Source organism: Bradyrhizobium sp. Leo170 (assembly GCF_004296405.1).
Taxonomy (GTDB): Bacteria; Pseudomonadota; Alphaproteobacteria; order Rhizobiales; family Xanthobacteraceae; genus Bradyrhizobium.
Window position 1 is genome coordinate 1 of the sequence record NZ_PSRR01000007.1, and the last position, 57,671, is coordinate 57,671.

At 63.7% G+C, this 57,671-nt stretch carries 48 protein-coding genes (1 of these 48 running past the window's edge); 17 read left to right on the forward strand and 31 right to left on the reverse strand.

From position 1 onward, the window contains the following. Positions 1-60 precede the first annotated feature (60 nt). Positions 61-582, reverse strand: a complete 522-nt coding sequence (locus tag CWO89_RS02555; protein WP_349644859.1) for a GFA family protein — start codon at positions 580-582, stop codon at positions 61-63. Positions 583-608: 26 nt separating this feature from the next. Then, positions 609-2,000 carry an aminobacteriohopanetriol synthase HpnO gene (hpnO, locus tag CWO89_RS02560; protein WP_130577106.1) on the reverse strand — a complete coding sequence of 464 codons (1,392 nt, stop codon included), beginning with the start codon at positions 1,998-2,000 and terminating at the stop codon, positions 609-611. Between the two features lie 104 nt (positions 2,001-2,104). Here hpnO and CWO89_RS02565 point away from each other — a divergent pair, with 104 nt between their 5' ends. Next, positions 2,105-2,809 (forward strand): DUF2147 domain-containing protein, encoded by a 705-nt coding sequence (locus CWO89_RS02565; RefSeq protein ID WP_130577107.1) that lies wholly within the window; start codon positions 2,105-2,107, stop codon positions 2,807-2,809. On the opposite strand, the gene hpnN is transcribed toward CWO89_RS02565, so the two are convergent. Beyond that, positions 2,750-5,368, reverse strand: a complete 2,619-nt coding sequence (hpnN, locus tag CWO89_RS02570) for a hopanoid transporter HpnN (protein ID WP_130577108.1) — start codon at positions 5,366-5,368, stop codon at positions 2,750-2,752. The genes CWO89_RS02565 and hpnN overlap by 60 nt on opposite strands. A 442-nt stretch (positions 5,369-5,810) precedes the next feature. Between hpnN and ispH the strand changes: the two genes are divergently transcribed. Both ispH and hpnH read left to right on the forward strand, forming a co-directional pair. Beyond that, the gene (gene ispH, locus CWO89_RS02575; protein ID WP_130577157.1) at positions 5,811-6,737 is read left to right on the forward strand and encodes a 4-hydroxy-3-methylbut-2-enyl diphosphate reductase; all 927 of its coding nucleotides are present in this window, start codon (positions 5,811-5,813) and stop codon (positions 6,735-6,737) included. Between the two features lie 34 nt (positions 6,738-6,771). Continuing rightward, positions 6,772-7,932 carry an adenosyl-hopene transferase HpnH gene (gene hpnH / locus CWO89_RS02580; RefSeq protein ID WP_130577109.1) on the forward strand — a complete coding sequence of 387 codons (1,161 nt, stop codon included), beginning with the start codon at positions 6,772-6,774 and terminating at the stop codon, positions 7,930-7,932. Positions 7,933-8,102: 170 nt separating this feature from the next. On the opposite strand, the gene CWO89_RS02585 is transcribed toward hpnH, so the two are convergent. The 7 genes from CWO89_RS02585 to CWO89_RS45660 all read right to left on the reverse strand — a co-directional run bounded on the left by CWO89_RS02585 (position 8,103) and on the right by CWO89_RS45660 (position 14,558). Beyond that, positions 8,103-8,855, reverse strand: a complete 753-nt coding sequence (locus tag CWO89_RS02585; RefSeq protein ID WP_165420962.1) for a phosphorylase — start codon at positions 8,853-8,855, stop codon at positions 8,103-8,105. Beyond that, positions 8,852-10,813: a squalene--hopene cyclase gene (shc, locus tag CWO89_RS02590; RefSeq protein WP_130577110.1), complete on the reverse strand. Its 1,962-nt coding sequence runs from the start codon at positions 10,811-10,813 to the stop codon at positions 8,852-8,854. The genes CWO89_RS02585 and shc overlap by 4 nt, the downstream gene beginning before the upstream one ends. A gap of 168 nt (positions 10,814-10,981) precedes the next feature. Beyond that, positions 10,982-12,238 carry a hydroxysqualene dehydroxylase HpnE gene (gene hpnE, locus CWO89_RS02595; protein WP_130577111.1) on the reverse strand — a complete coding sequence of 419 codons (1,257 nt, stop codon included), beginning with the start codon at positions 12,236-12,238 and terminating at the stop codon, positions 10,982-10,984. A 6-nt stretch (positions 12,239-12,244) separates the two neighbouring features. Next, positions 12,245-13,084 carry a presqualene diphosphate synthase HpnD gene (gene hpnD, locus CWO89_RS02600; RefSeq protein ID WP_130577112.1) on the reverse strand — a complete coding sequence of 280 codons (840 nt, stop codon included), beginning with the start codon at positions 13,082-13,084 and terminating at the stop codon, positions 12,245-12,247. Beyond that, positions 13,081-13,959: a squalene synthase HpnC gene (hpnC, locus tag CWO89_RS02605; protein ID WP_130577113.1), complete on the reverse strand. Its 879-nt coding sequence runs from the start codon at positions 13,957-13,959 to the stop codon at positions 13,081-13,083. The genes hpnD and hpnC overlap by 4 nt, the downstream gene beginning before the upstream one ends. Before the next feature lie 196 nt (positions 13,960-14,155). After that, positions 14,156-14,395 carry a cysteine rich repeat-containing protein gene (locus CWO89_RS02610; protein ID WP_130577159.1) on the reverse strand — a complete coding sequence of 80 codons (240 nt, stop codon included), beginning with the start codon at positions 14,393-14,395 and terminating at the stop codon, positions 14,156-14,158. Then, entirely contained in the window at positions 14,388-14,558 is a 171-nt protein-coding gene (locus CWO89_RS45660) for a hypothetical protein (protein WP_165420963.1), read from the reverse strand. The genes CWO89_RS02610 and CWO89_RS45660 overlap by 8 nt, the downstream gene beginning before the upstream one ends. Positions 14,559-14,824: 266 nt before the next feature. Between CWO89_RS45660 and CWO89_RS02615 the strand changes: the two genes are divergently transcribed. Beyond that, the gene (locus CWO89_RS02615; RefSeq protein ID WP_130577114.1) at positions 14,825-15,328 is read left to right on the forward strand and encodes a hypothetical protein; all 504 of its coding nucleotides are present in this window, start codon (positions 14,825-14,827) and stop codon (positions 15,326-15,328) included. A 48-nt stretch (positions 15,329-15,376) separates the two neighbouring features. Here the strand turns inward: CWO89_RS02615 and CWO89_RS02620 are convergent, their stop codons facing one another. Then, positions 15,377-16,024 carry a DapH/DapD/GlmU-related protein gene (locus tag CWO89_RS02620; RefSeq protein WP_130577115.1) on the reverse strand — a complete coding sequence of 216 codons (648 nt, stop codon included), beginning with the start codon at positions 16,022-16,024 and terminating at the stop codon, positions 15,377-15,379. Further along, positions 16,021-16,956 carry a LysR family transcriptional regulator gene (locus tag CWO89_RS02625; protein WP_130577116.1) on the reverse strand — a complete coding sequence of 312 codons (936 nt, stop codon included), beginning with the start codon at positions 16,954-16,956 and terminating at the stop codon, positions 16,021-16,023. The genes CWO89_RS02620 and CWO89_RS02625 overlap by 4 nt, the downstream gene beginning before the upstream one ends. A 184-nt stretch (positions 16,957-17,140) precedes the next feature. On the opposite strand from CWO89_RS02625, the gene CWO89_RS02630 reads away from it, so the two are divergent. From CWO89_RS02630 to CWO89_RS02660, 7 genes are all read left to right on the forward strand, one after another. Beyond that, positions 17,141-18,280, forward strand: coding sequence for a cobalamin-independent methionine synthase II family protein (locus tag CWO89_RS02630; protein ID WP_130577117.1), 1,140 nt, complete (start codon positions 17,141-17,143; stop codon positions 18,278-18,280). A 165-nt stretch (positions 18,281-18,445) separates the two neighbouring features. Then, positions 18,446-19,597 (forward strand): ABC transporter ATP-binding protein, encoded by a 1,152-nt coding sequence (locus CWO89_RS02635; protein WP_130577118.1) that lies wholly within the window; start codon positions 18,446-18,448, stop codon positions 19,595-19,597. Between the two features lie 76 nt (positions 19,598-19,673). Next, the gene (locus CWO89_RS02640) at positions 19,674-20,531 is read left to right on the forward strand and encodes a carbohydrate ABC transporter permease (RefSeq protein ID WP_463699236.1); all 858 of its coding nucleotides are present in this window, start codon (positions 19,674-19,676) and stop codon (positions 20,529-20,531) included. After that, positions 20,528-21,364 carry a carbohydrate ABC transporter permease gene (locus CWO89_RS02645; protein ID WP_130577120.1) on the forward strand — a complete coding sequence of 279 codons (837 nt, stop codon included), beginning with the start codon at positions 20,528-20,530 and terminating at the stop codon, positions 21,362-21,364. The genes CWO89_RS02640 and CWO89_RS02645 overlap by 4 nt, the downstream gene beginning before the upstream one ends. Before the next feature lie 29 nt (positions 21,365-21,393). Next, the gene (locus tag CWO89_RS02650; protein WP_130577121.1) at positions 21,394-22,674 is read left to right on the forward strand and encodes an ABC transporter substrate-binding protein; all 1,281 of its coding nucleotides are present in this window, start codon (positions 21,394-21,396) and stop codon (positions 22,672-22,674) included. Positions 22,675-22,737: 63 nt separating this feature from the next. Then, positions 22,738-23,562, forward strand: coding sequence for a phosphodiesterase (locus tag CWO89_RS02655; RefSeq protein WP_130577122.1), 825 nt, complete (start codon positions 22,738-22,740; stop codon positions 23,560-23,562). Continuing rightward, positions 23,559-24,383, forward strand: coding sequence for a phosphodiesterase (locus CWO89_RS02660; protein ID WP_130577123.1), 825 nt, complete (start codon positions 23,559-23,561; stop codon positions 24,381-24,383). Before CWO89_RS02655 ends, CWO89_RS02660 begins: the two co-directional genes overlap by 4 nt. A gap of 78 nt (positions 24,384-24,461) precedes the next feature. Here CWO89_RS02660 and CWO89_RS02665 read toward each other — a convergent pair whose 3' ends face one another. The 6 genes from CWO89_RS02665 to CWO89_RS02690 form a co-directional block, all read right to left on the reverse strand. Next, entirely contained in the window at positions 24,462-24,959 is a 498-nt protein-coding gene (locus CWO89_RS02665) for a GNAT family N-acetyltransferase (RefSeq protein ID WP_130577124.1), read from the reverse strand. A gap of 3 nt (positions 24,960-24,962) precedes the next feature. Continuing rightward, on the reverse strand, positions 24,963-25,226 hold the full coding sequence (locus CWO89_RS02670; RefSeq protein WP_463699168.1) for a type II toxin-antitoxin system TacA family antitoxin: 264 nt from the start codon (positions 25,224-25,226) through the stop codon (positions 24,963-24,965). Between the two features lie 117 nt (positions 25,227-25,343). Next, positions 25,344-27,728, reverse strand: a complete 2,385-nt coding sequence (locus CWO89_RS02675) for an efflux RND transporter permease subunit (protein ID WP_130577126.1) — start codon at positions 27,726-27,728, stop codon at positions 25,344-25,346. Positions 27,729-28,045: 317 nt separating this feature from the next. Next, on the reverse strand, positions 28,046-28,813 hold the full coding sequence (gene eutC / locus CWO89_RS02680; RefSeq protein ID WP_130577127.1) for an ethanolamine ammonia-lyase subunit EutC: 768 nt from the start codon (positions 28,811-28,813) through the stop codon (positions 28,046-28,048). Between the two features lie 6 nt (positions 28,814-28,819). Beyond that, entirely contained in the window at positions 28,820-30,406 is a 1,587-nt protein-coding gene (locus CWO89_RS02685) for a B12-binding domain-containing radical SAM protein (RefSeq protein WP_130577128.1), read from the reverse strand. Between the two features lie 141 nt (positions 30,407-30,547). Beyond that, entirely contained in the window at positions 30,548-31,930 is a 1,383-nt protein-coding gene (locus CWO89_RS02690; protein WP_130577129.1) for an ethanolamine ammonia-lyase subunit EutB, read from the reverse strand. A 213-nt stretch (positions 31,931-32,143) separates the two neighbouring features. On the opposite strand from CWO89_RS02690, the gene CWO89_RS02695 reads away from it, so the two are divergent. Continuing rightward, the gene (locus CWO89_RS02695) at positions 32,144-33,892 is read left to right on the forward strand and encodes a methyl-accepting chemotaxis protein (protein ID WP_245475657.1); all 1,749 of its coding nucleotides are present in this window, start codon (positions 32,144-32,146) and stop codon (positions 33,890-33,892) included. Here the strand turns inward: CWO89_RS02695 and CWO89_RS02700 are convergent, their stop codons facing one another. After that, on the reverse strand, positions 33,893-35,161 hold the full coding sequence (locus CWO89_RS02700) for a sensor histidine kinase (RefSeq protein WP_245475658.1): 1,269 nt from the start codon (positions 35,159-35,161) through the stop codon (positions 33,893-33,895). It abuts the gene before it with no gap. Positions 35,162-35,294: 133 nt separating this feature from the next. Beyond that, on the reverse strand, positions 35,295-36,287 hold the full coding sequence (locus CWO89_RS02705) for a formylglycine-generating enzyme family protein (protein WP_130577130.1): 993 nt from the start codon (positions 36,285-36,287) through the stop codon (positions 35,295-35,297). Positions 36,288-36,741: 454 nt separating this feature from the next. On the opposite strand from CWO89_RS02705, the gene CWO89_RS02710 reads away from it, so the two are divergent. Further along, positions 36,742-37,731, forward strand: coding sequence for an AraC family transcriptional regulator (locus CWO89_RS02710; protein ID WP_130577131.1), 990 nt, complete (start codon positions 36,742-36,744; stop codon positions 37,729-37,731). Positions 37,732-37,859: 128 nt separating this feature from the next. Here the strand turns inward: CWO89_RS02710 and CWO89_RS02715 are convergent, their stop codons facing one another. From CWO89_RS02715 to hpaR, 11 genes are all read right to left on the reverse strand, one after another. Next, complete coding sequence (locus CWO89_RS02715) at positions 37,860-38,738, reverse strand: transglutaminase family protein (protein WP_130577132.1); 879 nt, start codon at positions 38,736-38,738, stop codon at positions 37,860-37,862. After that, a complete protein-coding gene (locus tag CWO89_RS02720; protein WP_130577133.1) occupies positions 38,735-41,257 on the reverse strand; it encodes a circularly permuted type 2 ATP-grasp protein in 2,523 nt (840 codons plus the stop codon). The genes CWO89_RS02715 and CWO89_RS02720 overlap by 4 nt, the downstream gene beginning before the upstream one ends. A 25-nt stretch (positions 41,258-41,282) precedes the next feature. Beyond that, the gene (locus tag CWO89_RS02725; protein ID WP_130577134.1) at positions 41,283-44,549 is read right to left on the reverse strand and encodes a transglutaminase family protein; all 3,267 of its coding nucleotides are present in this window, start codon (positions 44,547-44,549) and stop codon (positions 41,283-41,285) included. 164 nt (positions 44,550-44,713) lie between these two features. Further along, positions 44,714-46,237 (reverse strand): UxaA family hydrolase, encoded by a 1,524-nt coding sequence (locus tag CWO89_RS02730; protein WP_130577135.1) that lies wholly within the window; start codon positions 46,235-46,237, stop codon positions 44,714-44,716. Between the two features lie 114 nt (positions 46,238-46,351). Then, entirely contained in the window at positions 46,352-47,131 is a 780-nt protein-coding gene (locus CWO89_RS02735; RefSeq protein WP_130577136.1) for an HpcH/HpaI aldolase family protein, read from the reverse strand. A gap of 131 nt (positions 47,132-47,262) precedes the next feature. Further along, positions 47,263-48,348: a malate/lactate/ureidoglycolate dehydrogenase gene (locus CWO89_RS02740; protein WP_130577137.1), complete on the reverse strand. Its 1,086-nt coding sequence runs from the start codon at positions 48,346-48,348 to the stop codon at positions 47,263-47,265. Positions 48,349-48,419: 71 nt separating this feature from the next. Then, the gene (locus tag CWO89_RS02745) at positions 48,420-49,148 is read right to left on the reverse strand and encodes an ABC transporter ATP-binding protein (RefSeq protein ID WP_130577138.1); all 729 of its coding nucleotides are present in this window, start codon (positions 49,146-49,148) and stop codon (positions 48,420-48,422) included. After that, positions 49,148-50,926, reverse strand: coding sequence for a branched-chain amino acid ABC transporter ATP-binding protein/permease (locus CWO89_RS02750; RefSeq protein WP_130577139.1), 1,779 nt, complete (start codon positions 50,924-50,926; stop codon positions 49,148-49,150). Before CWO89_RS02750 ends, CWO89_RS02745 begins: the two co-directional genes overlap by 1 nt. Next, positions 50,923-51,798, reverse strand: a complete 876-nt coding sequence (locus tag CWO89_RS02755; protein ID WP_130577140.1) for a branched-chain amino acid ABC transporter permease — start codon at positions 51,796-51,798, stop codon at positions 50,923-50,925. The genes CWO89_RS02750 and CWO89_RS02755 overlap by 4 nt, the downstream gene beginning before the upstream one ends. An 86-nt stretch (positions 51,799-51,884) precedes the next feature. Then, positions 51,885-53,030: an ABC transporter substrate-binding protein gene (locus tag CWO89_RS02760; RefSeq protein WP_130577141.1), complete on the reverse strand. Its 1,146-nt coding sequence runs from the start codon at positions 53,028-53,030 to the stop codon at positions 51,885-51,887. A gap of 298 nt (positions 53,031-53,328) precedes the next feature. Then, entirely contained in the window at positions 53,329-53,865 is a 537-nt protein-coding gene (hpaR, locus tag CWO89_RS02765) for a homoprotocatechuate degradation operon regulator HpaR (RefSeq protein ID WP_130577142.1), read from the reverse strand. A gap of 92 nt (positions 53,866-53,957) precedes the next feature. Between hpaR and CWO89_RS02770 the strand changes: the two genes are divergently transcribed. From CWO89_RS02770 to CWO89_RS02785, 4 genes are all read left to right on the forward strand, one after another. Then, positions 53,958-54,356 carry a 5-carboxymethyl-2-hydroxymuconate Delta-isomerase gene (locus tag CWO89_RS02770; RefSeq protein ID WP_130577143.1) on the forward strand — a complete coding sequence of 133 codons (399 nt, stop codon included), beginning with the start codon at positions 53,958-53,960 and terminating at the stop codon, positions 54,354-54,356. Next, complete coding sequence (hpaE, locus tag CWO89_RS02775) at positions 54,349-55,890, forward strand: 5-carboxymethyl-2-hydroxymuconate semialdehyde dehydrogenase (protein WP_130577144.1); 1,542 nt, start codon at positions 54,349-54,351, stop codon at positions 55,888-55,890. The genes CWO89_RS02770 and hpaE overlap by 8 nt, the downstream gene beginning before the upstream one ends. Before the next feature lie 108 nt (positions 55,891-55,998). Continuing rightward, positions 55,999-56,982, forward strand: a complete 984-nt coding sequence (gene hpaD, locus CWO89_RS02780; RefSeq protein WP_130577145.1) for a 3,4-dihydroxyphenylacetate 2,3-dioxygenase — start codon at positions 55,999-56,001, stop codon at positions 56,980-56,982. A gap of 102 nt (positions 56,983-57,084) precedes the next feature. Continuing rightward, positions 57,085-57,671, forward strand: partial view of a thiamine pyrophosphate-dependent enzyme gene (locus tag CWO89_RS02785; protein WP_130577146.1) — the 5' portion only. It continues 1,042 nt past the right edge of the window; 587 of the gene's 1,629 nt are visible here — the first part of the coding sequence; its start codon is at positions 57,085-57,087; the stop codon falls past the right edge of the window.

Consider the following 57,671-nt stretch of genomic DNA (forward strand, 5'->3'; position numbering starts at 1 on the left):
CCAGACATTGTTCCCGGATTGCGCTTCGCTCATCCGGGCTACGGGATCCTCGTGGTGCTGCTATTGCTGCGGCGGATATCGGTCGAATACGGGCAGCTCGTGCGCGCGTTCCATCCATTGGATCCGCTCGGCGACCTGGACATGGATCATTGGCGGAACGACGTCAGGATCATCATAGGTTCCGCTCTGGATATCAATGATCCCGGGCAGCATCTGCTCATTGACGTAAAAAAGACCGGTGCCGCAATTCGCGCAAAAATGCCGGCGGCCGTGCTCGGATGATTCGTAGACCTTGGGCTGCCCTTGGGTCACCTTGACGGCAGCGGCGGGATACATCGTCCAGGCGACCATCGGCGCGCCAGCGTGACGTCGGCAATCCGTGCAGTGGCAGAGCGCGTGCGTAAGGGCTTCGCCTTCAACCTCGTAGCGGATGGCTCCGCAATGACAACCGCCTGCAATGTGCATTTCATCTGCTCCCAGGTCGTTGACAGAGTGATTTAGCATTGTAGCCCGGATGGAGCGCAGCGTAATCCGAGAACCGGTTCGCGAACGACCATGATCCCGGATTACGCTTCGCTTCATCCGGGCTAAGGAAGCCGCAGAATTAATCAGGCCGACTTGCGCACCGCGTTGTCGACCAGCGTCTTGCCGAGCGACCAGATCGCGCCGGGGACCTTGTGGCTGCCGGCGATCACGGTGTCGAAAGCCTTTTCGATCCAGGTGCAGTCGTCCTCGGTGAGGACGAGCGGCGGCAGGAGCTTGATGGTGTGGAGGCCGTGGCCGGCGACCTGGGTCAGGATCTTGTGGTCCTTGAACAGCGGCACGGTGATGAGCTGGCAGAACAGGCCTTTGTTCGCGGTCTCCAGCACGTTCCAGGATGCGCGCAGGCGCAGCGACTTCGGCGGGCCGAACTCGATGCCGATCATCAATCCCTTGCCGCGGACTTCCTTCATCAGCTCGTAGCCTGGCACCATGCGCGTCAGCGCGAGGCGGAGCTCGGCGCCGCGCTTGGCGGCCAGCTCAACCAGCTTCTCGGCCTTGATGACGTCGAGCGTTGCGATGCCGGCGGCCATCGCCAGATCGTTCTTCGAGAATGTCGAGCCGTGCACGACGGCGCGATCCATCTGGTTGAAGATCTTGTCGAAGATGCTCTTGCGCGTCAGCAGCGCGCCGACCGGGACATGACCGCCGGACAGCGCTTTCGCCAGCAGCACCATGTCGGGCTCGACATTCCAGTGCTCGACGGCGAGGAATTTGCCGGTGCGGCCGATGCCGGTCTGAATCTCGTCGGCGACGAACAGCGTGCCATATTTCCGGCACAACGCCGCAGCACCGGGCAGGAATTCGTCCGAGGGCATGTTGACGCCCTTGCCCTGGATCGGTTCGACGATGAAGGCCGCGACCTGGCGCGACGACAGCGCCTGCTCGAGCGCGGCAAGATCGTTGAACGGAATCTGGGTGCAGCCGGGCAATAGCGGCTCGAAGCCGGAGCGGAAGTTCGCATCGTCCATCAGCGACAGCGCGCCATAGGACAATCCGTGAAACGAATGCGAGCAGGACACGATGCCGGGCCGCCCGGTCGCGCCACGCGCGAACTTGATGGCGGCTTCTACCGTCTCGGCGCCCGAATTGGAAAAGAATACCTTGTCCAGATATGGCACATATTCGAGGAGGCGCTCGGCCAGGATGCCGGCGAGCGTGGACACATCGAGCTGCACGAGGTTGGGCAGATCGGCATCCAGCACGCTCTTCAAGGCCTGGCGCAGCGCCGGGTGGTTGCGGCCGATCGCAAAAACGCCAAATCCGCTGAGTAGGTCGAGATACCGTGCCCCCTCACGATCGAAGAGATATTGGCCTTGCCCTTTTTGAAAGCCGACGTCATAGCCGATGGTTTTGAGCACGCGCACGAGCTGCTCGTTCAAGTAGCGCGCGTGCAGGGAACTGCGCTGCGCCTGGCGCTCCACAAACATCTCGGAAACGTCTAGATTTGAGCTTAGCATCGGCTACATACGTCGGTTGATGGTCATTTCGTCAACTCAAAACGCCGAATGCGGCGTTTTGCCCCCAAGCTTTGGCCCTTGTACACTTAAGCACAGGTAAGACCATGTTGCACTGCCCACCCAAGCTCGCGCGCACCATAGCATACTCGGGATTCGTTTTGGCGAGCACAATGGTCCCAGCGCTGGCCGCGGATCCGACCGGCGACTGGCGCGTGGCTGACGGTGTCGCCCATATCCGGGTCGCACAATGCAACGGCAGCCTCTGGGGCGCAGTCGCCTGGGAGAAGACCCCCGGCGGCAAGGATACGCAGAATCCGGACGCCGCGAAGCAAAGCCGGCCCACGCTCGGCATGCCGATCCTGATCGACATGAAGAAGAAGGCGGGCACGGATGCGTGGGAGGGCCAAGTCTATAATGCCAAGGACGGTCAGCTCTACAGCTCTACGATCAAGCCAATTGGTTCTGACAAGCTCGAGATTCAAGGCTGCGTGCTGGGCTTTCTCTGCGGCGGCGAGACCTGGACCCGCGTTGGGCCTCCGATTGCCTCCAGCGCCGCCAACAGCACGCCCCCTGCCAACAGCATGGCCAAGGGCGCCGCACCCGCACCCAAAGGGGCAGCGCAGTCAGCCGCTCAGACGCCGCCCAAGACCACGGGCTCGGTAAGCTCGGCTCCCGCCACCGCGCCGGCCGCGTCGTCCAAACAGCAGACGGGCCAGAAGCAGGCAGCAGCCGCCCCGGCCGCCGCCCCATCAGGTGACGTCGTCGGCGATATCTGCGTCCTTCCGGACGTCGCGCGGTTTACCCATTAATGCCGGCTGGAAGAGCAGCACCGCGGCGAGAGTCGTGACCAGCGAGAGCGCGAGCAATTTACCCATGCTCGCGGTTCCTGGATGACTTGAAAGCCACAGGCTGCCGAACGCGGTTGCCGTGGTCAGCGCGCTGAAAAAGATTGCCCGCGTCAGGCTCGATTGCAGCAGATTCGTTCTGCCCTGACGCCAGGCAGTGACGTAGTAGATCTTGAAGGCGACGCCGACGCCGAGCAACAGCGGCAGCGCGACGATATTGGCGAAGTTGAGCGGCAGCCCGATCAGCACGCAGATTTCCAGCGTCACGGCGCCCGCGACCAGAAGCGGCACGATCGTCATCAGCACGTCGGCGATACGCCGCAGCGTCAGCCAGAGCAGCAGGCTGATCACGATCAGCGACCAGATGCCGGCGTGGATGAACGCCTTCACCACGGTATCGCCGGACTTCAGGATCGAGACCGGGCCGCCGATCGCCGTCGGCTCGGCCGCGAGCACGGCGGCCGCGAACTTGCGCAGCGTGTCATTGTCGTTCGGATCACCCTTCGGCAGGACCTCGACCCGTATCAGCCCGTCCTTGGCCTTCCATTCACGTACCAGCTCCTCCGGCAGCGACTTCAAAGTGACGGTCTGGGCCTGCAGCATGTCCCTGAGCTGGTCGAGCACCACCTTGAGTGGCGAAACGAAGACGTTCTGCGCCTTGTCGCGCGTCGCCTGATTCGAATCGGCCAGCTTGGTCAGCGCATCCGCAAGCCGGCGTGCAGCCACCGCGCCCGCATTCTTGATGTCGCCGGCGGTCTTGCGGAGGTTGTCGGCCGAGCTCTTCAGGGACTCGACATTCTCCTGGTCGGTCGGCGGCGCATCGATCGAATCCGGATTGAGCGCCGGGTTGAGCATCTTCGCCGCCTGCGCGATCAGCTTCAGCTTGGCCGGCTGATCGGTCGGCACGAAGCTGTCGAGCGAGCGGACGCTCAACACTTCCGGCAGCTTTTCCAGCCTCTCCTCGATCTTCCTGGCGTCGGCTTCCGAATGCGTCATCACGTTGATCGCATTGGCGCCGGTGTTCGGGTCGCGCCTCAAATCGAGGAACGTCGCGATCGATTCGACCTGCGAGTTGCGCAGGTTGATCGGGTTGAAGTCGAACTTCATGTAGTAGAGCAGCGGCAGGCCGGCGATCACGAGCGCGAGTGTGCTGATGATGATCGCGACGCGATGCTTCTCCAGGAAGTGGTCGACGGGCGCGAGGAACGCGTATCCGACCGGCTCCTTCTCGCCGGGCGGATTGAGCAGGTCCAGGAGCGCCGGCAGCGTGGTGATGCTGGTGAGGAACGCGATCAGCATGCCGGCGCCGGCGATCTTGCCGAGCTCGGAAATGCCCTTGTAGTCGGTCGGCAGGAAGCACAGGAAGCCCGCGGCGGTCGCCATCGCCGCAAGCGAGAGCGGCACCGCCGAGCGGCGTGCCGCATTCTCCAGCGCCAGCGTCAGGTTGTCGTTCTTGAAGCGTTCGGAACGGTAGCGGACGCTGAACTGGATACCGAAATCGACGCCTAAGCCTACGAACAGCACGGCAAAGGCGATCGACAACAAATTGAGCGAGCCGACCATCATCAACCCGACGGCGGTGGTGATCGCAAGCCCGATGAACAGGTTCAGGAACACGGCGAAGATGATCTTGGCCGAATGCAGCGCGAGCCACAGGATCACCAGCACGATCAGCACAGTGCCGATGCCGTTGACGACGGCGCCGTCCTGGACGGTGGCATATTCCTCGTTGGCGATCGGCACCGGTCCGGTGAGGCGGACGCGCGCGCCATATTCGCTTGCGAATTTCAGGTCTGCGGCCGCCTGCCGGATCGCATCGGTGGCCGCCTTACCGGGCTCCAGCGCCTGATAGTCGAGCACCGGCTTGAATTCGATGAAGGCGCGCTTGTCCGAATCGGTCAGCGGCTTGTCGCTGGTGAGCTCGCGCCAGGAGAAGGTCGGATTGCCCTTGTTGCTGAGGACATCCTCGACCGTCTGCGAGATCAGGTTGAAGGGCCGAGCGGCGTTCTCGAGCTTGGCCTGCCCGCGCTTGATGCCGGCAAGACCCGTCTCCAGTGCACCGGTGAGGCCGCGGATCGAGGGATCGCCGGCCATGATCTCGATCAGGGGTGCGGCGGATTCGAGCTCGCCGGTAACCTGGGCGACCTCCTCGGTCGGCAGGAACAGAAGCCCGTTCTTCTCGAAGAATTCGCCGGAGCCGAGCGGCGTGACCGATTCGAAATGCTCGGTGTCACCGGTGAGCTTCTCGGCCAGCGCCTTGGCGGCAAGGCCCGTGAGCTCCGGCGTCGGCGCCTCCACGACGGCAAGAATCAGGCGCTCGCGGTCGAAGGCTTGCTCGAACTGGATGTCGCGCTGGCGCCAGTCCAGGTTGGGCGAGATCAGCGTATTGATGTCGGTATTGATGGTGAAGTTGCGCGCCGCGTAATAGCCCGCCGCGACCGCTGATATCAGCGAGAGGACGACGACAGGGATGGCAAACCGCGTGCACGCCTTAACAATCGAGACAACAATACGTGTCAGCACTTCATTTCTTTCTGATCACAGGAAGCACGCCGAAAACGCCCGCTATCTAGCGGAGTTCCCAGGGCCGATCTAATGTTGTTTTGACCGCCCGACCGCTGGTTCACGAAGAAGCGTCGAAACGGGCCGGAACGGCGTTGGGCGCGGTATATCCCGCCCCAGCGGGCAATAAAGTGACGAACAAGTGAGATGGGGTGGGCATTAATGCCGCAGTTTTAGGTATTTTAATACCTTAAACCGGCGACCCGAGTGATAACCATTCCGTAATCCGGCTTTCCTAGACGCTCATTTTTTGACACAAAGCGCTCTTTTTCCGTGCGCTTGGGGGTGGGCTTAAGTGCAGGAACTGGTGGTGCGGATATTGCAGCAGGACCTGCCGGCTGCAGGATGTCCGGCCGCGCGGGTTTTCGGATCAGATTGGTGCAATTTGCTTAACGGGCGTCCTATGGAGGTTTTTCTAGCGCAGCCGCGGGGGTTTTGCGCGGGCGTGGTGCGCGCCATCGAGATCGTCGAGCGCGCGCTCGAGAAATACGGGCCGCCGGTCTATGTCCGACATGAGATCGTGCATAACAAATACGTCGTCGAAAGCCTGAAGAACAAGGGCGCGATCTTCGTCGAGGACCTTTCCGAGGTTCCGGCGAACGCGGTGACCGTGTTCAGCGCCCATGGCGTGGCGCGCAGCGTCGAGGAAGAGGCCGCCGCACGCGGCCTGCCGGTGCTCAATGCCACCTGCCCGCTGGTCACCAAGGTCCACAATCAGGGCAAGCGCTATATGTCGAAGGGCCGGTCATTGATCCTGATCGGGCATGCCGGCCACCCCGAGGTCGAGGGAACCATGGGCCAGGTTCCAGGCCCCGTGCTGCTGGTCCAGAGCGTCGAGGATGTCAACGCCCTGACGCTGTCGGCCGATACGCCGATCGCCTACATCACCCAGACCACCCTGAGCGTAGATGACACACGTGAGATTATTCTGGCGCTCCAGGCCCGGTTTACAGACATTCAAGGCCCTGACATCCGGGATATCTGCTATGCCACACAGAACCGCCAATCCGCGGTAAGGGACCTGAGCAAATTGGTGGATGTCATCCTGGTGGTGGGGGCCGCCAACAGCTCCAATTCCAATCGGTTGCGCGAGATCGGCACCGAAGCCGGCGTCGCCAGTTACCTCATTGCGGATGGCAGCGAACTCAACCCAGAATGGCTGAAGAATGCAAAGACCGTCGGCATCACGGCGGGTGCCTCGGCGCCCGAAGTGCTGGTCGACGATGTGATCGAGGCGTTGCGGCGCACCGGACCGGTCAAGGTGTCGGTCCTGCCGGGCCGGGAAGAGAACATCGAATTCCGCCTGCCGGCCGAACTGACCGCGGGCTGACCCAAACTTGGTCGTGAGAGTCGAGAGAGAAAGAATGGCAATACCCTTCTTCAAGGAACTGCGCATCGGCGGCTATCTGCTCAGGCAGAAGCTGCTGGGCCGCAAGCGCTATCCGCTCGTGCTGATGCTGGAGCCGCTGTTTCGCTGCAATCTCGCCTGCGTAGGCTGCGGCAAGATCGACTATCCCGACGCGATCCTCAATCGCCGCATGACCGCGCAGGAATGCTGGGACGCGGCCGACGAGTGCGGCGCGCCGATGGTTGCGATCCCCGGCGGCGAGCCGCTGATCCACAAGGAGATCGGCGAGATCGTCCGCGGCCTGGTAGCGCGCAAGAAGTTCGTCTCGCTCTGCACCAACGCGCTGCTTCTGGAAAAGAAGCTCGATCTGTTCGAGCCGTCGCCTTATTTGTTCTTCTCTGTGCATCTCGATGGGCTGAAGGACCATCACGACAAGGCGGTGTCTCAGAAGGGCGTGTTCGACCGCGCGGTGTCCGCGATCAAGGCGGCCAAGGCGCGCGGCTTCACCGTCAATGTCAATGCCACCATCTTCGACGGCCATCCGGCGGAGGAAATCGCAAAATTCCTCGACTTCACCACCGAACTCGGCGTCGGCGTCTCGATGTCGCCGGGCTACGCCTATGAGCGCGCGCCCGACCAGGAGCACTTCCTCAACCGCACCAAGACCAAGAAGCTGTTCCGCGACGTCTTTGCGCTCGGCAAGGGCAAGAAGTGGAATTTCATGCATTCCGGCCTGTTCCTCGACTTCCTGGCCGGCAACCAGGAATACGAGTGCACGCCCTGGGGCATGCCGGCGCGCAACATCTTCGGCTGGCAGAAGCCCTGCTATCTGCTCGGCGAAGGCTACGCCAAGACCTTCAAGGAGCTGATGGAGACCACGGACTGGGATTCCTACGGCACCGGCAAGTATGAGAAGTGCGCCGACTGCATGGCGCATTGCGGCTACGAGCCGACCGCGGCGGTCGCGGCGCTCAACAACCCGCTGAAGGCCATGTGGGTCTCCATGCGCGGCATCCGCACCAAGGGTCCGATGGCCCCCGAGATCGATCTCACGAAGCAGCGTCCGGCGCAGTACATCTTCTCGGAGCAGGTCCAGAAGAAGCTCTCCGAGATCCGCCGCGACGAAGCGATCGCCGCCCAGCAGAAGGCCGCACAGAAAGCCTCAACTGCCGCGTAAGACGCGAGCAACAATCGAATAAGCAAAAGGCCCGACCGTCGATGACGGTCGAGCCTTTTGTTTTGTTCGTAGCCCGGATGGAGCGAAGCGCAACCCGGGATGCCTGTATCTGCGTTTGCGAGCGGTCCCGGGTTACGCTGACGCTTCACCCGGACTACGGCTCTCCGTGATTATGCCGCCGAGCGAATCATCGGCTCCACGGGGACGAGGGTCTCGCCGCCCAGCAGGAAGCCACGGCAGCCGCGCAAGGAGCGCAGCGCGCGGTTGAAGTCGATTCCGGTCGAGACCAGCGAGCGCAGCGTCAGCGGATTGCGCGCCACGCCGCGCAGGACCTTGCGCAGGTCGATGTCGCCGTTCGGCTTGACCGCGGTCTTCGCCAATTCCGGCAGCGCGCGGTGGGCGGGATCGCTGATCACCCGGAGCGCCGCGAACGGAATGCCCGCCTTGGCCGCGTAGGCAGCGGCAATGTGGCTCTCCATGTCGACGGCGGCAGCGCCGGTTTCCGAGCGCAACGCCGCCTTGCAGGCCCTGGCCGCAATCACCTGCTCAACCCCGGCGAGCCCACCCCTGACGATCTTGCGGCGCCTCAACGTGGCGCCGGCAACCATCTCCTCGTTCAAGGCCATATCGGCCAGGAATCGGGTGTCGCCGGAAAGCACCTCCGTCGCCACCACGACGTCACCCGATCGCAATGCCGGATCGAGCCCGCCGGCCACGCCGAACGAGATCACGCCGCGGAACGATGACGAATCGAGTGTCGCCAATAGCTCGCGAAGCTGCTGCGGATCGCTGGAACTACAAATGACGATCATGCCCGGCCCGGCCGCGATGCGAGCCTCCTGCACTAATCCCGTCACGATCAAGACCGGCCGCGGATCCAGCATTTTCCCCACAGTCGCGGCGGCCCCCGCCCCCAGATTCACATTCCGACCCCTACCACCCTGCTGTTCGTGTTTCGCAAATTCCGATACCGCGCTAGCGCCCAGAGCGGGAAGAACTTGGAGTAGCCATGATAACGCAAGTAAAACACACGCGGAAAGCCTGTAGCCGTGTAACGCTGCTCCTCCCAGAGTCCTTTTTCGCTCTGTGTGCTTTTTAGGTACTCCACCCCCCCTCGAACTGCGGGGTTTTCGACCTCTCCCGCTGCCATCAGCGCAAGCAAGGCCCATGCCGTCTGCGAGGAGGTCGAAGGCGCGACCTCATAGCCCCGATAGTCGAGCCGATAGCTGACGGCGTCCTCGCCCCAGCCGCCGTCCTGATTCTGGACCGACACCAGCCAGTCGACCGCCTTCCGAATCATCGGGTCCTGATGGTCGACGCCGGCGGCGTTGAGCGCGCAGAGCACCGACCAGGTGCCGTAGATGTAGTTCAGCCCCCAGCGGCCAAACCAGGAACCTTCGGCAAGCTGGGTGCGGCGCAGATAGGCGACGCCGTCGGCAACCGCCTTGCTGGTCTTTTCGGTCTCGCCGAGCTGCGCCAGCATCGAGACGCAGCGCGCGGTGACGTCCTCGGTCGGCGGATCGAGCAGCGCGCCGTGGTCGGAGAACGGGATGTTGTTGAGGTAATATTCGAGGTTGTTGACGTCGAAGGCGGCCCAGCCGCCGTCGCGGCTCTGCAAGCCCTCGATCCATTCGCGGGCGCGGTCAATCGCCGCGTCGTACTCCTTGGTGCCGTTGTAGCGGCGCGCCCGGTCCATCGCCATGACCACCACGGCGGTATCGTCGAGGTCGGGATAATGGTCGTTGTTGTACTGGAACGCCCAGCCGCCCGGCCGGACGTTGGGCGCCTTCACCGCCCAGTCGCCCTTGAAATCGAGCACCTGCCGCGGCTTCAACCAGTCGAGCCCCTGCTTGGCCTTGGTAATGGTGTCCTCGCCGCCGGCCTCCTGCAGCGCGTGGCACGTCAGCGCAGTGTCCCACACCGGCGATACGCAGGGCTGGCAATAGGCCTCGTTCTCGCGGATCACCAACAGCTTCTCGAGGCCGCGCCGCGTGGCGGCACGCGGCGGATAGTTCTCGTCCTTGCCGAGCGCGTCATACATCATCACGATGTTGGCCATCGGCGGATAGATCGCGCCCATGCCGTCTTCGCCGTTCAACCGCTCTTCGATGAAGGCGAGCGCGGCATCGATCGCGCGCTGGCGCAGCCTCTTCGTGAATAGCGGTTCGACCACGCGCAGCACGCTGTCGAGCCCGCGGAAGAGCAGGAACCAGCCCCACCTCTGATGCGGCGCCTTCGGAGGCATGCCGACCGACTTGGGATCCTCCAGGAACAGTTCGTCGAGGCCGATGCCCTTCGGGTTCTTGGCCCGCGGCTTCAGCGCGGCCAACACCATCAGCGGCACCATCGTGGTGCGCGCCCAGTAAGAGATCTTGGCGATGTGGAACGGTGACCACATCGGCAGCAGCATGATCTCGACCGGCAGCACCGGCGTCGCGCGCCAGGTCACGACGCCAAACAGCGCCAGCAGGAAGCGGGTGAAGACGTTGCTCGCCGCCGCTCCGCCGCGCGAACGGATCGCTTCGCGCGCTTTCACCATATGCGGCGCGTCGATGGAATCGCCGATCACCTTCAGCGCGAAATAGGCCTTCACGCTTGCGCTCATGTCGAACGGACCGTCATGCACCAATGGCCAGCCGCCATGGGCGCCCTGCACGCGGCGGAGGTAGTTGGCGATCTTCGCCTCCAGCACGCTGTCGACGGGCTCGCCGAGATAGTGGCACAGCAGCACATACTCCGCCGGGATCGTGCTGTCGGCCTCGAGTTCGAACACCCAATGTCCGTCGGATTGCCGATGGCCGAGCAGCGCCTCGGTCGCTACAGAGATGCTCTTCTCCAGTGCGGCCGGATCGACGGTGGCGGTATCGTTGACGGCATCCATCTTGTTCGATTTCTCCTTCTGAGATCATGATCCGGAATCGGATCATGATCTCATCTCCTTGTTTGAGCATGATCTCCGCGCAAACGCTTCGCGTTTGTCGCGAGGGAAAACCGGTTTCCACTTTTCCGGATCATGCTGTAGCGCGCTTCTGCGGCTCGCGCAGCATGATCAAGACCCGCCCAGGATCAGATCGGAGGCACGGTCACCGGACCGCACCGATCCCTCGATCGTTGCCGGCAATCCCGTATCAGTCCAATCGCCAGCGAGAAACAGGTTTTTGTAGGCCGTGACCGCGCCGGGCCGCAGAGCGTGCTGCTCCGGCGTAGCTTCGAATGTGGCACGGCGCTCGCGCACGATCTGCCAAGCGGGCAAAGGCGGCAATTCGCCGGAAATGCCGGCGGCCTTGCAGACATCGCGCCAGATCGCCTGTGCCAGTTCCTCGCGCGGCATGTCGACGAGACGATCACCATTGCTGATCGTGACCGAGAGCCGCTGCGGGAACGCGAACAACCATTCGACGAGGCCACCGATCACGCCTAGGATCGGCGCGGCATTGGGCGGCGGATCGAAGCGGAAATGCGCGTTCACGATGGCGCGGAATTTGGTCGGCGTCTTCAGACCCGGCACCAGCGATGCCGCAGCGCGCGGCGGCACTGCGAGCACCACCGCGTCAGTAGGCGCAAGATCGATCATGTCGTCGCCGAATTTCAGCTCGCTGACATGATCGGACACCGTGCCGAACTGCCGCAGCTCATGGCTGAACCGCACGCTCGAACCCCTCTCCTGCAGCAGCTTCACCGCGGGTTCGATCAAGACCGAGCTCAATCCGTCGCGCGCAATCAGCGGCCGGCAGGACTCGCCGCCGGCAAGCAGCGTCTCGCGTACGATCGCACCGGCCAATCCCGCCGAGCCCTCGGGCGGGTCGACATTGAGCGCGGCGAGCAACAGCGGCTGCACCAGACGATCGTACAGCGTGCCCTTGCATGCGATGGTATCGCCGACCCGCTTGTCGGTGCCGGCCCAGGCGAGTGGCGCCAGCGCGAGGTAGTCGCGTAAGCCCGTATCGGGGACGCGGCGCGCTTCGTCGAACACCCAGAGCGGCAAGCGGGAAGAGCCAAGATCGAGTTCCCAGCGCTTGCCGGTTGCAAGATCGACAAAGGGAAATTTCGCGCGTTCCGGCCCGACCAGCCCGGCCTCGGTGCCGATCGACTTTGCATAGGCCACCGCATGGCGGTTGCCGGACAGCAACAGGTGATTGCCGTTGTCGATGGTGAGATTGGTGGCGGCGTCGAAATAAGAGCGGCAGCGGCCGCCGGCCTGCTGCGTCGCCTCGTGGACGTGCACCATGTAGTTCGCTTTGGCGAGCCGAACGGCCGCCGAGAGGCCGGAAATACCGGCGCCGATGATATGAACGGTCTTTTGCATCAGATGTCAGATGAACGCGTAACGAAGAAGAATGCCGATCTTTTGCATCTTGCCGACGCGAACGGGCTCGCGTGGCGTTGCAAAACCCCGGGCGATCAGGAGATCGAGGATCGCGCGATAATATTTCGACATGATCCGTGGCGCGCGCACCGCGCGCCGCGAATTACGCTTCATGATGTCATCCGCCTTCTCGAAATGTTTTTTCGCGCGCTCAGCCAGCGGCAGGCACACTCTCGGCAAGTTGCGCTCGGCGATCACCCGCTGGGGGTCGTCAGATGTAATGCCGGCATGCAACAGCATCTCGCGCGGCAGATAGAGCCGGCCGAGGCCGGCATCCTCATCGACGTCGCGCAGGATGTTGGTGAGCTGCAGCGCGCGGCCAAGGTGATGCGCGAGCTGGATGCCGTCGTCCTCGGGCAGGCCGAACACCCGCACCGAGAGCCGGCCGACGGCGCTCGCCACGCGGTCGCAATAGAGATCGAGCGTCGCCATGTCGGGCGCGCGGATGTCCTGCGGCACATCCATCTCCATGCCGTCGACGATGGCAAGAAAGTCCTCGCGCTTCAGGCCGAAGGACCTGACCGAGCCGACATAGTCCTTGAGCCGCGGCGGCGGATTGCCCTGATACAGCGCATCGATATCGTCGCGCCATTGCTGCAACGCGGCCAGCCGCTCGTCGCGCGGGCCGTCGGAATCGGCGATGTCGTCGACCTGGCGGCAAAAGCTGTAAATCTGGAACATCGCATCGCGCTGCGCGCGTGGCAGGATCCGCATCGCGGCGTAGAACGAACTGCCGGACGCGGTGGTGCCATAGTCTGCGTTGGCCGCCGCCGTCTCAACGCTCATGCGCCGGCCGCCGTTTTTGACACCGGCCGGCGCCCAACGGCGCGGCGAGCCAACTCGCCGGCGACGCCGCCGAGGCTGGAACCGAGCATTGCGAGCGGACTGAGATGCACGCGCTCGCTGAGGGGATCGCGCACCTTCAGCATGTTCACGATCCTGTCGGCGAATGCCTGGATCACGGATATCTCCAGGCCCAACCGCAAATCCTTCACCTCGACGGCAAGCGACTTGCTTTCGGCAAGCAGCGCCTCGGTGCGCACCGCCAGAGCCTGCAGGCATTGCAGCAGCGGCGCTGGAGACTTCGGCTCCCCGAGCATCTCGACGGTGGCGCCGGATGCGGCCAGCGCATCGCGCGGGAGGTAGATGCGGTTGAGATTCTTGTAGTCCTTGGCGCAATCCTGCAGGTGGTTGTTGATCTGCAAGCCCGCGCACAGCGCGTCCGAGGCAGCCCAGGTGGACGTGCTCTCGCCGTGGACATCGAGCATGAAGCGGCCGACCGGCATCGCCGAGTACCGGCAGTAATGGATCACCTCGTCCCAGTTCTCGTAGCGCAGCTTCGTCACGTCCATGCGGAACGCGACCAGCACGTCGAGCGCGTGGCGTGGCGGCATCGCACGCTCGGCGAGTGCACGGCGCAGATTGACGGCTTCCTTTTGGGTGTCGCCTTCGCCCAAGAGCTCTTTCTCGAGCAGGTCGAGATAATGGAGCTTTTCGTCCGCCGGCAACGTTGCATGGTCGGCGATGTCGTCGGCGGTACGGACGAAATTATAGAAGGAAAGGATCAGGGCGCGGTGACGCGGATGAATGATCCACGACGCGACCGGAAAATTCTCGTCGCGGTGGGTCTTCCCGGATCGCAGTTCGCTCGCGCTTGTCATCAGGAACCGGCCACATTTGCCCTAGCTAAGGCGCATGCGCCAGAAGTTGCGCACATGCGGTGGATTGCGTGCCCCATATAGGGGAATACGCGACCAAAACCAATGCTGTATGGGTAAAGCGCGTGGCTCCTGTGCCCAATATCACACAGTGGGCACAGGCTCTCTTGCGGCTATTTTTCGCGTGCAAAATACGGTGTTACTGCCCGTGGCTCTTCAATACCTGGTCGCAGGCCGCGCTGATCTTGGTGCGGTTCTCCTTCAGGCAGGCGAGGATGGTGAAATCGCCCTGATCGATCACCGCGCGGCAGTGCTTCTGAACGTCGCGGGTGCAGGCCTTCTGTTCCTCCGGCGTGCCGCTGCGCGATTGCTGCTGGGCGAAGGCGTCAGATGAAAGCGGGATCGACAACAGCGTGAGGGCCAATAGAACTTTACGCATCATATTCCTTCATTTCCGACAGCAAAAAACCCTGTTCCGGAAGTTGCGTTTCGGCAGAACCCGGCATGGATTTGTTGGGATTTGCGCCGCCGCGTAGCAAAGCGACGAAGAAAGGACAAGCGCCGCTAAATGCGGCCAAATTTGCGGTGCTGTAAAGGGCCATCTAATCGGTTGAAAAACCAAGAAGTTTTTTCCAATCACGGTTCGCTACAGACTGTTGCAGCGCAGATGCCGATATCGGATGGACAGACATGAAGTGAGATGCTTCTTGATTCTGTCGAACAAAAATGGCGTGTTTCACTCGATTCCACCGGCTATGACAGGCAGGGTGGGTCGTTTGAACCTGTGGGATCGCGATCAACACTAAGTGTTCGATGCGGCGAGGCGTATCTTGAAGAAGATCGTCGATTTTTGATGGGAAAACTCACAATGAAGCGGTTTGGTTTGGGCTTGTTCGGTCGCGCGATCACAGCGGCCGGCATTGGCGCGGTGGTCATGTTGTCGGCCGGCACGGGCAACGCCCAATCGTCGGGACCATTCGCCGGCTTTGACGGATCATGGAGCGGTTCGGGCACCGTTGCGCTCTCCAACGGCACCACCGAACGGATCCGGTGCAAGGCCAGCTACAAGGTCAACGCCACCGGGCTTGGCCTGAAGCAGAGCCTGAATTGCGCCAGCGACAGCTACAAGTTCGACCTCTCCAGCGACGTGACGAGCCAGGGTGAGCGCATCTCCGGCAACTGGAGCGAGAGGAGCCGCAACATCTTCGGCAACCTGCAGGGCACCGCGGGCGGTGGCCAGATCGAGGTGTTCGTCGAGGCGTCCGGATTCGCCGCCACGCTGAACCTGCGCGCCCACGGCAACAGGCAGGTCGTGCAGATCGATTCCAAGGGCGAGATCCGCGGCGTCAACATCACCCTGACGAAGGGCTGATACAGCCGCGAATTCTGTGGCCCGGGTGAAGCGACAGCGTAACCCGGGCTACGACACTGTCGCAGCACCGTCCCAGCGCGCGCAGAAGGCCTCGATGTCGGTCGACTGGAATTCGCCGAGGCGCGCCATGATCGTCTCGAACGGCCAATCCCACCAGGCGATCCGTGCAAGCTGCGCCGCGATCTTGCGATTGAACCGCTCGCGGATCTGGCGGGCCGGCACGCCGCCGACGATGGTATAAGGCGCCACATCGCGCGTCACCACGGCGCCTGCCGCCAGCACCGCGCCGTCCCCTACCGTAACACCGGGCAGGACGATAGCGGCGTGGCCGATCCACACATCGTTGCCGATCACCACCCGATCGCCCCGCCGCTCGGCGAAGAAGGCGCGATCACGCTCGGCCGTCTCGGAGTAATATTCGGGGCAATAGGTGAAACGGTGCAGCGACGGACGGTCGATCGGATGGTTCGGTGCGCCGATCCGGACCTGCGCGGCGATCGCACAGAACCGGCCGATCTCGGCATCGCCGACCATGCAACCAGGGCCGAGATAGGAGAAATCGCCGAGCTCCGAATACTCGACGGAGGTATCGCCGAGTATCTCGCAGCACTTGCCGATGGTGCTCTCGCGCAGCTTGACCGTCGGCTCGATGACGGTCTCGGCGATCTTCGGGCGCGGACGCGGCGCTTCATTCATTTTGCTGTTTTCCTGTTTCGTGAGAGCGGCACCTGGTCCCGCCCCTCAACTTCATTTCCGATATCCAGCACCTCCCGGGCGACGTCAATGAAACTTCGCACGAAGCGCAGCTCGCGCTTGTCGACCGGAGCGAGAAGATAATTCGCGTAAGTCTCGTTCATGTCGGTGATCTCAATGCCGATCAGCTCACTCGATGCCGACATGCTGTCATCAAGCAGCAGGCCGACGCCGATCCCATGCAGCACCGCCTCCTTCACGACAGGAAACGTGGTGGTCTTCACAAGACGCGTCAGGGTGATGCCGAGTTCACCGCATTTCTGATGCAGCAGGCGCTGCGTCAGAGACCCGTCCTCGGGCACGATCACCGCCTCCTCCGCGAGGTCGCGCAGCGAGAGCTTCTTGCGGCGTGCAAATCGATGGTCCCGACGCACATAGGCGTGGTAGCGCGTCCTCGCCAACGGCAGGCTATAGAGCTGCTCATCGATCACCGGCTCGGTGACGATGGCGACATCGACGGCGCGTTCGCGCAAACGTTGCATTGCCAGTGTCCAGCTCACGAGCGTGAACTCGATCTGAACGCGCGGGAATAGGGTCGCATAGCGGGCGATCACTGGCATCGCCGGCCGCGGCGCGTTGGCAACCACGCTCAAATGGCCCGCGGCGATCTCGCTGTAGTTGGCGACTTTCTCCTCGATCAATTGCTCCAGGTTGCGCAGCCTGTCCGAGACGGCAAACAGCTCGCGACCGGCGCGCGTCAGCTCCAGTCCGTCGCGGCGACGTACGAAGAGCTTGGTTCCCATCGTGCGTTCAAGATTTGCGACGTGCTGGGTCACCGACGATTGGGTGACGCCAAGCTTTTCCGCCGCACGGGTGAAACTGCCTTCCCGTGCCGACTGGGTGAAGGCGCTGATCTGATAAGGATTTGCCCGCATAGGGCCGAACTCGCCACCACAACCTGCGCTGCTCTCGCCATTAGCATGGCTAATATGACGTCACGGTGACGTTAATCTGGCTGGTTACTGCAGCGCCGATCCGAAATCGAACGGGGACCGCACCGCGATGGTGCGCTCAACGACCGACGCCCGATCTTTCGTGACCAAGGCCAGGAGGAACGACATGCACTCAGGCGCTTCCAGGATACTGACCACCCATGTCGGCAGCCTGCCGCGCTCGCCCGAACTGGAGGCGATGCTGCTGCGCCGGGAGAAGCACGAACTCGACCCGAGCGGTTTGCGACAATTACCGGGTGCGATCGAAGACGCCGTGACGTCGGTCGTACGTCGCCAGGCCGAGCTTGGCATCGACATCGTTTGCGATGGCGAGATGAGCAAATATGCCTACGCGACATACGCACGCGAACGGATGACCGGCCTCGAGGGCGAAGATCAGCCGCTGGCGCTTTCCGAACTGTCGGAATTTCCGAACTTCGCGCAGCGCGTCAAGCTCGACATCAAGACGCCGGCCTGCGTCGGACCGGTGAGTTACGTCGGCGCAGACGCCCTGGCGACCGACATCAGCAACCTGAAGGTCGCGCTCGATGCGGCAAAGGTCGAGCGCGCGTTCATGAGTGCGTCGTCGCCAGGAATCATGGCGCACTACATGCCCAATCGGTACTACGCCTCGCAGGACGCATATCTGGAAGCTCTCGCAGAGGCGATGAAGCGCGAGTACGACGCCATCGTGGCCGCCGGCCTGTTGCTGCAGATCGATTGCCCGGACCTCGCTCTTGGCCGGCATTTCCGCGCCACGCCGGCGACGATTGCCGATTTCCGCAACGAGATCGCCATGCTGATCGAAATTCTCAATCACGCGCTACGCGACATTCCGCCCGAACGCATGCGCCTGCATCTGTGCTGGGGCAACTACGAATCTCCTCATCATCACGACATCGAACTGTCCGAGATCCTGGACCTGATCCTGAAGGTTCGACCGGCTGCGCTGCTGATCGAGGCTGCCAATCCGCGGCATGCGCATGAATGGTCCGTGTTCGCCGAGACCCCGCTGCCCGATGACAAGATTCTGGTGCCGGGCGTGATCGACACCTGCACCAACTATATCGAGCACCCCGAAGTGGTGGCGCAGCACATCGAACGTTATGCCGGCATGGTCGGGCGCGAGCGCGTGATCGCGGGCACGGATTGCGGCTTCGCAAGCTTCGCGACGCTGCACACGGTCGATCCTGAGATCGCCTGGCGCAAGCTGGAAGCGCTGGTGCAAGGCGCCGAGATCGCGTCACGGCGACTTTGGAAGAACTGACGAACGCGATCGATCTCGCATCGCGTCGCCGACGATCGATGCGGGCGGCGATTTACCGCACGGGAAGCCGGTATTCGGCTCGAGAAGTATTTCAATCCGTCACGCGAGCGTCAGATGCGCTCCTTAACGCTAGCGCAGCCGACCAAAGCCTGAGGAATAGATTGAATGGCGAAAATTGAGCTTTCCGCTGTCCGCAAATCCTTTGATGGCACGGAGATCCTGAAGGGCGTCGACCTCAGGATCGAGGATGGCGAGTTCATCTCGCTGGTCGGTCCCTCCGGCTGCGGCAAATCAACGTTGCTGCGCGTGATCGCGGGTCTTGAGCCGCAGAGCGCCGGCGAAGTCAGGATCGACGGCGTCGCCGCCGACGGCATCAGGCCGAGCGCGCGCAACCTTGCGATGGTGTTTCAGTCCTATGCGCTGTATCCGCACCTGAGCGCGTTCGACAATATCGCGGTGCCCTTGCGCATGCGGCGCCTCTCGGCGATCGAGCGCCTGCCGCTCGTCGGGGCACTGCTGCCGAGCCGGCGCCGCAAGGAACGCGGCATCCGCGAGGATGTGGCAGGGGTCGCCGAGCAGCTCGAAATCGCACATTTGCTTGGCCGCAAGCCGGCGCAACTGTCGGGCGGGCAGCGGCAGCGCATCGCAGTCGGACGCGCCATCGTGCGCCAGCCGGTGGCCTTCCTGTTCGACGAGCCGCTGTCCAATCTCGACGCCAAGCTGCGCGTGCATATGCGCGCCGAGCTCGCGCAACTGCACCGGCGGCTGAACACCACCTTCGTCTACGTCACCCACGACCAGGCCGAGGCGATGACGATGTCGAGCCGGATCGCCGTGATGATCGGCGGCGAGCTGGTACAGGTCGGCACGCCCGCCGACATCTACGACAACCCGCGCGACATACGCGTCGCCGAATTCGTCGGTAGCCCGAAGATCAACATCCTGCCCGGACGGATCCGCGACGACGGCCGCATCGAGGCGCTCGGCTTTGCGCTGCGGTTGACGAGCGCTACCGCGCCTGGCCCCTGCCGGATCGGCGTGCGTCCGGAGCGGATCGAGCTCGGCAGCGGGCCGTTCTCGGGCCACGTCGTACACGCCGAGAACATGGGCTCGGAAGCGTTCGTGCATCTCGGCGTCAACGGCAGTGACGCGCGTCTCGTGGCGCGCATCGACGACCCGAGGCGGCTGCCGCCGATCGCAACGCAGGTCTCATTCGGCTTCGCGACGGACGCGGTGCGCGCCTTCGACCCCGAGGGCAAGCGGATCGAGGTCGAGATCGAGCATGCCGAGCGCGTGCGGGAGCGGGCCATTGTCTGACGCCGCAACCATCGACACTGCCGTCGTCGCCACGCCGGCCGCACGCACGCCCCTGCGAAAACGCGATCAGCGGGCGATGACCGCCTATGGCCTGGTCGCGCCGGCATTCACGCTGATGCTGCTCATGCTGCTCGGCCCGCTCGCGAGTGTGATCGCGCTCTCCTTCACCGACTATCAGCTCGGCGCCCCCGCCTTGTCCTGGATCGGCCTTGCCAACTACCAGGAGATGTTCGCCGACAGGGTGTTCTGGATCTCGCTGCGCAACACGCTGACTTATGTGGTGATCGTTGTGCCCGGCGCGGTGACGCTTGGGCTAGCCATCGCGCTGCTGATCGAAAGCGGCACCAGCCTGCGCGGCCTCTACCGCACCATCTACTTCCTGCCTGTCATGGCAACGCTGATCGCGATGGCTGTGGTCTGGGAGTTCATGCTGCATCCGCAGTTCGGCCTGGTGAACGGGCTGTTGCGCGGCGCCGGGCTGCCGGCTTTTAGCTGGCTGCAGGACCGCAACACCGCGCTCTATGCGCTCTGCGCCATCGGCATCTGGCAGGCGGTCGGCTTCAACATGGTGCTGTTCCTCGCCGGCCTGGTCTCGATCCCGAAGCAGCTCTATGAGGCCGCCGAGATCGACGGCGCGGCGAGCGCCTGGGCGCGGTTTCGCCTGGTGACCTGGCCGATGCTTGGCCCCGTGACGACCTTCGTCATCGTGATCAGCGGCATCCGCTCGTTCCAGGTGTTCGACACCGTGCACATCCTCACCAAGGGCGGGCCGTCGAAATCCTCCGAAGTGCTGATCCACACCATGTACACCGAGGGATTCGAGTTCTTCCGCTCAGGCTACGGCGCCGCGCTGACGGTCGTGTTCCTGGTGTTCGTCCTCCTGCTCACTTTGATCAAAGCGAGGCTCGCCGACCGCGGCGTGCAAACCGCATGAAGAATCTCCGCGCGATTCCGCTCTGGCCTGCCGTCCGCCATTTGCTCCTGATCACGGGCGCGGTGGTGCTGCTGGCCCCGTTCATCTGGATGGTCTCGACCGCGTCGAAGCCGCCGGAGGAAGTGTTCTCCAGCGAACTGCACCTGATCCCGCATCATTTCGCGCTGTGGGACAATTTGAAGGTCGCCTTCGCCAAGGCCAATCTCTGGCGCTTCCTGCTCAACGGCGTGATCGTCACCGTCTCGATCTTCGTGCTGCAGGTGCTGATCGCGCTGCCCGCCGCCTATGCGCTGGCGAAGCTGCGCTTCCTCGGCCGTGACACGCTGTTCGCGCTGGTGCTGTTCGGAATCCTGATTCCGCCACAGGCCACCGCGATCCCGGTATTCCTGCTGCTGCACAAGCTCGGCCTGCTCGACAGTTACGCCGCGCTCGTCCTGCCCTTTACGATCTCGGTGTTCGGCATTTTCCTGATGCGCCAGTTCTTCAAGTCGGTCCCCGACGATCTCGTCGACGCCGCGCGCATGGACGGCATCTCCGAGTTCGGCATCGTCTGGCGGGTGATGCTGCCCGCCGCCATCCCCGCGGTCACCGCCTTCGGCATCTTCTCCGTGGTCGCGCATTGGAACGACTATTTCTGGCCGCTGATCGTGCTCAACAGCGAGCAGTTGCGCACGCCGCCGCTGGCAGTGGCGCATTTCCGCAACAACGAGGCCGGCACCAATTACGGCCCGCTGATGGCGGCGGCGATGGTGATCATCGCGCCGCTCCTGATCGCCTTCCTGCTCGCGCAACGCCGCTTCATCGAAGGCATCACGCTGACCGGAATCAAGTAACGCGTCACCTCAAACAGGGAGCCTGTCCTATGCTGAAATCGTTAATCGCCGGAGCCGTGCTGTCGCTTGCCGCCAGCGCGTCGCTGGCACAACCGCAGACCGAAATCGTGCTGCAATATCCGTATCCAGAACTGTTTGCCGAGACTCACAAGCGCATCGCCGAAGAGTTCGCCAAGGAGCGGCCGGACATCAAGATCACGCTGCGCGCGCCTTACGAATCCTACGAGGACGGCACCCAGAAGGTGCTGCGCGAAGCCGTCACGAACCAGATGCCCGATGTCACCTTCCAGGGCCTGAATCGCATCCGCGTGCTCGTCGACAAGAACATCCCGGCCCAGCTCGACGATTTCATCGCCGCCGAGAAGGATTTCGACCGCCAGGGCTTCCACCAGGCGATGTTCGACATCGGCACGGCGAGCGGCAAGATCTACGCCCTGCCCTTCGCGATCTCGCTGCCGATCGTCTATGTCAATCTCGACCTGTTGAAGCAGGCCGGGGGCGATCCGAACAACCTGCCGAAAACCTGGGATGAACTGATCGCGCAGGCAAAGAAAATCAAAGCGCTCGGCCCTGATATCAACGGTGTGACCTATGTCTGGGACATCACCGGCAACTGGCTGTGGCAGGCGCCGGTGTTTGCGCGCGGCGGCACCATGCTAAATGCCGATGAGACGAAAGTGGCCTTCAACGGCCCCGAAGGGCAGTTCGCGATCCGGATGCTCGCCCGCCTCGTCAACGAAGGCGGCATGCCGAACCTCGACCAGCCCGCGATGCGCGCGGCCTTTGCCGCCGGCAAGACCGGTTTCCACATCACCTCGACCTCCGATCTGAACAAGGTCACGCAGATGATCGGCGGCAAGTTCGAATTGAAGACCCACACCTTCCCCGACGTCGTGTCGCCGAACGGCCGCCTGCCGGCTGGCGGCAATGTCGTGATGATCCTGTCCAAAGACAAAGCGAAGCGCGACGCCGCCTGGGAAGTGGTGAAGTTCTGGGCCGGACCGAAGGGCGCGGCGATCATGGCCGAGACCACCGGCTACATGCCGGCCAACAAGGTCGCCAACGAAGTCTACCTGAAGGACTTCTACAGCAAGAACCCGAACAACTACACCGCGGTGAGCCAGATGGCGCTGCTCACCAAGTGGTACGCGTTCCCCGGCGACAACGGGTTGAAGATCACCGACGTGATCAAGGACCACATGAACTCGATCATCAGCGGCGCCCGCTCCAAGGAGCCCGATGCGGTGCTCGCCGAGATGACCGCCGACGTGCAGAAGCTGCTGCCGAAGACCACCGGCGCGACGCGCTAAAGCCTTTCGAAACCCGCGGCGGGGCGTATCATGCGCCCCGCAGCTCATTTGCGGAGCGCCCCCATGAAACTCATCCACATGAGCGATATCCACCTGACTGCGCCGGGCTCGACCATCGGTGGCCGCGATCCGCGGAAGAACTTTGAACGCGCGCTGACCCACATCCTCAGGGATCACCATGACGCCGAACTGATGGTGATCACAGGCGACCTCTCGGACTGGGGCGACCGCGACGACTATCAGTGGCTGAAGCAACGCCTCGAGCAGTTCCCGATCCCGGTGCGGCTGTGCATCGGCAACCACGACAACCGCGCCAACTTCCTCAGCGTGTTTCCCGACCTCGCCGCGGAAGGCGGCTTCGTGCAGGGTGTCCATGACTTGCCCGCCGCACGCTGCCTGTTCCTCGACACCGCGCATCCCGGGACACACGCCGGCCGCTATTGCGACGAACGGCTCGGCTGGCTTGCGGCGCGGCTCGCCGAGCATGACGGGCCCTTCCTCCTCTTCATGCATCACAACCCGATGCCGACGCACATTGCGCCGCTCGATCAGATCCGTCTGCTCGACGACGCCGCGTTCCGGAAATTGGTGGCGCGGCACCGCGAGCGGATCCGGCATATCTTCTTCGGCCATTGCCACCTGCCGCTCGCGGGATCGGTCGCCGGCGTTCCCGTTTCCTCGCTGCGCGGCACCAACCATGCGAGCTATCCGCTATTCGCCGAAACAGAGGTCCTTTGCGCGTCGGATCTGCCTGAAGCCTATGGCGTTGTGTTCTTGGGCGAGGATTACGTCACCGTACACATGGTGGAATTCGGTTACGACGGTCCGATCCGCATCGAGGGTTCGCCCGACTACCAGGCCTGGAACCGGGAGACCATGGTCCGGTGAAATTTGTCGTCCTGACCGATACCCATTTCGTCGCCCGCGGCCGCAGGATCTACGGCCTCGATCCGGCAGATCGGCTCGCTGCCGCGATCGCCCGCATCAACCGCGACCATCCCGACCTCGCCTTTGTCATCGTCACCGGCGATCTCGCCCATTGGGGCGAGGACGCGGCTTACGAACATCTTGCCGATGCGCTGGCGCGCCTGAACGCGCCGACCATCCTGATGATGGGCAACCACGACCGCCGCGATACGTTTGCTCGCTATTTTCCGGGCGCCGCCCGCGATGCAGATGGTTTTGTGCAATCCGTGCAGGTGTTCGACGCCGCGACCATCGTCACCCTCGACACGCTGAACGAGGCGGCTCCGAACCACGAAGGCCTGCTCTGCGAGCGCCGGCTCGCCTTCCTCGAGCATGCGCTGATGTCGGCGCCGACGAACCGCCCGCTGCTCTTGTTCCAGCACCACCCGCCGTTCGACACCGGCCTGCGCTACATGGACACCATTCGACTCGCCAATCCGGACGCCGAGTGGGCGGTGATCGCGCGCACGCGCCGGCCGGATTATCTGTTCATGGGCCATCTGCACCGGCCGATCGCAGGGCTCTGGAACCGCATCCCCTTCCACATCCAGCGCGCGCTGGCGCACCAGGTCGCTTTCGACCTTGAGACCGAGGGCCACATTCCCGGCTCGCACGAGGCGCCGGACTATTCGCATGTCACGGTGAGCGGTGGACAGATCGTGATCCACCAATGCTCGTTCATGTATGCCGGACCGCGCTTCTCGCTGCACGACCAAGCGGCGCTGAACGGCGCGCTGGGGTAGCGCTTCGATTCTGATTGAATCAGAACGGAAGCTCTTCTTGTTCGAAAATGAATGCCGAGCCGCTCCCGAGAGGATAACTCAGCGAAGCGATGCCGCAATATCGGCGATCGATCTGAAAAGGATAAGTGGATTGTCCTTTGAGGGAATGAAGCCCCGTCGGTGCCAGAACGATGCAGCCTCGACGTCCACGGCGTTGACGATCAGTGCGCGGCCTCCGATCAGGCCGGCGGCCGTGACGCAGCGCTGCAGCGCATGCTTGAGCAGGCCAGTGCCAATTCCCTTGCCAATCCAGTTCTGATCAGTTGCAAGCTGTCCCAGCAGCAGGCAGGGGACCGGGTCGGGCGGTTGACCCGTTCGGATAGATCGCGGCAGTACTGAAGGCACGATTGCCGTTGGCGCGAGACCATAATAACCGATCACACGATTGGCTTCATGGACGACAAGAACAGCCGTAAAGCCTTTCTCCTGGTTGGATAGCGCTCGGGTTTTGAGCCAGCGGTCGAGCGACGGCTTGCCACAGGAGAACTCGGCAAGATCGTGGGCTGCCGTCAGTAACTCAGGCTCGGAGACCGCCAAGCCTTACTTCCCGGTCTTTGAACCGCTGGTCTCCCACGGGGCCGCACGCCGGAAGAGCTCAACCATTTCGGGGACCGCGGCAGCAGGCTTGGACAATGCCGCCGTGAAGGCCTTGAAGCCTGCGGCGCTCATCCGAATTGGCGCCGTTTCCATCAGCACATCTTCGGCCGCTCTTACGGCCGCGTCACGTACGAAATCGGTTCGTGAACGGCCGCGCAGCGCTGCTGCCCGATCGATGATCGCAATGTCGGCTTCGGGCAGCCGCATCGAAAGCGGGTGCTCCTTGCGCTTAATGGCTCGGGGCATGAGTGGTCTCCCTGACAGAATATATAGAATTCTGTAGCGCGTTTTGCAATACAAAAGCCAAGGGTAGGCTTCGTGCGTCTACTCCGCCGCTTTCGCCTGCGGTGGCGTTGCCGTCCCGCGCAATTTCTCCGACAGGTTGATCAGGAACATCGCGGTCGGCCGGAGGATGAAGAGGTCGGCGACGAGGGCTGCGATCATCGAGAAGGCGGAGAGCCAGCCGAACAGGCGCAGCGACGGCAGGTCGGAGAATACGGTCACCACCAGGCCGCAGGCCAGCACCACCGTGGTCAGGATCAGCGCGGGTCCGACCAGGACGGTCGCGCGCTCCACCGCGAGCGCGGCGGTGATGCCGGGCTTGCGCTCGAGCCTCAAGCGGTTGAGGAAGTGGATGGTCGCGGAGAGGCCGAGGCCGAACGATACCGTCAGCGCCACGACGCTCGCAAATTGCAGGCCTTCGCCGAGCAGCCACAACACCGTGCCGGACAGCACCACCGGGAAGATTCCCGGCAGGATGCAGGAGAACATCACGACGACGGAGCGGAAGGCGAGCCCGATGAAGATCGCGACCAGGGCGAATTCGATCGTCAGCCCGTGGTTGAGCTTCTCGATCATGCTGGCGCTGTTGCGCGCGGCGATCGCGGACAGGCCGGTGACGGCGATCTCGTAGCCGGGATGCTCGGCGCGCACCTTGTCGAGCGCATGATCGAGCTTGTCGACCACCGGCAGGATCTCGCTTGAATCGAGATCGGGCACGCGGCCGGACACCACCACGGCATCCTGATTCGCGGAAATGAAGCGCCGCACCAGATGTTCGGGGATGACGCTGACATATTCCTTCAGCGTCGCCACGTCGGTCGCGCCCGCCTTCTCGGCAAGCCAGCGGCGCAGCGTTTCCAGCGACCAGACATTGCCGACGCCGGCTGCGCCTTCGACCGTTGAGTGAACCTCCGCGATCACCTTCAAGGTCTCGGCGGAGTAGAGCGAAGCGCCCTTCGGGAATTCGACCAGGACATCGATCGGATTGGCGCCGGTCAGCTTCGCGTCAAGCCGATTGCTGGCCTCAACCGCCTGCTGCTTGTTCGGCACCTGGTCGGCCAGCCGATAGCGCGGCTCGAGATTGGCATAGATGATGCCGAGCCCGCCGACGAAGATCAGCGCGACCAGGCTGAACAGCCCAGGCCGGCTGACCATGCGCACCGCGATCCAGTAGCAGAAATTGCGCAGCGCCTGCACGCCGGCATCCGCGCTCTGGAACTTGACCGCGAAGATGCGCTCGTTGCGCACGAACAATACGCCGAATACCGGCACCAAAGACAGCACCGCGAGCAACGCGATGATGGTGGCGGCAAGCCCCGCCTCGCCGAATTTGCGTATCAGGTCGGAATCGGAGAACTGCAGCGCGATAAAGGAAATGCCGGCGGTCGCGTGCGTCAGCACGCAGGCCGGCCCCACCACCCGGACGGCATTGGTGAACGCGCTCAATTTGTCCTGCCCCGCGATCAGCCGGTCGCGCGCCGCAAAGGTGAGCTGCATCGAGTCGGAGAAGCTGATCACCATGATGAGCGGCGTCATCACGTTCAGGAACATGTTGAGATTGAAATTGGCCCAGCCGAGGGCGCCGAGCGCGAGCAGGATCGCAATCATCGGCGGGAATGCCGCCACCACCATGAAGGAGATCTTGCGGAAGAAGATGATCGCGATGACGCAGCCGGCAAGGATGCCGAGGACGTTGTAGGTCAGCCCGTCGCGCTCGACAGCGTTGCGGATCTCGAGCTGCATCACCGGCACGCCGGAGAGCTGGGCGTTGAGGCCGCTGCCGGAGAGATCGTCGGCCATGACCTTGCGGATCTCGCCGACTGCGGTGCTCAGCTTGTTGCTTGAGACCACTTCCGGATCAAGCGACAGCACGACGAGCGCCAGCGTGCCGTCCTCCGACAACAGCTTGCCGCGAATGATCTCGTTGGATTTCACCGTCTCGACGAACTTGTCGTAGGCCGCGCCTTCCGGCAGTTCGTTGGGGAACAGCGCCGCCGGCAACTTGCCGGGCTCCGGCGCCTGCCGCGCCGAGAACAGCGAGATCAGGCCGCGCACGCCTTCGACCAGTTGCAGGTCGGTGACCATGTCGCGCAACTTCTCGAGGTTGTCGCGCGCCAGCAGCGTCTTGCCCTCGACCACGACCAGCACGTCGAACTCGGTCGCCGGGAAGCGCTTCGTCACCTCCTCGTACTGCTTGTAGTCCTTGGTGTTGGAACGGAACAGTTGCGACAGCGAATCATCGATCTTGATCCGCTGGACGCCGAACACGGCCGCGATCATCAGCGCGACCAGCACGATCAGCGAGACCACCGGGGCTTTGACCGCGATCAGCCCGATGCGCTCCAGCCCGAAAGCGATGCTGGCCCCCTGCGGCGGCTCCTCGACCTTTCCGACGTGGACCTGACTTTCGGAATTCTTTTCGAGCATGCCCTGTCCAGTTCTGAAATCGGCGCGAATTGTCTAGCTTGGGTTTTACGGGCGTGAACAACGCTCTACGGCCACTTCCAATCGGCGCTAGCCTTTGAAAACACGGAAGTATTGACCGCCGCCGGTTTTACAGGCCCCTCCCCCGCCTCGCAAGCACGAGGGAGAGGTCAAATCGGCGTGTGCGGTACAAAAATCGCCATTAAGTATCTGATTTGTCACAGCGCAGGAGCGGATCGGGCTGAAGCCGTCCTGCTCTCATCTCTTTGTTCGAACGTGATCTTTTCGGAGGGCCGGTCCCGCCTCCCCGGATCATGAGCTCAGGGCGCGGCCAACTGCGGCGGAATGCCTCCGCTCTCGTCCTTCAACGCAACGCCAGTGACTTGGCGGCTCAGTCCCTCGCGGACCAGCCACGCGATTCGGTATGCGGCTTCCGCGTAGGTGAGGCCCGCGCGGTGAATGTTGGAGATGCAGTTTCGTTCCGCATCGGTGCGGCCGATCCGCGGCGCGAAGGTCAGGTAAGCGCCGAGGCTGTCGGGCGCGGACAGGCCGGGCCGCTCGCCAATCAGCACCAGGACCATGCGCGCGTTGAGAAGCGCACCGATCTCGTCGCCCAGCGCGACGCGGGCGCCCGAGGCGATCACGGTCCCGCCGATATTGATCCGGCCGGCCGCAAGCTGCGGCAGCAGATGGCGAATCAGTTCGACCGCATGGACATTGACCGCGGTCGGCGACAGGCCATCGCCGATCACAAGGTCCAGTTGGCTGGACGTGCTGCCGAGGCTCTCCAAGGCGCGCCGCGATTCGGGATCGAGCATGCGTCCAAGATCGGGACGCCTGAGATAGTCGCGGCGATCGCGCGCCTGGCTCAACACCTGGAGCGGCTGCAGGCCGAGTTCGTTCAATCCTGCAATGAGGCCATCGAGATCGAAAGCGGCGTGAACGGCGTCGCGCGCACGGGCATGGTCGAGCGTGAAGCCCAGCAGCGCCTCGGTCGGCAGGCTGGCGCCGGAACGGCCGAGCCCGACGCGCGCCGGCGTCAATTCGCGCAGGCGCGTCAGCGAAAGGGGCGGCGCCGGTGGTTTCATTTCCGGCTACTCGGCAGGCACGGAAGCTTCGCGCAACCGGATCGAATAGTTCGACGCGTTCTGCTGGCCGCTCGAGGCCGCACGCGCGAACGTGATCAGGTGATGCGCGATCATCGACGATGCGATCAATCCCTCGATGTCGCCGCGGCGAAGCCGCCCGAGCGCGAACTTCCAGAATGTCCGCTTATAGTCACCGAGCACGCCGACCTGCCAGAAGATGTTGCGCAGCATGATCAGCCCGCGCCTGATATTGGCCCAGCTCTTCATTTCCGGGTTGACCGGGACCTTCACGCGGTTGGCGTAGGTGTAGTCGCATTGGTGCTCGTAACGAGCGAACAGCTTTTCGGGCTCGTAGGCCACCTCCATGCACCGCTTCCAGGAGCTGATGACCTGATCGTAGGGCAGAAGGAACTCGACGTTGGAGTCGCGGCTGTCGTCCTCGACCAGGCGTCCCTCGCGTTCGAGCCGATCCCAGAGCGGCGTCTTCGGCAGCGCCTGCAGCAGGTTGATCGTCAATAGCGGAATCCGGGATTCATCGACGAAAGCAAGCAGCGCGTCCGCGGTCTCGGGCTTGTCGGTGTCCAGGCCCATGATGATGCCGGAGACGACCTCCATGCCGTAGGAATTGATGGTCTGAACGCCTTCCAGGATCGGGACCATCATGTTGTGGTCCTTGTGCATGGCCTTCAGCGCGTCGGGATCGGGCGTCTCGATGCCGCAGAAGATCGTGACGAAGTAGGCTTCGCGCATCTTCTCGAGGATCTCGGGCCGCTTGGCGATGTTCAGCGTCGCCTCGCAGGCGAGCCGCACGACGTAACCAGTCTTCTTCTGCCACTCGATCAGATGCGGCAACAGGTCCAGCGTCGCCTTGCGGTTGCCGATGAAATTGTCGTCGACGAAATAGACCGTGTCGGTCATGCCGCATTCGCGCAGCCGGTCGAGCTCGGCGATGATCTGCTGCGGCGTCTTCAGGCGCGGGTTGCGGCCGTAGAGGCCGGGGATATCGCAGAACTCGCACTGATAGGGGCAGCCGCTGGAGAACTGGATGCTGCCGAGGAAATAGCGTTTGGTCTCGGCAAGCTCGTAGGCCGGAATCGGGAACTCCGTCATCGGCACACGGTCCACGGTCTTCAGGACCACCTGCTCAGCGGGACGCGACGTATCGCGCGCGAGCCGTGCGATCAGCTCATTGGTGGCGTCGCCGAGTTCGCCGACATGGAGATAATCGAAGGACGGATAGTAGTCCGGACATGCGCTGACCGACGGGCCGCCAAGGGCGACGGCAAGATCGAAGGCGTGCGCGCGGCGGCAGATGTCGTTCATGTGGTGGCGCTGGATGTGCATGCCGCTGACGAACACCGCCTCCGCCCACTCGAAATCTGCCTTGGTGGCGGGACGGATGTTCTCGTCGATGAAGCGGACCTGCCAGTTTTCCGGCAGATAGGCCGCGATCAGCAAGAGCCCCTGCGGCGGCATGAAAGCCTTGACGCCGTCGGTCAACGGATAGGCGTATTCGAACGTACCGAACGCCGATGTGTAGCGCGGGAAGACGCAGAGGATGCGTCGTGCCGCCTCGATGCCCTCAGCTCTCATCCAAACTTCCTTAAGACGAGCCTAAACCAAATGTAAGCACGGCATCGGACGCTGGGCCAGAAATTCTTCAAGATTGTGGCGGCGCACACGCGCCGGGAACGGGTCGTTGCCAAAGAGCACTGCGAGAGGGAACGCCGAGTTTCAGGCGATCAGGCGCGAGGCAAATTCGGGCAGCAGCCCTGCGCGATCGGTGAGCCGGAAGTCGTTCCCCGCGAGCCCGGCGCGCAACAGCCAGTCGTCGAATTCGGGCGCCCGCTTGAGGCCGAAGACGTCCCGGACATAGAGCGCGTCGTGGAACGACGTCGACTGGTAATTCAGCATGACATCATCGGCGCCGGGCACCCCCATGATGAAGGTGACAGCGGCCGCGGCCAGCAGCGTCAGGAGATTGTCCATGTCGTCCTGGTCGGCCTCGGCGTGGTTGGTGTAGCAGACGTCGACGCCGAGCGGCAGGCCGAGCAGCTTGCCGCAGAAGTGATCCTCAAGGCCGGCGCGAATGATTTCCTTGCCGTCGTAGAGATATTCCGGGCCGATGAAGCCGACCACGCTGTTGACGAGCAAAGGATCGAAGGCGCGGGCGACCGCATAGGCGCGGGCCTCGCAAGTCTGCTGGTCGACGCCATGATGGGCGTTGGCCGACAGCGCCGAGCCCTGCCCGGTCTCGAAATACATGACGTTGTCGCCGACCGTGCCGCGGCGGAGCGACAGCCCCGCCTCGCGCGCTTCGCCGAGCAGCACGAGATCGACGCCGAAGCTGCGGTTGGCGGCTTCCGTCCCGGCGATCGACTGGAATACCAGGTCGACCGGCAGGCCCTGCCCGATCAGCCCCAGCGTCGTCGTCACATGGGTCAGCACGCAGCCCTGGGTTGGGACCGAAAGGCGCGTGATGATGTCGTCAAGCAGCCTGAGCAGGCCGCCGATGACGTTGGGGTCATCGCTTGCTGGATTGATGCCGATGCAGGCGTCGCCCGATCCGAGCAGGAGCCCATCGAGGATCGAGGCGGTGATGCCCTTGAGGTCATCGAAGGGATGGTTGGGCTGCAGTCGCGTGCTCATCCGGCCGCGCAGCCCGATGGTGTTGCGGAAGCGGGTCGTCACTTCGCATTTCTTCGCGACCAGGATCAGGTCCTGGTTGCGCATCAGTTTCGACACCGCGGCCGCCATTTCGGGCGTGATGCCGCGGGACAACTTCTGCAGCGTGTCGGTGCTCGCGGCATCCGACAGCAGCCAGTCACGAAAGCCGCCGACGGTCAGCGACGAGATGGCCGCAAAAGCTGCGGCATCATGGGTATCGAGGATCAGGCGGGTGACCTCGTCGTCCTCGTAAGGAATGACCGCCTCGTTCAGGAACCGCTTCAACGGCACATCGGCGAGTGCGATCCGCGCCGCGATCGTCTCCTCCGCACTGCCAGCCGCGATCCCGGCAAGGCGGTCGCCGGAGCGCGGCGGCGTGGCCTTGGCGAGCAGGTCGCGCAGATCGCCGAATACGTAAGAAGTGGCACCGATGACGTGGCGATAGACCATGACGAGTTCCCGCGCGCTGGCCGCGCTTCATTGGATCAACAGCCTATCACCATGCAAGAACCGGTGCCGATCGGTTATCCGGGCCGGACGCCGCCTGGGTCGCTTGCCTTTGGTTGCAATGCGGAAAACTTCGCGCATTAAGAAATTGTCCATCAAGATTCTAGATGATTTTACCGGCCGTCGGTGCTCCCCGGCCCATCTGGAGTGCCGCGAATGGCTGAAATCACGACCTCTCCCCGCCCCATCCCTGTCCGCGCCATGGCGTCCCGGCTTTCGCTTGCTGCCAAGCTGTATGCGATCTTTGCACTGTTCGCGGTGCTGACCGCGGCCATCACCTTCCTGTCCGACTACAACAGCCGCCGGAACGCGGAGCTCACGGAGGCTGTGGAGACGGCAAGCCACGCGGCGCTGAACGTCGAGCGGGTCAATTCGCTCGTCTATGCGGTGGTGATGGAATCCCGCGGCATCTACATGTCGACGGATCCGGCCACGGTGAAGAAATACGGCGATGGGCTGCTCAAGTTCAACGAGCGCATCCTCGCCGTGGTCAAGAACTGGGAGCAGATCGTCCGGGCCGACGATGCCGAGCAGTTCGCCAAATTCAAGAAGCGCATCGAGCAGTTCGTTGATTTCCGCAAGGAGCTCGTGCGCCGCGGCGTCGAGATCGGCGCCGCCGCGGGCCGCGAATGGGGTGACAACGACGCCAATCGCGACGTGCGCACGGCGCTGAACAAGGATCTGGAGGCGCTGTCGAAGGTCTATGCCGAGCGCAGCAAGAAGCTGGCGCAGGAGACCGACACCAACCGCACCCTGGCGCTCGTCCTGACCGGCCTCGGCGGCCTGGCGCTGGTTCTGGTGGTGCTCGGCGTGCTGATCATCTCGCGCTCGGTCGCCCGCCCGCTGTCCGCGATCACCACCACGATCAGGCAGGTCGCGGAAGGCGAGGAGAACGTCGCGGTTCCTCACACTGGGCGCGGCGACGAGATCGGCGCGCTGGCGCGCGCAATCGAGATCTTCCGGGAGGCGATGCAGCGCAACCGCAACCTCAATTCACAGGTGCTGCAGGAATCGAAGGCACGCGACGAGCGCACCAGGCACATCGAAGCCTCGGTGGAAGCATTCCGCGAGGCGATCGGCGCGGTGCTGCGCGCGGTCAACGACAATGCGGCCTCGATGCGCGATACCGCGCAGGCCATTGCCAGCGTGGCATCCGATGCCAGCGATCGCGCGGTGACGGCCGCCGGCGCCACCACGCAGGCCGCCGATAATGTCTCCGCCGTCGCCAGCGCGGCCGAAGAACTCTCGGCCTCGGTGCAGGAGATCGGCCGCCAGATCCGCCAGTCCGCCGGCGCGGTCGAAGAGGCCGGCCAGCGCACCGACAGGTCGGTCGCCGAGATCGAAGGGCTTGCCGCCGCGACCCAGCGCATCGACGGCGTGCTCACGCTGATCCGGGCCATCGCCGAGCAGACCAACCTGCTCGCGCTCAACGCCACCATCGAGGCCGCGCGCGCCGGTGACGCCGGCCGCGGCTTTGCGGTCGTCGCCCATGAGGTCAAGGCGCTGGCGGAGCAGACCGCGAAAGCCACCGTCGACATCGGCGAGAATATCGGCACGATCCAGGCCTCGACGCGCAATTCGGTCGAAGCAGTGCGCGAGATCGGCAACGCCGTGCGCGAGATCAACGTGGTGACATCGAATATCGCAAGCGCAGTCGGCGAGCAGGATGCCGCGACGCGCGAGATCTCGATCAATGCGCAGGCGGCCGCGCAAGGCAATGACACGCTGGTGGTCAATATCGGCTCACTCAGCGACGCGATGGGCAAGACATCCGTCGCCGCGGAATCCGTGCTTGCCGCGTCCGGCGAATTGACTGCGACGGCGGAGACGCTATCGCGCGAGGTCGAGAAGTTTTTCGGTAATTTGCGCGCCGATCCGATTGAGGGCGCGCGGAAGAGCGCGTGATCAGTCCGCGCTTCGGTGCGCGCTCTGCTCGCCCACGATCCTGGGCAACAGCAGTTGAACGCGCGTGCCGCTGCCGGGCTCGCTATCCAGCCTGATGCGCCCTCCCAGGCGCTCGGTTACGATGTTGTGGACGATATGCAGACCGAGACCGGTCGCGCCTTCATGGCGGCGGGTCGTGAAGAAGGGATCGAACGCCCGACGCCTGGTCTCGGCACTCATCCCTGAACCGTTGTCGGCAAACACCACCTCGATATGATCGGGCCCTGCGCCGCGCACGGTCAGGTCGACGGCACCGCGGCGGTCGTCCGGAAACGCGTGCGCGATGACATTGAACGCCAGATTGGTCAGGACCTGACCATAAGGGCCAGGATAGCTGTTCATCCGAAGATTTGGCTCACACCATCCATTCAACGTGATGCCGCGCTCCTGAAACTCGGGACGCAGGTTGAGGAGGATCCGTCCGGTCAATTCGCCAACATCAAATTCTCGCCGCTCGGATTGATCGTCGTCGGCTGCGACCTGCTTGAACGCGCTCACCAGTTCGGCCGCGCGATTGAGGTTCGTCACGAGTTGGTTCGATGCATCGTTGATCGCGGCGACGAACTCGGTCAGCGTCGACCGGCGGAGCCCGCCGCGCGCGGCTTCGGCCGCAAAGCGCTCGGTCCTGCGCTGAAGTGACGAGGCAACCGTCAGGCTGATGCCGACGGGATTGTTGACCTCATGGGCAACGCCCGCGACCATCCGTCCAAGCGCGGCAAGCTTCTCGGCTTCAACCAGCGACGCCTGGGCCTCACGCAGATCTTGCAGCGCGGCCTCGGCAGCATCGCGGGCCTGGCGAAGCGCCTGCTCGCTGCGCTTCCGTTCGGTGATCTCCTCCGCCGCGACATTGATGGCAACGATCTGGCCGCTTGGGGCGCGCAACGGGTGCCAATACGTTACCCAGAAACGCTCATCGACCCGATCGGCCCGTTGACCGGCGACTTCAACGCCGATCACCGGTTCGCCGGTCTCCATGATCGACCGCACGATCTGCTCGACCGAGTCGGCCAGCGCCGGCACGCAATCCCTGACGGAGCGTCCGAGATGGTACTCGACGGACAATCCGCATATCTCGGTAAGACGTTGATTGATCTGCAGATACCGGCAGTCTGGAGACAGGCATGCGAGCCCGATCGGCGCTGTGTCATAGACCAGTTGCAGCGCCGGCTGCGGGAACAACATGACGGCCGCTGGTTCGCCCCCCGGCCTCGCATTCGCAGTATTCGACACCACGCCTCCCCTGCTGCCGAGTGGGCTAATTGCCGGAAGCACAGACTTGTTCCCATCATCGGAACCGATTCAATGACGCTTTCCTAGCTCGGTAGCACGTTCAGCGGTGTGCAACCAGCAGGATGACCGCGCATCATGAATGGTGGCGAGATGGAGAAACGGGTGAGCGCAACACGCACCGGAAGCCGACATGGCTCGTCGAGGCATCAACCGCCTCCGCGTGCCGCGCGGCGGGACGATAGCGGCGGCTGTAGTTCGGCGCAGAGAGATGCGAACCGCCCTTGAGCACCTTGCGTGGAATGCGAGCCCGCGGTCGCGCCGGATCGTAGCTGGCCTCCTTGCGGCCGCCGACGGGATTATGCGGGACGCCGTGCTGCGCGTCGGCCTCGTGGCGTGCCGACCACCAATCGGTCGTCCACTCCCAGACGTTGCCGATCATGTCGGAGACGCCATAGCCGTTCGGCGGGAACGCCGTCACCGGCGAGGTGCGGTCATAGCCGTCCTCGCAGAGATTCTGGACCGGGAAATTGCCCTGCCAGGTATTGGCCATGTGGACGCCGCCGGGCATCAAGGCGTTGCCCCAGGCGTATTCCTCATCCTCGAGCCCGCCGCGCGCAGCGAATTCCCACTCCGCTTCCGTCGGCAATTCCTTTCCGACCCATTTCGCGTAAGCCAATGCGTCAGCGTAAGTGATGTGCACGACCGGATGACTGCCGAGCACATTGATGTGGGTCTTGGGGCCATATGGATGGCGCCAGTTGGCGCCGGGCGTGAACGTCCACCACTGGCTTGTGTCGCGCAAATCGCGCACCCGCCGCGGCGCGGTGAAGACGAGCGAGCCGGCTTGGCGCATGTCCGGCGGCGCGTCCGGATCGTTCGCGGGACTGGGCGGGATCTCCGCCGCGGTGATGTGGCCGGTGGCGAGGACGAACTCGCGGAACTGCCAATTGGTGACGGGTGTTCGGTCGATCCAGAAACCGTCGACCGTCACGCGATGCGCTGGCGCTTCTTCGGGGTAGTGATGGTCCGATCCCATCCGGAACGCGCCGCCAGGAATCCAGACCATGTCCTCGGTCCTGATATCATCCGGCTGATAGCTGCTGCACTCGGTTTCTGCCCGAAACATGGCGCCAACTTTGCGCGGTGTCGCGCCCCTTCCGGTTCAAGCGCCGCCAGCCCAGCGGCAACAACAGGTTAGCCCCTCTATCTTGCCGTGTGCGCAGGCTGCGATAAGCGCAGCCACTCCCGCGGCGCGTGACGCGGTCCAATACGACCTGATCACGTGCCTGCTCCGGTTGAGGACCGAACGATAGACCAACTCCGCAGGCCTGTGATGTGCAGAGTGTGCCAATTTTCGGCAAGCTTGCTCACAGCCGTCGCGCGAATGCACCGGATGTGGTCGATCCCTCGGGGAGTTGCGAAGGCTTTGACGAAAATTCAGGGACAATTGCTGCCGCACGCGCGCCATCACGAAACCCGAATCGCTGCAACAAATCGGTGTCATGGTGTGGCAGGAACTTCACCGTCCCCGACTTGTTGTCGGGACCGGCACTGCCCCACCGTGCGTGGGGGAGGCGAAGATGGCGCAACGTCTTTCGGTCAACATCTCCAACCTCGATGGCTTCGAGGGCATGCATCAGGGCGTCAAGGGCAGCCATGTCGACGTCATGCAGATCGGACGTGGCAGGCTGCGCGGGACCCTGTCTCATGTCGGCATCGGGGATTTCTCGCTGAGCATCGGCTCGTTCAGTCTCGGCCTGCGCACGCAGCGTATTTCGACCGATGACCGGCTGATCGTCGGCATGCTGCTGGATGCCGAAGATCGTGTCACGCACTGGTCGTTCGACATGCGTCCGTCCGACGTCCTGGTGATCCCGCCGCTGGTCGAGCATGATGGGATCTTCCACGGCGCGTCCACTTATGCAGCGGTCCGGCTCGATCTCGCTCATCTCGGCTCCGTGTTCGGCGGCGACGCGCGGCTCAGCGATCCCGCCCATTGGCTGGAAAAGAGTTACTATCGCACAGACGATGCGATCGGCATGGTCGCAGCCCGCCGCCTGCCCCAGATCATTTCAGGTCTCGCACGACACGAGTCGGTGCTTTCGGACGATGCGGCGGAATTCTGGAAGCGCGCCATCGTCGACTGCATGACGGGTACGATCGTCAATTCGCTGCCGCCCGATGACCGCGGCCATCTGCCATCGGCGATGAAGCTCGTTCGCCGCGTCGAGGACTATCTCGATAGAGTGGGCCCGAGGCCGGTACATATCTCCGAGATCTGCGCCGAATTCAGCCTGTCGCGGCGCGGACTTCACCGTGCCTTTCAGGAAGTGTTCGGCATCGGCCCCGTAACATTCCTACGCCACAAACGCCTTTGCGCCATCCATTCCATGCTGAGGGAAAGCGTGCCCGGAGAGGTCACCGTCGGCGAAATCGCGATGCAGCAGGGCTTCATCGAACTCGGACGGTTCGCCCAATATTACAGAAACCTGTTCGGCGAGTACCCGTCCGAGACGCTGCGCGGCAAGCGCGCGGGCGGACTGCCGCCGTCCGCCGCCGCATTTCGCTGAGCCATCGGCAGTAAATCCGTAGCCCGGGTGGAGCGCAGCGCAACCCGGGACAAGCGGATCAACATCTGGCGCGGACCCGGGTTACGCTGACGCTTCACCCGGGCTACGGCAGGATGTGCGCGACGGCGTCACTCCACCAGCAGCACGTCGACGGCGACGTTCAGCTTCTGCTTGCGCGAGCCGACGATGATGCCGTCGACCGGCGAGACGTCGGAGAAATCGCGGCCCACCGCGAGGATAATGTGATCGTTCTCGACCAGGAGATCGTTGGTCGGATCGAAACCGATCCATCCGAGCTCGGCGCCGCACCACACTGAGACCCAGGCGTGGGTCGCGTCAGCCCCTTGCAAGCGCGGCTGTCCCGGCGGCGGGATGGTGCGCAAATAGCCGCTGACATAGGCGGCCGGCAGGCCGAGGCCGCGGAGCCCTGCGATCATCACATGGGCAAAGTCCTGGCAGACGCCGTGGCGTTTCTCGAACACTTCCGTTAGCGGCGTCGAGATCACGGTGGCCTTGGAATCGTACCTGAAGTCGCTGCGGATGCGGCGCATCAGGTCGGCGGCACCGGCAAGGATGCCGCCTCCTCGCGGAAAGCTTGCGGACGCGTAGGCCGTAAGCGGCCCGAGCACCGGCACCAGCGCGCTCGCGAAGACATAGCCGACCGGCGATGATGGTCCGAGACTCGTCGCCTCGAACGCAACGTCGCGCACGCTCTCCCAGGGCGGGCTCGGCGAGCTGCGGCCGGGCGCATGGCGCGAGACCGCGACGCGCGAGCGCGAGTCGACGCGCAGATTACGGTGCGCGGTCTCGATCAGGACGCTTTCGGTCAAGGTGCCGAAGAAGTCGCGCCGCGCCGTGCGCTCTGCTGGCCGCGGCCTGATCTCGACGCTGTGGGAGATCAGCTCCTGCCCGTCGCCGCTTTGCGGCTCCAGCCGTAGCGAGCATCGCGCGAAACTCACGGGGCTTTCGTAGGAGTAGGTCGTGACGTGCCTGATATCGTAGATCACGCGAGGCCTGTTAGCTTCTCCGGCCGGCTCGCATTGGGCCCGTGCGGGAAATAATGCAGCCCGATAGCGTCGGCGAGATTGAGCAGGTCCTGCTCCAGCGAGAACAACGTCTTGACATCAAGAGTTTCCGCTTCCGCCGTCGCCAGCATCGCCTGCAGCGCAACCGCGAGCCGCTGCGGGCGCTCGATCATCCCGTATTCCTTCAGGCTCGGCAGTGCCGCGATGTGTTCGTTGAGGCTTTCGACCTGGAACGCGACCGAGCGCGGGTTGTAAGGGTCGAGCACCGCGAGATCGCGCACCGGCGCAAGGATAGGCGTCACCAGATAGCGGGAACGATAGGTGATCTGGCAATCGACGAGCGTCAGCAGGATGTCGAGATCTTCATCACCAGCCTCGTCAAAAGCGAACTGCCGCGCGAAGCGGGTGGTGTTGATGGCGCGCTCGGCGCGGCGGCCCATGTCAAGAAAGCGCCAGCCCGCGGCGCGGTTCATGTTCTCCTGCGCAAGTCCCGCAAAGCTCGCCAGCTCCTGCAGCGTCAATTCGGCCGCGCTGATGACGCCATCGTCATCCTCGACCTCCTCGCCGAGCCGGTCCACTATCTCGGTGATGACCTGCCACGCGTCCGGCGACAGCCTCTCGCGCAGCGAGGTGGCGGTGCGCTGTGCCGAGCGCACCAGCGAGAGCGCCGAACCGAAACGTTCCTCGCTCTGCAACGCTTCGGCGACGACCTTGGCCGGGTTCGCCCGCGCCGTCTGCGAGGTCGCGCCCCAGGCCACCAGCATGCGCTGGATGCGCTCGACCGAATGCAGGTTGGACGCGCCGCTCGCATTCGACCTCGCGGGATCGCGCATCGGCGAGCCGAGCGCGCGGATCAATCGCAGCGTCGCTTCGGCACGTTCGAGATAGCGGCCGAGCCAGAACAGATTGTCGGCGGCGCGGCTCGGCAACACGCCGGCGATGCGGCGGATGCGCACGGTATCGCCGGCGGGCAACAGGCTCGCGGTCGAGACTGCTTTTTCCGACACCACCCAGACATCCGCGGCGCGTGCGCCGTCGCCCATCGACACCGCGCGGGCATCCGCCTGTTCGGCGATTCGGCAGAAGCCGCCGGGCAGGATCGTCCAGCCGTGCGGCGTGGCCGCGGCGAAAACGCGCAGCACAAAGGGGCGCGGCGTGAGCTGGCCGTTCTCCCACACCGGCGTGGTCGACAGCCGCACCAATTCCTGGCCGACAAAGTCGATGCCACGCTCGGTGATGGCAATCTTCAGCCGCTCGCGTTCGCTCGGCGACAACTCGCCCGCGAGCACGGGACCATGGCTGGCAAAGCCCGGGACACCCCGGCCATAGGCGCTTTCGATCGCGAAATCATCGAGCCGCGACAATACCTGTTCGCGCGCGGCCTTCTGACCGCACCACCAGGTCGCGATATGCGGCATTTCCAGTTCTTCGCCGAGCAGCCGTCGGCACAGGCTCGGCAGGAAGCCGAGCAGCGCCCGCGCTTCCAGCACGCCCGAACCGGGCATGTTGGCGATGACGACACCGCTCTTGCGCAGCACCTCGATCAGGCCGGGCACGCCGAGATGCGAGGAGGCGTTGAGCTCCAGCGGATCGAGCCAATTGGAATCGACCCGGCGCAGCAGCACGTCGAGCCGCTTCAGCCCGGCAACTGTGCGAATGTGGACGCGGTCGCCGCTGACGGCGAGATCGTCGCCTTCGACCAGCAGGAAGCCGAGATAGCGCGCCAGCGTCGCGTGCTCGAAATAGGTCTCGTTGAACGAGCCCGGGGTCAACAGACCAATGCGCGGCTCGTCGCGGTCGGCGCTGGCGCGTAAGGCGTCGCGGAACGCTTCGAAGAACGGCGCAACGCGCTCGACATTCATCGACTTGTAGAGGCCGGCGAACGCGCGCGAGAGCACCAGGCGGTTTTCCAGCGCGTAGCCCGCGCCCGAGGGCGCCTGCGTGCGATCGCCGAGCACCCACCAGCGGCCGTCAGGGCCGCGGCCGACATCGGCGGCATAAAGGTGGAGGTAGCGCCCGCCCGGCGGCTTGATGCCGCTGACGGCGCGCAGATATTCGCTGCTGCCGGCGATCGCGGCGGCGGGGATCGCGCCATCAGTGACAAGGCGACCATCGCCATAGATGTCGCGCAGGATCATTTCGAGCAGTTGCGCGCGCTGCGTGATGCCGGAAACAAGCTGCTGCCAGTCGGCGTCATCGATGATCAGCGGCAGGTGGCTCAGCGGCCACAGCCGGTCGGAAGTCTCGCCGGGCGCACGATAGGTGACGCCGGCGTCGCGCAAATGCCGGTCGGCGGCGGCGAAGCGACGCTCGATCTCCGCCGGCGATAGGGCGGAAAACGCATCGAAGAAGCGGGTCCAGACCGGGCGCGGGGTGCCGTCCGGGCCGATATATTCATCGGGAATGCCGGGCAGCCGCGCATAGTCGCGCGACCACTGCGCCATGCGGCGCTGGCCCGGGCGGGCCTTGTTCTCCTGGCTGTGTTCCTGGCCGGTCGCCATTCCGCTTCCCGAAACGAGATGCGTATCAATGCAGGAGCGGCGTCCGCAAGTCGAGGGTCAGCGGGAATTCAATTGTGCGTTCTTCCGGCGGCGGCTCGATCCTGCCGGGGGTATGGCCGTGGTCCTGGAAGCGGGCCAGCCGCCGCGCCTCGGCCTCGTAGGAATTGACCGGCTTGGTCTCGTAGTTGCGGCCGCCGGGATGGGCGACATGGTAGACGCAGCCGCCGAGCGAGCGGCCGTTCCAGGTGTCGATCAGGTCAAAGGTCAGTGGCGCATGCACCGGGATGGTCGGATGCAGGCCGGAAGCCGGCTGCCAGGCCTTGAAGCGGACGCCCGCGACCGCCTCCCCCGAACGTCCGGTCCCCGTCATCGGCATCCGCCTGCCATTGCAGGTGATGACGTGGCGGCCCTCGACAAAGCTTGATGCCTTGACCTGGAGCCGCTCAACCGAAGAATCGACATAGCGGACCGTGCCGCCGGCAGATCCCTCCTCGCCCAGCACATGCCATGGCTCGAGCGCTTGCCGCAGTTCCAGCGCGACGCCGCCATGGTGGACATGGCCGAACATCGGGAAACGGAATTCGAGCTGCGCCGTGTACCACTCCGGCGAGAAATCGTAGCCGGACAGCCTGAGGTCGGCGAGCACGTCCAAAAAGTCTTCCCAGAGGAAATGCGGCAGCATGAAGCGGTCATGCAGCGTCGTACCCCAGCGCACGAACTTGCCCTGCTGCGGCTCGCGCCAGAATTTTGCGATCAGCGCGCGGATCAGGAGCTGCTGCGCCAGCGACATCCTGGGATCGGGCGGCATTTCGAGCGCGCGGAATTCGACCAGGCCGAGCCGGCCGGTCGGGCCATCGGGCGAGTAGAGCTTGTCGATACAGATTTCGGCGCGATGGGTATTGCCGGTGATATCGACCAGGATGTGCCGGAACAGTCGGTCCGCCAGCCACAGCGGCGCTTCGACGCCCGCAGGCGGCACATGGGCGAGCGCGATCTCGAGTTCATAGAGCCCGTCATGGCGCGCTTCATCGATCCGCGGCGCCTGGCTGGTCGGGCCGATGAACATGCCGGAGAACAGATAGGACAGCGACGGATGCCGTTGCCAATACAGCACGAGGCTCTTCAACAGATCGGGACGGCGCAGGAACGGCGAATCCTGCGGATTGCTGCCGCCGACCACAACGTGGTTGCCGCCGCCGGTGCCGGTGTGGCGACCATCGATCAGGAAACGGTTGGCGCCGAGGCGCACTTTCGCGGCGTCCTCGTAGAGGCCGAAAGTGATATCGACCGCCTCGCGCCAGCTTTGCGCCGGCTGGATGTTGATCTCGATCACGCCGGGATCGGGCGTGACCTTGATGACCTCGATGCGGGGATCGAACGGTGGCGCATAGCCCTCGACATGCACAGGCATCTGCAAGTCTTCGGCTGTCGCCTCGATCGCCGCCACCAGTTCGAGATAGTCTTCGGCCTTCTCGACCGGCGGCATGAAGGCGCACAAGGTGCCGTCCCGGATTTCGATCGACATCGCCGTGCGCACCGGCGGCGGCTCTGGGAGGTCCTCAAGCAGCCGCTTCAATTCCTCGTCGAAATCCGGCAGGCCGCTGCGCGGCGCCATCGGATCGGTCTCGATGATGTAGGGATAATCTTCCGGCGGGACGTATTCGAGCGAGGAGATCGGCAACCGCAGTCCCAGCGGAGAATCGCCCGGCGACAGGAACAGGTGGCTGCGCCGGATCTTCCAGTGCTCGCTACGCCAGCGGGCGGGAACGCGGCCGGCAAGTGGGGTGAAGCGTTGGATCGGCAGCACATAGCCCTTCGGCGTCGTCAGCCCGTGGTCGAACACCCGCGCGAGACGCGAGCGCTCTTCCGGATCGGATAGTTTGGAATTCTCAGGGCTGACATTGGCCGGAAGCGCGGCTTCGCGCTGGAGCCAGTAGGCGGGATCCTCGAAGGCCGGCATGACGTAGTCGGCCGCCAGCTCGAGCTTCTGCGCCATGGTCACGGCGAAGCGCTCGGCGTCTTTGATCTCTGCCTTGTACGGGTTTTCGATCTTCGCGATCAGATCGGCATTCTTCCAGATCGGCACGCCGTCCTTGCGCCAGTAGAGGCCGAAGGCCCAGCGCGGCAGGCTTTCGCCCGGATACCATTTGCCCTGGCCGTAGTGCAGTAAACCGCCGGGCGCAAAACGATCGCGCAGGCGGCGGATCAGATCATCGGCGAGCGCACGCTTCGTCGGACCGACGGCGGCGATGTTCCATTCCGGCGCTTCGAGATCATCGACCGACACGAAGGTCGGCTCGCCGCCCATGGTGAGCCGCACGTCTTCCGTCTTCAAATCGGCGTCGACCTGCTCGCCGAGCGCGTCGAGCCGCGCCCAGGATTCATCCGAGAACGGACGCGTGATCCGCGGCGCCTCGCGGATGCGCTTGACGCTCATCTCGAAGGCAAAATCGACATTGGCGAAGCCGGCAGTGCCGGAGATCGGCGCTGCCGAGCGGTAGTGCGGCGTGGCTGCAACGGGGATGTGCCCCTCGCCCGTCAGCATGCCCGAGGTGACGTCGAAGCCGATCCACCCCGCACCGGGCAAATAGACTTCGGCCCAGGCATGCAGGTCGGTGAAGTCGTTATCGACCTCGCGCGGGCCCTCGACCGGATCGATATCGGGACGAAGCTGGATCAGATAGCCGGAGACGAAGCGTGCGGCGAAACCGAGATGGCGCAGAATTTGGATCAACAGCCATGCCGAGTCACGGCAGGAGCCCGCGCCGGCGGCCAGCGTCTGCTCCGGCGTCTGCACGCCGGGCTCCATGCGGATGACGTAGCGGATTTTCTCGCGCAGCTTTGCGTTGAGGTCGACCAGGAAATTGACGGTGCCGTCTGCCTCGCGCGGAATCTCTTTCAGATAGTCGGCAAACAGCGGGCCCGGCTCGATGGTTGCGAGATAAGGCGCGAGCTCGTTCTTGAGATCGCTCGTGTATTGGAACGGATAGGAGGTGGCGTATGACTCGACGAAGAAGTCGAACGGATTGATCACGGTCATCTGCGCCGTGAAATCGACTTCGATCTTGAGCTCGGTTGCCTTCTCCGGAAACACCAGGCGCGCCAGCCAGTTGCCCTGAGGGTCCTGCTGCCAGTTCACGAAATGATTGGCTGGCGTGACCTTGAGCGAATAGCTCAGGATCGGCGTGCGCGTATGCGGCGCCGGACGCAGGCGAACGGTCTGGGGCCCGAGGTCGATCGGTCGGTCGTACTTGTAATGCGTGACGTGATGCAGTGCGACGAAGATCGACACGGATGGCGGACTCCAGCAGCTTTTTTGAGCAGAACACTGGTTCCGGCCGACGGCAAGCACTAACAACGGGCACGCCTGCCTAGCAGGCGGGCGAGTGGCGAATAGCGAGTGGCAAATAGAACGGAACGGCCCTATTCGCTACTCGCCACTCACCATTCGCCTTCTCACATCGTCGCGCCGAGCACCCACGGCGCGAACTCGGCGCCGCCGAAATCGAAGCTCTCGCTCTTGGTGGGCTGGCCGGATGCCGTCTTCAGCATGAGATCAAAAATGCGCTGGCCGCATTCCTGCACGCTCTCCTCGCCGTCGAGGATGGTGCCGCAATTGACGTCCATGTCGTCTTCCATGCGCTTGTACATGGGTGTGTTGGTGGCGAGCTTGATCGAGGGCGCGGGCTTGCAGCCGAACACGCTGCCGCGTCCCGTGGTGAAGCAGACCAGATTGGCGCCACCCGCGACCTGCCCGGTCGCCGCAACCGGATCGTAGCCGGGCGTGTCCATGAACACGAAGCCGCGCTTGGTCACCGGCTCGGCGTAGTGCAGCACGTCAACGAGATTGGTGCTGCCGGCCTTCGCCATCGCGCCAAGCGATTTCTCGAGGATCGTGGTGAGGCCGCCGGCCTTGTTGCCGGGGCTCGGATTGGCGTTCATCTCGGCGCCTTCGCGCTGCGTGTATTCTTCCCACCAGCGCATCAGGCCGACCAGCTTCTCGCCGACCTCGCGGCTGACGGCGCGGCGTGTCAGCAGATGCTCGGCGCCATAGGTCTCCGGAGTCTCGGACAAGATCACGGTGCCGCCGTGCCGCACGAGGAGATCGCTGGCGGCGCCGAGCGCGGGATTGGCGGAGACGCCGGAATAGCCGTCGGAGCCGCCGCATTGCAGCGCCACCGTGAGCTCGCTCGCCGCGACCTTCTCGCGCTTGACCTTGTTGGCGTCGGCGAGTGCTTCGCGCACGAAGGCGACGCCGGCTTCCACGGTCTTGCGGGTGCCGCCGACTTCCTGGATGTCCATCGCGCGCAGGCGTCCGGCGAGCTTCTGCTCCTGCATCAGGCCGCCGATCTGGTTCACTTCGCAGCCGAGGCCGAGCACGATCACCGCAGAGAAATTCGCGTGCCGCGCATAGCCGCCGAGCGTGCGGCGAAGCAGCGCCAATGGCTCGTCCTGCGTCATGCCGCAGCCGGTCTTGTGGGTCAGCGCGACGACGCCGTCGACATTCGGAAAATCGGCCAGCGGATTGTCGCCGGTGAACGGATTCTTCTTGAAGACGTCGGCGACGAGGCTAGCGACATGGGCGCTGCAGTTCACCGAGGTGAGGATGCCGATATAGTTGCGCGTCGCGACGCGGCCATCGGGACGGCGGATGCCGTCGAAGGTCGCGGGCAGATCGAAATTCGGCACCGGCTTCACGTCGACGCCGTAGGCGTAGTCCTTGGCGAAATCGCCCATGCCGCAATTCTGGGTGTGGACATGCTGGCCCGGCGCGATCGGCGCTGTGGCAAAGCCGATGATCTGGCCATAGCGCCTGATCGGCTCGCCCTCCGCGATCGGCTTGATCGCGACCTTGTGGCCGGCCGGAATGCGGTCAACCGTGGTGACGCCGTTGGCGACCTCAAGCCCCGGCGGCAGGCTGGCGCGCGCGATCAGCACGCTGTCATCGGGATGCAGGCGGATCACGGGTGCCGGGGCCATGGGGGTCTCCTTTGGGGCGAATGGCTGCGAGGGGCGAATAGCGAATGGCGAGTAGCGAATAGGATTGCTGCGCTCGCTATCCCTATTCGCCATTCCCTACTCGCTATTCGCTTCTCACGCTTTTCCGCCAGACTCTTTGCGGGTCTGGTTCACCTGCATTTTGGCGTAGGTCATCATTAAGCCGCTCTCGTTCGAGAGCGTGACGAGCTTGAAGCCCATGTTGATCGCACGGACCGCGCCTTCGGCGCCGCTGCAGTGGATGCCGGGGTTGAGGCCGCGCTTGCCGCATTCCTTGACGATCTTCTCGTAGATCTTGAGGATCTCCGGCTCGTCGCGATCGAGCTTCGGCACCAGGCCGTAGGAGAAGCCGAGGTCGGACGGACCGATATAGACGCCGTCGATGCCCTCGACGTCGAGGATCGCTTCCATGTTCTCGACTGCGGTCCTGGTTTCCATCATCGGCAACAGCACGATCTCATCATTGGCGGTCTGCTGATAGGTGCCGGCCGAGCCGTACATGCCAGAGCGGATCGGGCCGTTGGAGCGCGTGCCCTTCGGCGGATACTTCGCATAAGAGACGAGGTTCTTGGCTTCCTCGGGCGTGTTGACCATCGGACAGATCACGCCATAGGCGCCGCCGTCGAGCACCTTGCCGATGATGCCGGGCTCGTTCCAGGGCACGCGCACCATCGGCGTCACCGGGTGGCCGTTCATTGCCTGGAAGCATTGCACCATCGAGAGATAATCCTGCACGCCGTGCTGCATGTCGACGGTGACGCTGTCGAAACCGCATTGCGCGATCACCTCGGCCGAAAAGCCCGACGGGATCGCCAGCCACGCGTTGACAACCGCTCTGCCCGACGCCCAGATTTGCTTGACCTTGTTATTTGCCACTTTGCCGTCCTTCCCTTGTTCTCACCGTCATGGCCATGCCGTCATTGCGAGGAGCGATAGCGACGAAGCAATCCATACTTCGCTTGTGACGACATGGATTGCCTCACTCCGCTCGCGATGATGGGTGCTCGTTAGCCTGTTGCCCGCTGGATGCTGACTTCGCTGACGCCGACTTCGCGCGCGGTATTCACTATCGCCGCCCAGGTGTCGTCAGGCAAGGGGATGCCGTTCCTGGTGCGCTCGGCGCGGGTCTTTCTTTCGGGATCGCCCGGGATCAGCACGTTATCGGTACCGGCAATCGGCTTGGTCTCGCGGATGAAGTCAACATAGCGCGAGATTTCGCCGTCGAAGAAATTGGCGGGATCGACCACCTTGGGATCGATGTAGAAGGCCAGCATGCCGTTGGCGAACCGCCGGTCCGGCGTGGTCGCGCCCGTTCCGGTCAGCGCGCCGCCGAGCAGTTCGCAGATGAATGCCAGGCCTGAGCCCTTGTGCTCGCCGAACGCACGGATCGCGCCGGTGCCCTTGGTGTGATCGCGCGGCCCGTCCGGCGTGTATGGCCCATACAGCACGTGCGGATCTTCACTCAAGGTACCGTCGAAATCGACCAGCGCGCCAACAGGCAGTTTCTTGCCGCCGCGGCTTGCGACCAGCACCTTGCCCTCGGCGACGATCGAGGTGGCGAAATCGAGCACGATCGGGTCCTGGCCTTCGCGCGGAATGCCGACGCAATAGGGCGCGGTCGACAGCCGTTTCTCGACGCCGCCGAACGGCGCAACCAGGAGCGAACCCGCGGCATTGACGAAATGCACCGACACCAGCCCTTCGGCGGCGGCCATCTCCGCCCAATCGCCGACGCGGCCGATATGGCCGGCATTGCGCAGCGCAACTGCGGCAAGTCCTGCCTTCTTGCACTTTTCGATGCCGATCTTGACGGCGACCGGCGCGACCGTCTGCCCGTAACCGAACTTGCCGTCGACGACGGCTAGCGAGGGCGTATCGACCACGACCTCGGCGGTCTGGTTCGGAACCACGGAGCCCATCTTCTTCCAGCGGATATAGACGGGTACGCGGATCACGCCGTGGCTGTCGTGCCCGGTGAGATTGGCGGTCGTCAAATATGTTGCAATGCGACGGGCTTCTTCGGGCGAGGATTCGGCGTGGGAGAAGACTTCAGCAACAAAATTGATGAGATTGTCGACCTTGATCGTCACCATGGATATGTCACTCGCTCCTTGGTTTGCAGCATGATCCTTCCGGGAAACCGGCACCTCGGGATCATGCTTCTTTAAGCGCTGGCCTTGGCGTGACCACCGAGATAGGCCGCGGCGATGGCCTCATTGCCCCACAATTCGTCGGGCTTGCCGCCAAGCACAATCCGCCCCGTTTCCAGGACGAAGCCGTGATCGGCGACCGAAAGTCCCATGCGCGCATTTTGCTCAACAAGCAAGACCGTGGTGTCTTTCCTGATCTGCGAAATGATGCGGAACACCGCCTGCACGATGACGGGCGCCAGTCCCAACGAAGGCTCGTCCAGCAAGAGCAGCCGCGGCTTCGCCATCAATCCACGAGCAACGGCGACCATCTGCAACTGGCCACCGGACAGCGTCCAGCCCAGCGCATCGGCGAAGGCGCGAATGTCCGGGAACAGGTCGAACATCGCATCCGCCTCGCGCGAGATCTGCGCCGACGAAGCTTTTCGGTTCGACGCGCCGAGCATGATGTTTTCCTTGACCGTGAGGCCCGGGAACACCCGCCTGCCCTCCGGCACATGCGAGATGCCGAGCCGGACGATCGCTTCCGGCCCAAGGCCGGCGATCGACTCGCCGTCGAACAGGATTTCGCCGGACGTGGGCTTGGCGAGCCCCGAGATGGCGCGGAGCGTGGTGGACTTGCCGGCGCCGTTGGCGCCGAGCAAAGTCACCACCTGCCCCGCCTCGACGGCGATGGTGACGCCGCGCAGCGCCTCGATCTCGCCGTAGCGGACCACGAGATTGCGGATTTCGAGCAGCGGCATCATTCGCTCCCGAGATAGGCGGAGACGACATCGGGATGGCGCAGCACCGCCATGGATTCGCCGTCCGCGATGCGGCGACCGAAATTGAGCACGGTGATGTGCTGGGCGGCTTCGGAGACGAGCGTCATGTCGTGATCGATGATGAGGATGGTGAGGCCCTGCGCCGCGATGCGCTTGAGCAGTTCATGCAGTTCGAGCTTCTCGGTCGAATTCAATCCCGCGGCCGGCTCGTCGAGCAGCAACAGCGTCGGATTGGCGGCCAGCGCGCGCGCAATCTCGATCAGGCGCTGGTGGCCGTAGGAGAAGCTCGAGATCAGCTCGTTGGCGCGGTGGCCGAGGCCGACGAAGTTCAGTGCTTCCATCGCCCGTTCGGTCAGCGCGTCCTCGCCCTTCCCGATCATCGTGTTGCCGGGCCGCTCGGCGCCGATCTCGACATTCTCGAGCGCCGTCATCGAACGGAACAGACGGATGTTCTGGAAGGTGCGGCCGAGTCCCGCGGCCGTGCGCTGATGCGGCGGCATGCGGGTGATGTCGGTGCCGTCGAGCACGATCTTGCCCGAGGTCGCCTCGTAGAGGCCGGAGAGTACGTTTAGCGTCGTGGTCTTGCCGGAGCCGTTCGGCCCGATCAGCGCGTGGACGCCGCCGCGCCTCACCGCGATGTCGACGCCATCGACGGCTTTGAGGCCGCCGAAATGCTTCGACAGGCCGGTCACCTCAAGCACGAACTCGCCGCCGACGGTCGCAGGCTTCAACTGCAGCGCAGCCGCCACAGGCGGCGCCTTGATGTGCGCGCGCCAGCGGCTGAAGGCATCGGCGACGAAGCCCCAGATGCCGTCTGGCATGAAGCGAATGATCAGGATCACGAACAGGCCGTAAATGGCGAGATAAAGCCCGGGCACGCTCTTGAGGAAACGCAGCCATTCCGGAATCAGGATCAGAAGCCCGGTGCCGATCGCCGAGCCGATCGGCGAAGCGACGCCGCCAAGCAGCGACATCGTCAGGAACACGATCGATTCCGCGAACGAGAATTGATCGGGGCTGACATAGGCAAAGCCGCCGGCGAACAGCCCGCCCGCCAGGCCGCCGAGCAGCGCACAGAGCGCGAAGGCGTAGATCTTGGTGCGGAACACGTCGATGCCGTTGACGCCGGCCGCGAGTTCGTTGTCGCGCACGGCCCGCATTGCGCGGCCGAGCTTGGTGTCGGAGAGATGCCAGACCAGATAGCCGACGATCGCGAGCATGGCGACGCAGAAGGCGAGATAGCTCTGCGACGTCTGGAACAGTTCGGGACGGCGGATATTGGAGACGCCGTCGGGGCCATGCGTCAGCCAGATCGCGTTGATCATGACAAGCGTAACGATCTGCTGGAACGAGATCGTCACCATCGCGAGGTAATGCCCGCCGAGCCGCAAGGTCGACATCCCCAGGAGCGCGCCGGCAAGCAGCGCGACCACGCAGCCACCGACAAGGCACAGCCAGAAGCTGAGATGCAGGTCGTTCGTTCCGAGGCCGACCGCATAGGCGCCGAGCCCGAAGAACGCCGCCTGCGCCAGATTGATCTGCCCGCACAGGCCGAGCACGACCGACAGGCCGAACACTGCAATCGAGAACGTCGTCGCTTGCAGCAGGATGTTGAGGATGTAGCCGTCGAACCGCAATCCTGCGGCAAGCGCCACCAGGATCGCCGCGCCAATGAAGTACGGCAGATGGCGGAGCAGAAGCGGTCTCGAGCGGACGGCGGGTGCCGGAATCGGCATGTTGTCGCTGGGTGCGCTCATGCTTTCTCCGCCACACGTTCGCCGAAGATGCCCTGCGGCCGGAAGATCAGGAAAGCGACCAGGACCAGGAAAGCGAAACCATCCTTGTAGGGAACCGAAATGTAGGCCGCGCCAAAAGTCTCGATGACGCCGAGCGCGAGCCCGCCGATGATGGCGCCGGCGACGTCGCCGAAGCCGCCGATGATGGTGGCTGCGAATGCCTTGAGCGCGATCGTCGAGCCCATCTGGATCGAGACGAACAGCACCGGTGCGACCAGGATGCCGGCCAAGCCGCCGAGCACGGCGGAATAAATGAAGGTGATCATGATCATGGTGGAGACGGAAATGCCGAGCAGCGAGGCCATTTCCTTGTCCTGCGAGGTCGCCTGCAGCTTCTTGCCGAGCAGCGTCTTCTCGAAGAACCAATAGTTGAAGATCACGAGCGCGATCGTCACCGCGATGATCAGGAGATACTGGCTATCGAGATAAACAGGACCGAGCTGGATGCCGGGTGTCTCAAACCATCCCTGCAGCACCTGCGGCTGCGGGCCGTAGATCGCCAGCACCGAATTCGACAGCAGGATCGAGGCGCCGATGGTGGCGATGATGACCGGCAGGAACGTGCGGTGGCGCAGCGGATAATAGACGCCGAGATTGAAGATGACGCCGAGCAGCGCCATGCCGCCGAGCGCGATCAGGAATGACAGCCAGTAGGGCCAGCCGTGATCGACGGCGAACACCACCATCAGATAGGCCGCGACCATGGAGAATTCGCCTTGCGCGAAATTCACCACATTGGTGGCGCGGAAGATCAGCACGAAACCGAGCGCGACCAGCGCGTAGACGGCGCCGATGCCGATGCCGGTAAACAGCAGTTGAAGGACGAGATCCATGACAAGCTTCGGTTAGGAGGAGAGCTGAGGAATTCGCCGAAAGGTTTTCGGCCTCTTCGTGGAGAACGAAGAGGCCGAAAAAGTGGTCAATCGTTGAATTCAATGTGCTTGTCGAAGACGATATTGCCCTTGTCGTTTTTCACGATGTTGTAGCCGTGGAGCCCGTCGCCGTTCTGGTCGAAATTATACTCGCCTTCGGCCCCGGGGAATTTCTTGATCGACAGGATCGCCTCACGGATTTTTGCAGGCTCGGTCGAGCCGGCTTTGTTGATCGCCGCCGCCAGCACGGTGACCGCGTCATAAGGCCAAGAGCTCTGGTTATCCGGCGCGACCTTGACCGCATCACGATAGAGCTTGCCGAACGCCTTGGAGGCTTCGCTGGAATCTTCCGCGTAGTCCGCGACACCATAGGTGTTGTACAGCGCAGGCCCGGCGAGTTTCAGCGCGGTGATATTGACGATCGAGGGAGAACCGACCCAGGGAATGTTGACGCCGAGCTGGCGCAACTGCCGGGCAAAGATGCCGAGGTCGTTCTCGAAGGTGAAGTAGGAGCCAAGAATGTCTGCGCCGGACTGCTTGATCGCGAGCACGACCGGGGTGAAGTCCTGACTCTGGTTGGCATAACCCTGGTCGAGCACGGGCGCACAGCCGAGCTTTTCCAACGCAGCGGTCAGGGCCTTGCCGCCTGCGGTGCCGAACGCGTCGGTCGAATGCAGCACGGCCCATTTCTTCTTGCCGAGCGTGTTGACCCCATACTCGGCGATGACGCGCCCGGAATAGCTGTCATTCGGACGGAAGCGGAACAGCCACTGATTGCCCATGTGAGTGAGGTTCGGATCGGTTCCCCCGATCATCACGGGCTTGCCGAGCTTGAGCACGTCGGGCGCCATGGCGTGCACCTGGGTCGACCGGATCGAACCAAGGAAACCGACGATGTCGGATTGCGCGGCGAGCTTGGAGAATGCCAGCACGATGCCGGGATTGGTGGTCTGATCGTCTTCGATGATCAACTCGGCCTGCTTGCCGAGGATGCCGCCAGCCTTGTTGACGGCTTCGAGTGCAAGCTTCGCACCCTGGATGGCGTAGCGGCCGGATTCGGCGGCGGGACCGGTGACCGGCGCGCACATGCCGATCTTGATCGTGGCGCCCTGCGCTCTCGCGCTCGTAATGATGTGGGGGGCGGCAAGGCCGGCGACGACGCCAGCCGCGAAATCGCGTCTCGTCAGTTTCATTGGTTTCTCCCTGAGGCCGGGCGTCTTCGTCGGCCCTTCTTGCTGTTGGCGATCCCCGACGGGGCGCGAACCGCATGCGTACTTACGGACTCTCCGTCTCGGAGTAAATTGATATTGCGGTGTTTTCGACTAACGATGGAGATGCATCGTTATCCGCGCGCATCAAGAAAGATTAATGCCGACGAGATCATGACTATTCCGGCAGATTCCGTGGGCCTACCAATTCCTTTGTGCTCAAACGATGTGCAGGAAAGGCGAGCTATGCATCCCAGCACATATCATCATGCAAATTTTGCATTTACTCATCGACCTCGACCGTTTCCCCTTCCGCGCCTGACAAGCTCGCAAGGCTTTCTTCGAGCGCGCCCAGCATCGCCTGCAGTTCAGCAAGCTTGCGCGCGCCGTAACGTTTTGTAATGGCGGCGTAGATCGCTTCCGATGTCGGCGCGACCGCTTCGATCAGCTTCAATCCCTTCGGCGAGATCGACACCACGGCGCGCCGCAGGTCCGCCTCCGCCGAACGGCGCTCGATCAGCCCGCGCGCCTCGAGGTCACGCAGGATGCGCGACAGGCTCGGCCCGAGCAGGAAGGCGAGCCGCGCGAGATCGGTGACCTCGATCGCCTCCACCGACGTCAGCGCGCGCAGGATGCGCCATTGCTGCTCGGTCAGCCCGTGATAGCGCAGGGAGGGACGGAACTGCCGCATCACGGCCTCACGCGCACGCAAGAGCGACATCGGCAACGAGCGGGAAAATTCACGCATCGGCCCACGCCGCCTCGTCTCTGCCGCCGCGCGCGGCCGCGAACCGTTCAATGATGATTTCTTACCCGCCATCGCCAATCTTTTGCGGCGCAACAAAGCGCAAATCAATTTACGCCGATACACTTAACATGTTAATCATTCCAGCGCACCATGAGTGATCCGCCATGCCGCATTTCACCATCGAATATTCGGCCAACCTGGATTCCCACCTCGACATGGGCGAAGTCGTCGAACTCGTGCGCAAGGCGGCGGTCGAGACCGGCATCTTCCCGCTCGGCGGCATCCGCGTTCGCGCCATCAGATGCGAGCACTACGCGATCGCCGACGGACGAAACGTTTACGGCTTTCTCGACATGGTGCTGCGGCTCGGCGAAGGCCGCGATCTCGCAACCCGCAAGAAGGCGGGAGAACATATCTTCAGAGCGCTATCGACTTATCTCGACCCGGTATTCGCGAGCAGCAAATTTGCGCTGTCGTTCGACATGCAGATCAACGACAAGGAGACGAGCTGGAAGCGCAACAATATCCACGATGCGCTGAAGGTGGAGACTGTCCATGGATAAAGCGAGGCCGAAATCGGCCGAATTATTCCAGGCCAACCGCGACCGCGCCGCGCCGCTGCTGGCGAAGCTGAAGGCGGAGGGAATCGGCCACATGATCGACGGCAAGACGGTGCCGTCGATCTCCGGCCAGACATTTGAGACGAAGTCGCCGATCGACGGCGCCGTGCTGGCAACCGTCGCGCGCGGCAATGCCGAGGACATCGATCGCGCCGCGACCGCGGCCGCCCTCGCCTTCAAATCCTGGCGCGACATGTCGGCCTCGATGCGGCGCAAGCTGCTCAATCGCGTGGCCGATGCGATCGAGGATCATGCCGACGATATCGCCGCGCTCGAATGCATCGATACCGGCCAGGCACATCGCTTCATGGCGAAAGCCGCGATCCGCGCGGCCGAGAACTTCCGCTTCTTTGCCGACAAATGCGCCGAGGCCAGAGACGGCCTCAACATGCCGAGCGAAGAGCACTGGAACATCTCCACGCGGGTGCCGATCGGTCCGGTCGGCGTGATCACGCCGTGGAACACGCCGTTCATGCTGTCGACCTGGAAGATCGCGCCCGCGCTCGCCGCCGGCTGCACGGTGGTGCACAAGCCCGCGGAATGGTCGCCGGTGACGGCTGATCTATTGGCGAAGCTGGTGAAGCAGGCGGGCGTGCCCGACGGCGTGCTCAACACCGTGCACGGTTTCGGCGAGGAGGCCGGCAAGGCGCTGACCGAGCATCCCGCGATCAAGGCTATCGGCTTCGTCGGCGAGAGCGCGACCGGGTCCGCGATCATGGCCCAGGGCGCGCCGACGCTGAAGCGTGTACATTTCGAACTCGGCGGCAAGAACCCGGTGATCGTGTTCGAGGACGCCGATCTCGAGCGCGCGCTCGATGCCGTCGTGTTCATGATCTACTCGCTAAACGGCGAGCGCTGCACCTCCTCGAGCCGTCTCCTGGTGCAAGAGAGCATCGCGGAGAAGTTCATCGAGAAGCTCACCGCGCGGGTCAAGGCGCTGAAGGTCGGCCATCCCCTCGATCCCGCAACCGAGATCGGACCGCTGATCCATGAGCGGCATCTGGCAAAGGTCTGCTCCTATTTCGACGTGGCGCGGCAGGAAGGCGCGACGATCGCGGTCGGCGGCAAACCGCATGACGGGCCAGGCGGCGGACATTATGTGCAACCGACGCTCGTCACGGCTGCGCATTCCAAGATGCGGGTGGCGCAGGAAGAGGTGTTCGGGCCGTTCCTCACCGTCATCCCGTTCCGCGACGAGACCGACGCCGTCGAGATCGCAAACGGCGTGCAGTATGGCCTCACCGGCTATGTCTGGACCGGTGACATGGGCCGTGCCCTGCGAGTGGCGGATGCGCTCGAAGCCGGCATGATCTGGCTCAACTCGGAAAACGTCCGGCACCTGCCAACGCCATTCGGCGGGATGAAATCGTCAGGCATCGGCCGCGACGGCGGCGATTATTCGTTCGACTTCTACATGGAAACCAAGCACGTCTCGCTGGCACGCGGGACGCATAAGATACAGAGACTGGGAGTGTAGTACGCCGTCATTCCGGGGCGATGCGAAGCATCGAGCCCGGAATTTCGAGATTCCGGGTTCAGCCCTGCGGGCTGCCCCGGAATGACGACCTCAAGCAGGGAAACATCGATGCCTGTTCCGCAGCACGTCTTTGATCCGCCGTTCAACATCATCCGCTGCAGCCACGTCGTGCTCGACGTGACCGACCTCGCCGCCAGCCGCGCGTTCTATGAGGCCACCGTTGGGCTACATGTCGAGGACGCGGACGACAAGACGGTTTATCTGCGCGGCTCCGAAGAGCATCAGCATCACTCGCTGGTGCTGCGCAAGGCGCCTGTAGCAGCCTGCAGCCGGCTCGGCTTCAAAGTCGGCAATGATGCTGACCTCGACAAGGCGGCGGCGTTCTTCTCCGAGCACGGCATCGACTATCGCTTCGTCGACCAGCCGTTCCAGGGCCGCGCCTTGCAGTTCTCCGATCCATTCGGCTTCCAGCTCGAGCTCTATGCGACGATGGACAAGCGCCCGCACCTCTTGCGCCGTTACGACCTCTACAAGGGCTGTCATCCGCAACGGCTCGACCATTTCAATATCTTCGCCGCCGAGCTGCAGGACACCATCGATTTCTATGCACGGCTCGGCTTTCGTCTCACCGAATATGGCGAGGAAGACGGCCCGAACGGACGCATCGCCGCGGCATGGATGCATCGCAAGGGCAATGTGCACGACCTCGCCTTCACCAACGGCAAAGGCCCTCGCCTGCACCATTTCGCCTATTGGGTGCCGACTGCAATGAACGTCCTGCATCTCTGCGACGTGATGGCCTCCAGCGGCTTCCTGAAGAACATGGAACGCGGCCCCGGCCGCCACGGCATTTCCAATGCGTTCTTTCTCTATGTCAGGGATCCCGACGGCCATCGGCTCGAGCTTTACACCAGCGACTATTTCACGGGAGATCACGACCATGAGCCACTGCGTTGGTCGCTGAAGGACCCGCGGCGGCAGACGTTGTGGGGCGCGCCCGCCCCGCGTTCCTGGTTCGAGCAGGGCTCGCCGTTCACCGGACAGACGGTGCGCGAGCCGCTGTTCATTGCCGACGTGACGATTGCGGATTGAGCGAGCCGATGTCTCCGCCTCGTCTGGAGATCGAGGCCGAAGCCGTCGGCGTGTTGCGCAACGCCGTTGTCGACGAAGCATAAGAAGCAGATGGATAGCAAGATGAGTTCAGCCAGCGGCGGCGAAGCGATCGTCAACGGCCTCGTCGCCCACGGCGTCGACACGGTGTTCGGCCTGCCCGGCGCGCAAATCTATGGCCTGTTCGACGCCTTCCATCAGGCGCAGCTCAAGATGATCGGCGCGCGGCACGAGCAGGCCTGCGGCTACATGGCCTTCGGCTATGCGCGTTCGAGCGGCCGCCCGGGCGTGTTCAGCGTGGTGCCCGGCCCCGGCGTGCTCAACGCCAGCGCGGCGCTGCTCACCGCCTTCGGCTGCAACGAGCCGGTGCTCTGCCTCACCGGGCAGGTGCCGACCGCGTTCCTCGGCAAGGGCCGCGGCCATCTGCACGAGATGCCGGACCAGCTCGCGACGCTGCGCACCTTCGTGAAATGGGCCGATCGGATCGAATATCCCGATGCGGCGCCGGCGATGGTGTCGCGCGCATTCCAGGAAATGCTGTCGGGCCGGCGTGGACCGGCGTCGCTCGAGATGCCCTGGGACGTCTTCACCCAGCGTGCCGCAGTCGCGCCATCAAAGCCGTTCGAGCCGTTTCCGTCGCCACTGCCCGACCCTGACCGGATCAAGGCGGC

What these genes read in the sequence shown, in the direction of transcription:
- hpaR (WP_130577142.1), bottom strand. Translation starts at nt 53,865, where the DNA reads ATGGCGGGTAAGAAATCATCATTGAACGGTTCGCGGCCGCGCGCGGCG.
- CWO89_RS02645 (WP_130577120.1), top strand. Translation starts at nt 20,528, where the DNA reads ATGAAGAATCTCCGCGCGATTCCGCTCTGGCCTGCCGTCCGCCATTTG.
- ispH (WP_130577157.1), top strand. Translation starts at nt 5,811, where the DNA reads ATGGAGGTTTTTCTAGCGCAGCCGCGGGGGTTTTGCGCGGGCGTGGTG.
- CWO89_RS02555 (WP_349644859.1), bottom strand. Translation starts at nt 582, where the DNA reads ATGAAGCGAAGCGTAATCCGGGATCATGGTCGTTCGCGAACCGGTTCT.
- CWO89_RS02640 (WP_463699236.1), top strand. Translation starts at nt 19,674, where the DNA reads ATGACCGCCTATGGCCTGGTCGCGCCGGCATTCACGCTGATGCTGCTC.
- CWO89_RS02685 (WP_130577128.1), bottom strand. Translation starts at nt 30,406, where the DNA reads ATGAGAGCTGAGGGCATCGAGGCGGCACGACGCATCCTCTGCGTCTTC.
- eutC (WP_130577127.1), bottom strand. Translation starts at nt 28,813, where the DNA reads ATGAAACCACCGGCGCCGCCCCTTTCGCTGACGCGCCTGCGCGAATTG.
- CWO89_RS02635 (WP_130577118.1), top strand. Translation starts at nt 18,446, where the DNA reads ATGGCGAAAATTGAGCTTTCCGCTGTCCGCAAATCCTTTGATGGCACG.
- hpnC (WP_130577113.1), bottom strand. Translation starts at nt 13,959, where the DNA reads ATGACAAGCGCGAGCGAACTGCGATCCGGGAAGACCCACCGCGACGAG.
- CWO89_RS02620 (WP_130577115.1), bottom strand. Translation starts at nt 16,024, where the DNA reads ATGAATGAAGCGCCGCGTCCGCGCCCGAAGATCGCCGAGACCGTCATC.
- CWO89_RS02695 (WP_245475657.1), top strand. Translation starts at nt 32,144, where the DNA reads ATGGCTGAAATCACGACCTCTCCCCGCCCCATCCCTGTCCGCGCCATG.
- CWO89_RS02750 (WP_130577139.1), bottom strand. Translation starts at nt 50,926, where the DNA reads ATGAGCGCACCCAGCGACAACATGCCGATTCCGGCACCCGCCGTCCGC.
- CWO89_RS02690 (WP_130577129.1), bottom strand. Translation starts at nt 31,930, where the DNA reads ATGGTCTATCGCCACGTCATCGGTGCCACTTCTTACGTATTCGGCGAT.
- hpaE (WP_130577144.1), top strand. Translation starts at nt 54,349, where the DNA reads ATGGATAAAGCGAGGCCGAAATCGGCCGAATTATTCCAGGCCAACCGC.
- CWO89_RS02730 (WP_130577135.1), bottom strand. Translation starts at nt 46,237, where the DNA reads ATGGCCCCGGCACCCGTGATCCGCCTGCATCCCGATGACAGCGTGCTG.
- hpnE (WP_130577111.1), bottom strand. Translation starts at nt 12,238, where the DNA reads ATGCAAAAGACCGTTCATATCATCGGCGCCGGTATTTCCGGCCTCTCG.
- CWO89_RS02760 (WP_130577141.1), bottom strand. Translation starts at nt 53,030, where the DNA reads ATGAAACTGACGAGACGCGATTTCGCGGCTGGCGTCGTCGCCGGCCTT.
- CWO89_RS02755 (WP_130577140.1), bottom strand. Translation starts at nt 51,798, where the DNA reads ATGGATCTCGTCCTTCAACTGCTGTTTACCGGCATCGGCATCGGCGCC.
- CWO89_RS02745 (WP_130577138.1), bottom strand. Translation starts at nt 49,148, where the DNA reads ATGCCGCTGCTCGAAATCCGCAATCTCGTGGTCCGCTACGGCGAGATC.
- CWO89_RS02770 (WP_130577143.1), top strand. Translation starts at nt 53,958, where the DNA reads ATGCCGCATTTCACCATCGAATATTCGGCCAACCTGGATTCCCACCTC.
- CWO89_RS02675 (WP_130577126.1), bottom strand. Translation starts at nt 27,728, where the DNA reads ATGCTCGAAAAGAATTCCGAAAGTCAGGTCCACGTCGGAAAGGTCGAG.
- hpnD (WP_130577112.1), bottom strand. Translation starts at nt 13,084, where the DNA reads ATGAGCGTTGAGACGGCGGCGGCCAACGCAGACTATGGCACCACCGCG.
- shc (WP_130577110.1), bottom strand. Translation starts at nt 10,813, where the DNA reads ATGGATGCCGTCAACGATACCGCCACCGTCGATCCGGCCGCACTGGAG.
- hpnH (WP_130577109.1), top strand. Translation starts at nt 6,772, where the DNA reads ATGGCAATACCCTTCTTCAAGGAACTGCGCATCGGCGGCTATCTGCTC.
- hpnO (WP_130577106.1), bottom strand. Translation starts at nt 2,000, where the DNA reads ATGCTAAGCTCAAATCTAGACGTTTCCGAGATGTTTGTGGAGCGCCAG.
- CWO89_RS02615 (WP_130577114.1), top strand. Translation starts at nt 14,825, where the DNA reads ATGAAGCGGTTTGGTTTGGGCTTGTTCGGTCGCGCGATCACAGCGGCC.
- CWO89_RS02740 (WP_130577137.1), bottom strand. Translation starts at nt 48,348, where the DNA reads ATGGTGACGATCAAGGTCGACAATCTCATCAATTTTGTTGCTGAAGTC.
- CWO89_RS02625 (WP_130577116.1), bottom strand. Translation starts at nt 16,956, where the DNA reads ATGCGGGCAAATCCTTATCAGATCAGCGCCTTCACCCAGTCGGCACGG.
- CWO89_RS02610 (WP_130577159.1), bottom strand. Translation starts at nt 14,395, where the DNA reads ATGCGTAAAGTTCTATTGGCCCTCACGCTGTTGTCGATCCCGCTTTCA.
- CWO89_RS45660 (WP_165420963.1), bottom strand. Translation starts at nt 14,558, where the DNA reads ATGGCCCTTTACAGCACCGCAAATTTGGCCGCATTTAGCGGCGCTTGT.
- CWO89_RS02630 (WP_130577117.1), top strand. Translation starts at nt 17,141, where the DNA reads ATGCACTCAGGCGCTTCCAGGATACTGACCACCCATGTCGGCAGCCTG.
- CWO89_RS02720 (WP_130577133.1), bottom strand. Translation starts at nt 41,257, where the DNA reads ATGGCGACCGGCCAGGAACACAGCCAGGAGAACAAGGCCCGCCCGGGC.
- CWO89_RS02655 (WP_130577122.1), top strand. Translation starts at nt 22,738, where the DNA reads ATGAAACTCATCCACATGAGCGATATCCACCTGACTGCGCCGGGCTCG.
- CWO89_RS02710 (WP_130577131.1), top strand. Translation starts at nt 36,742, where the DNA reads ATGGCGCAACGTCTTTCGGTCAACATCTCCAACCTCGATGGCTTCGAG.
- hpaD (WP_130577145.1), top strand. Translation starts at nt 55,999, where the DNA reads ATGCCTGTTCCGCAGCACGTCTTTGATCCGCCGTTCAACATCATCCGC.
- CWO89_RS02670 (WP_463699168.1), bottom strand. Translation starts at nt 25,226, where the DNA reads ATGCGGCTGCCCGAAGCCGACATTGCGATCATCGATCGGGCAGCAGCG.
- CWO89_RS02705 (WP_130577130.1), bottom strand. Translation starts at nt 36,287, where the DNA reads ATGTTTCGGGCAGAAACCGAGTGCAGCAGCTATCAGCCGGATGATATC.
- CWO89_RS02565 (WP_130577107.1), top strand. Translation starts at nt 2,105, where the DNA reads ATGTTGCACTGCCCACCCAAGCTCGCGCGCACCATAGCATACTCGGGA.
- CWO89_RS02650 (WP_130577121.1), top strand. Translation starts at nt 21,394, where the DNA reads ATGCTGAAATCGTTAATCGCCGGAGCCGTGCTGTCGCTTGCCGCCAGC.